The organism is Litorisediminicola beolgyonensis, from assembly GCF_042679605.1.
Taxonomy (GTDB): Bacteria; Pseudomonadota; Alphaproteobacteria; order Rhodobacterales; family Rhodobacteraceae; genus Litorisediminicola; species Litorisediminicola beolgyonensis.
On sequence record NZ_JBHTMU010000023.1, the window covers coordinates 1 to 57,671 of the forward strand.

A 57,671-nucleotide genomic window follows, 5' to 3' on the forward strand; every position below is an offset into this window, starting at 1 on the left:
ATGCGCCCGCGACACAACCTCGTCACTCGGCGCAAACGTCGCGTTCGGATCGTGATGACTCATCTCTGTCTCCTCCTTAGTCGCTTTGGAGCGGGGATGGACAGACAGAACGGACCGCCGAGAACGCGCCGTGCGGCACGCTCCACCCCCTCTAAAACTTGACGCGACGATACACGGCCTTTGAAAAAACACAACTAACCTACCGTAATGCAGCAGAAATCCTGTAAACGGATTTCCTCCTCCCTGCAAAACCTGTAAACCGCGTTGACGACGTCACGTAAGCCAATGAATCTAGCGGGTGTTAGCGAAAATCAATCGTTGCGATTGAAGCGCGTCGGATTAATTCGCGCGCGACTAGGTTCCGGCTTGCGGCAGGGCGCGATTGCGCTACGGTCCGTGCCCAAGCGGCGGAACGGCCGCAACTCACTGACAGATCTGGGAGGATCACCATGACCAAACTCGCCGCGCAGAGCGCGCTCGTTCTTGCTGCCCTGTCCCTGGCCGGAGAGGCCGCCGCGACCGAATGGAACGTCTCCGTCTGGGGCAAGCGCCGCGCCTTCACCGAGCACATCCACAAGCTGGCGGAGCTGGTCGAGGAAAAGACCAACGGCGAGTTCACCATGAACATCTCCTATGGCGGCCTGTCGAAGAACACCGACAATCTCGACGGCATCTCCATCGGCGCCTTCGAGATGGCACAGTTCTGCGCGGGCTATCACCCCGACAAGAACCGCGCGATCACCGTGCTCGAGCTGCCCTTCATGGGCGTGAACACGCTCGCCGAGGAAACCGCGGTCAGCCATGCCGTCTATGCCCACCCGGCGGTGGCCGAGGAGATGGCCAACTGGAACGCGCGCATGCTGATGACCTCGCCCATGCCGCAATACAATCTCGTCGGCACCGGCGAGCCGCGCGACACGCTGGAGAGCTTCGACGGCATGCGGGTGCGCGCTACCGGCGGCCTCGGCGAGGCGTTCAAGGCCGTGGGCGCGGTCCCGACCTCGGTGACCTCTTCGGAAGCCTACCAGGCGATGGAGTCGGGTGTGGTCGACACCGTGGCCTTCGCCCAGCACGCGCATCTTTCCTTCGGCACCATCAACGAGGCCGATTGGTGGACCGCGAACCTCAACCCCGGCACGGTGAACTGCCCGGTCGTGGTCAATATCGACGCCTATGACATGCTCTCGGACGAGGAGCGCGAGGCGCTCGAAAGCTCGATCCCGGAAGCGATCGATTACTACCTGTCGAACTATGGCGAGCTCCTGCAGCGCTGGGACAGCGTTTTGGAGGAAAAGGGCGTGACCAAGGTGATGGTCTCCGACGCCGAGCTCGAGAAATTCGCCGAGGTCGCCAACCCGATCCACACCGCCTGGATCGAGGAGATGACCGCGCAGGGTCTGCCGGGGCAGGAGCTCTATGACCTCGTGAACAGCACGCTGGAAGACACGCGCGCTTCGAACTGACGCAATCGGGAAGGCCCGGCCGCAAAAGCGTGGCCGGGCCTTGTCGCTGAAGGAGAAGCGCGATGGCGGGTGCGTCCTCCGTCCTGGAAGACAGCAGTCTTCTGAGCCGTCTCGACCGCGGGCTGTTGCGGCTCGAGCGGCTGTTCGCGCTGGTCTCCGGGATCTTTGTCTTCGGCCTGATGGTGCTCGCCGTGATCTCGGTCACCGGGCGGAACGGCTTCAACGAACCGCTGCCGGGCTATGTCGACTGGATCGAGGCCTTCATGCCGCTGATCGCGATCCTCGGCGTCTCCTATGTGCAGCGCTCGGGCGGACATATCCGCATGGACATCGTCGTCGGCAGGCTCGGGGGCAGGGCGCTCTGGGCGGCGGAGTGGCTGACCACCTTTGCCATACTGGTGCTGGCAGTGGCGCTTCTCTGGGGGAGCTGGTCGCATTTCCTGCGGAGTTTCGACATGGGCGCGCCGCTCTGGAGCCGTGACAGCTCCATCGACATCGGGCTGCCGATCTGGCCCGCCAAGCTTGTCGTGCCGGTGGCCTTCGCGGTGCTGATCCCGCGTCTGGTCCTGCAGCTCTGGGGCTACGGGCGGGCGTTCCTGCAGGGCCTGGACCGGCCCGTCGCGGTGCCGCTGGTGCAATCGGCGGCGGAGCAGGCGGCGGAAGAGGCCGAACACCTGGCGGCGAGGGACTGAGCGCATGGATCCCATCGAAATCGGCCTCGGGGTCACGGGCGCGCTTCTGGTCATGGTCGTCCTCGGCATGCGGGTGGCCTTTGCCGCTGGCCTGGCGGGGCTGATCGGGCTCGTCTGGATCTTCTGGGACCGGTTCGACTACGCCCCCGACCGCTTCGGCCGGGCGCTGACCATCGCGATCAAGACGGCGGGGCAGGTGCCCCACTCCAAGGTGTCGAGCCAGGCGCTGAGCCTGATCCCGACCTTCATCCTGATCGGGTTCCTGGCCTATTACGCCGGTCTCACCCGCGCGCTCTTCGAGGCCGCCAAACGCTGGATCGCGTGGCTGCCGGGCGGGCTTGCGGTGTCGACGGTCTTCGCGACGGCGGGCTTCGCGGCGGTCTCGGGGGCGAGCGTGGCGACGGCGGCGGTCTTCGCGCGGATCGCGATCCCCGAGATGCTCAAGATCGGCTACGACAAGCGCTTCGCCGCGGGCGTCGTGGCCGCGGGCGGCACTCTGGCCTCGCTCATTCCGCCCTCGGCGATCCTGGTGATCTACGCGATCATCGTCGAGCAGGACGTGGGCAAGCTGTTGCTCGCGGGGTTCCTGCCGGGGCTCTTCTCGGCCATCGTCTACGCGCTTCTGATCGTGGGCCTCGCGCTGACCATCAAGGGCTTCGGCCCGCCGGTCACCGGGTTCACCTGGCGGCAGCGGTTCGAGAGTCTGCCGCCGGCGCTGCCCATCGTGGCGGTCGTCGTCATCATCATCTGCTTCGTCTACAACCCGTTCGGAGGCGATGCCTGGGGCACGCCGACCGAGGGCGGGGCCATCGGCGCCTTCATCGTCTTCTGCATGGCGGTCTTCCGGGGCATGCGCTGGCCCGAGTTGAAGGACGCGCTCTTGGAGACCGCGAAGCTCTCGATCATGATCTTCACGATCATCTGGGGTGTGCTGATCTATGTGCGGTTCCTTGGCTTTGCCGATCTGCCCTCGGCGTTCTCGGACTGGATCACTTCGCTGCACTATCCGCCGCTCCTGATCCTTGTCTGCATCCTCCTGGCCTACGCAGTGCTCGGTATGTTCATGGACGCGATCGGGATGCTGCTTCTGACCCTGCCGGTGGTCTACCCGGCGATCATGGCGCTCAACGGCGGAGAGTTCGTTTCGGCCGAGGAGTCGGCTTTCGGCATGTCGGGACCGATGTGCGCGGTCTGGTTCGGCATTCTCGTGGTGAAGATGGCGGAGTTCTGCCTGATCACGCCGCCCATCGGGCTCAACTGTTTCGTGGTGGCGGGGGTGAGGCCGGATTTGTCGGTGCAGGACGTGTTCCGGGGCGTGATCCCGTTCTTCGTCGCCGACGCCGTGACCATTGCGCTCCTGGTGGCGTTCCCGGCCATCGTGTTATGGCTGCCGTCTCTAGCCTGAACTTTTTCGCAAACCCGCACCGTCGAGACACGCTTTTACGGGGCGAGGGAACCTGTGCGCGTGATCCGCGTTTTATCCGCACAATGAGAGGCGCCCAGGGCACCTCGTTCACCAGACAACGCGCCGGTCACGACGCAGTCCCGTATCAACGCGGGAACCGCCCAAGGTATGGCGTGTCACAAGCCGGGAGACCGGCGCATTCAAAGGAGACGTCCCATGCTCGGTTGGGCACTGACTTTCTTCATCGTCGCGATCATCGCAGCTGTTCTTGGCTTCGGCGGTATTGCCGGCGCATCCGCAGGTATCGCCCAGATCCTGTTCTACATCTTCCTCGTTCTGTTCGTGGTATCGCTGGTTGTGAAACTCGTCCGCCGCGCCTGACGCGCTGCGAGAGCGAGACAAGGAAAAGCCGGGGCAAACTGCCCCGGCTTTTTTGATGGAAGGATGTTTTTTTGAACTCAGGCGCGCAGTGTCTCGGTCGATGAGAAGAACATCGCCTGGCTGATCGCGGAGCGGACCTGTTCCTCGGAATAGGGCTTCGAGATCAGGAAGGCGGGTTCGGGCTTTTCGCCGGTCAGGAGCCGCTCGGGGAAGGCGGTGATGAAGATCACCGGACGCTCGCCCAGCTCGCGCAGAAGATCGTTGACCGCGTCGACACCCGAGGAGTTATCCGCCAGCTGGATGTCGGCCAGGATGAGGTCCGGCGTTTCCTGCTGACCGAGCTTGACCGCCCCGTCGCGGGTGCGTGCGACGCCGGTGACCCGGTGTCCGAGATCGGCGACGATGCTTTCGAGGTCCATGGCGATGATCGCCTCGTCCTCGATGATCAGGACGCGGCCCGACATGCCGTCGGCCATTTCCTGACGCGCGGTCTCGATCAGCGCCTCGGATTCGTCGGACCCGATCTGCATGACCTCACCGACTTCGCTGATGGTGAATTCCTCGATCGTGTGTAGCAAAAGTGCTTCACGGCTGTTGGTGGTCAGCTTCGAGAGATGGCGCTGCGCGGCGGCACGCGGACCCGAGGTTTCCTCGGTCACCGGCGCGCCGGTGGTCACCCAGATGCCGTGGAAGACCTGAAACAGCCCGACTTTGTAGGACGACGTGTCCTCGAGGATGCTGCGGTCGGCAAGCACGGCCTCGAGGGTCGCGGCGGCGTATTGGTCTCCGGTGGATTGCGCTCCGGTCAGAGCACGCGCATAGCGCCGCAGGAAAGGTAGAGCCGCACCGATTTCGCTGCTGAGGTCTGCCTGTGACATGTTTTATAAAATCCCTAGCGTTTTTTCGGGAACCAAACGCGTGGACGACCAGTTTGTTCCTGACAAATGGGGATAAACGCAGGCCGTTCACACGCAGGATACAGATGGCCCAGCATCAAAACAACGCAAAGAAGGCACAGGTGATCGACGATAACCTGAAACGTGTCTACGAGGATATGCTCGAGCAGGACGTTCCTGACCGGTTTCTGGACCTGTTGGCGCAGTTGCGCGAACAGGACAATTCAGAAACGGACGAGGACGGTTCTGAGCGATGACAGCCGATCCACGGGACGAACTCGTGGAGCACCTACCGGCGCTCCGCGCATTTGCACTCAGCTTGACGCGCAATGGCGCGTTGGCGGACGACATGGTTCAGGACAGCCTTGTGAAGGCGTGGACCAAAATCCACACCTTCGAGCCCGGCACAAACATGCGGGCCTGGCTGTTTACGATCCTTCGCAACACCTATTACTCCAACCGGCGCAAGGCCGGTCGGGAAGTCTCCGACACAGACGGTCTTCTGACCGACGGTTTGTCGGAGAAACCGGCCCATGACGGTCGGCTCCAGATGGCCGATTTCCAGCGCGCCTTCGCCAAGCTGAACGACGAGCAGCGCGAAGCGCTGATCCTCGTCGGTGCCTCGGGCTTCAGTTACGAAGAGGCGGCCGAGATGTGTGGCGTTGCGGTCGGAACCATCAAGAGCCGGACCAATCGCGGCCGCGCGCGCCTTGCCGAGCTCATGCAGCTCGAAGACGACGACGCGCTCGAGATGACGGATTCGGCGACACTTGCGGTTGTCTCCGGCTACAGATCATCGTCAGCGAGTTGACCGATGATCGGAGCGCCCGGCCCAAGACCGGTCCCAAGCGGCTTGGGAGCCCGGATCATCGCGTTTCTGTCGATCGCGCTGGTTCCGCTTGGGCTTGTTGCATACTACCAGACCGCGGAGCTTGAGCGGGAGACGCAGGCGCGTGCCCAGCTCAGCCTTGTCGCTCTGGCCGAAAGCGCGACCACGGGCGAGCGTCGGCTTCTGGCGCAGGCCACGGGCGCGGCTCAGGCGCTCGGCACGATCGACGCGGTCGTCGAAGGTGCCCGTGCGCAATGCGATGCCTATGTCACCGATTTCCGCGAAAAGACAGAGACTTACTCCTTTGTCGGCGTGTTCTCGACCGCCGGGCAGACGCTCTGTTCCTCGTCGCGCAAACCCTTCGACCTGAAGAAATATCCCGAGATCCTGACGGCCCTCAAGGTCGCCCAGCCCGCGCTCCTGCGCGAGGAGCACGCCGCCATCAGCGGCGTTCCGGTCGTCGCGGTGATGCATCCGTTCTTCGACGGCGGCGAGCTCAAGGGCCACGTGCTCCTGTCGATCCCGGCCGAGAACCTGCGCATCGCCGACGAGCTCGAGGCAGTGTCGGACGAGCTTGAGGATGTGGTGATCTTCAACAGCCGGGGGCAGGTCCTCTCGGCGTCGAGCGGGTCGGCGGAGTTCGGACGGCTTCTGCCCAAATCCATTGGGCTGGGCTCGCTCTCGCAGGACCCGGTCGCCAGCTTTTTCGCCGAAAGCGCCGATGGCGAGACGCGGGTCTATGCCGTGGCGCCGCTCATTCCCGGCCGCGCCTGGTCGCTCGGAATCTGGCCGGGTGACAGCACACCGGCGCGCTCGGTCGCGCCCGACCGGCTGGCCATCTCGCTGCCGTTCCTGATGTGGGTCGCGAGCGTGATCGTCGCCTATCTCGCCGTGAACCGCCTGGTGATCCGCCATATCCGCACCCTGCGCTACCAGATGCGCAGCTTCGCCCGCGACCGCCGCGTTCCGGCCCAGAGCACTGCCGCCGACATGGCGCTCGAGCTTCGGGACATGGAGAACGACTTCCTGCACATGGCCTCGTCCATTATGCAGGACGAGGCGCAGCTCGAAAACTCGCTGCGCGAAAAGACCATTCTTCTCAAAGAGGTGCATCACAGGGTCAAGAACAACCTGCAGCTCATCTCCTCGATCATGAACATGCAGATCCGCAACTCGGACAACGAGGAGACGCGGCTGGTCCTGAAGCGCCTTCAGGAACGGATCCGCGGCCTTGCCACGATCCACAGGAACCTCTACCAGGCCGGCGATCTCGGCCATGTCGACGCCCGCGACCTTCTGCGCGAACTGATTGAGCAGACCAGCATCGGCCAGCGGACGGGCTGCAAGATCGAGCTCGAGACCGATCTCGCTCCGGTCGAGCTTTACCCCGACCAGGCCGTGCCGCTGTCGCTCCTGACCGCCGAGGCGCTGACCAATGCCGACAAGTACATGGAGCCCGGGGCCGACGGCGTCTTCCGCGTCGGTGTCTGCCTGGAGCGGCGGGCCGGGCGCGAGATCCGTCTCGAGGTGAGCAACTCGGCCGGGGACATCCCGGCGCCGCCCGATCCGCGCGGCGGGCTCGGCACCCGCCTCATGCGCGCCTTCGCCACCCAGCTCGGCGGGTCGCTGGAACAGGCGCAGGAAGACGGCATCTATCGCGTCCGCGTCGATTTCCAGACCGCGGATTTCAAACCCGAAGTCGTGGATTACTGAGGCCTCGCTATGACCCGCAAAACGCCCGACCTCGCCCCTCTGCCGAAGCCGCGCACCCGCGAGGGTCGTCTGCGCCGCGTCGGCGTGGAGATCGAGTTCGGTGCGCTGCAGGAAACCCGCGTCGCCGAAATCGTGCAGGAGCTCTTCGGGGGCGAGGTCCGGCGGCGCAGCGACAAGGGCCTTCTGGTCTGCGACAGCACGCTTGGCGATATCGAGCTCTATCTCGACAGCCAGTACCTGCGCGACGACGGCTCCAAGCTCGAGAAAAGCCTGCATGACCTCGCCCGCAGCGTCGTTCCCGTCGAGATCGTCACCGAGCCGATCGAGCCCGCGCAGATCGCCGATCTCGACCGGCTCGTTACCCGGCTGCGCGACGAAGGCGCGACGGGCACCGCGGCCGGCGTGTTCCTGGGCTTCGGGGTCCATTTCAACCCCGAGGTCGTGGCGATGGATGCCGACGAGATCGTGCCGGTGCTGCATGCTTTCGCCTTCACCGAGAACGCGCTGCGCGAGGCCATGCAGATCGACTTTTCCCGCCGGGTGCTGCCCTTCGTCGATCCCTATCCCAAGGCGCTTCTCGACGCGCTCGCGACCGAGGAAATCGGCGATCTCGACGATCTGATGCGGGTCTACCTGAAGAACGCGCCGTCGCGGAATCACGGGCTCGACATGCTGTGCATCCTGGCCGAGCACGATGCCGACCGGGTGCGCAACACGCTGGGCGACGCGCTGGTCTCGGCCCGGCCGACCTATCACTACCGGCTGCCCGATTGTCGGATCGACGAGCCGGGCTGGTCGCTTGCGCTGGAATGGAACCGCTGGGTGCGGGTCGAGGAGATGGCCGAGGACGCCGAGCTGATCGCCGATCTGCGCGCGGGCTGGCGGGCGCATTCCGCCGCGCTCACGACCCGTCGCGCCGATTGGGTCAAGCGCTCCGCCGCCATGGTCGGAGGTCTGCGATGAGCCGTCCTGTCATCGGTGTCACCGTCTCGCGCCGCTCCGGCTGGCGCATCTACCCGCTCATGGCGCTGAACCTCTGGCTCGCCGGGGCGCGCGCGCTCAAATGGCAGAGCGGCCGCGAGATCGACCTCGAGCGCGTCCACGGCGTCGTGATCGGCGGCGGCGACGACATCGCGCCCACGCTCTATGGCGGCGAGCTGCGCATGGGTATCCGGATCGACCACGACCGCGACCAGCTCGAGCAGGACGTGATCCGCGCGGCCTTCGATCGCGAGCTGCCGATCCTCGGCATCTGCCGCGGGGCGCAGATGCTCAACGTCACGCTCGGCGGCACGCTGCACCAAGAGGCCTACAAGGTCTTCGAGGATTCGATCTACGTGCGCACCATCCTGCCGCGCAAACACGTCACCCTCGACGAGGACACGCTTCTGGCGCGGGTGACCTGCAGGAGCTCGCTCAAGGTCAACGCGCTGCATCACCAGGCGGTCAACGACCTGGGGAGGGGACTGCGCGTCGCGGCACGCGATCAGGGCGGCATGGTGCAGGCCATCGAGCGGGTCCGCGACCCGTTCGCGCTTGGCGTCCAGTGGCACCCGGAGCATCTCTTCTATCGCCGCCCGCACCGGCGATTGTTCCGGGCGCTGGTCGAGGCGGCACGGGCCAGGCAGGCGGATCGCGGCCAGCTTGCCGCCGCCGAGGCCGAGGCCCAGAGTGCCTGATCTGCGACGCTTCGTGGCAAAATAGGCACGTATCCGCCGCTGCCTGAGCAGGCCCGTCACGGTTTCGGGGAACCTTGGTCGTTTCACTCGCGTTCGGTCTGTGAAAAGCAGAGGACCAACCGATGACGACTTCAGTCTTTCTCGTCGGACTGGCTGCGCTAAGTGCGATTGCGGTGTTAATTCTTGCGCTGACAAGCCAAGAGAAGCGCAACCCGGCGACGACCCGGCCCGACCGGCGACATTCGACCGCGGCACGCGGTTCACAGTCGCGGTAACGAAACGATCAAGCAAAAGGGGCCGGTCACCGGCCCCTTTTCGCGTCTGGGCTCTGGATCTCCGGCGCGGGCTGATTACTGGTCTTCTGTGAAGCGACAGGAGCCCCAGACATGCGCCAAGACATCGAAACCCGCATCAAGGTCGCGCGCGGCGAGGCGCCCGCGGATATCGTGCTGCGCGGCGGGCAGGTTCTGGACCTGGTGACGGGGGCGCTGCTCGACGGCGACGTGGCGATCCTCGGCGACCGGATCGTCGGCACCTGCGCCACCTACGAGGGGCGCGAGGTGATCGACGTCACCGGGCTGACGCTCGTGCCGGGCTTCATAGACACGCATCTGCACGTGGAAAGCTCGCTCGTCACGCCCTTCGAGTTCGACCGCTGCGTCACCCCACGCGGCGTGACCACGGCGATCTGCGATCCGCACGAGATCGCCAACGTGATCGGCGCCGACGGCATCCGCTATTTCCAGGCGGCCTCGGAGCGGCTGGTCATGGACCTGCGGGTGCAGCTCTCGTCCTGCGTGCCCTCGACCCATATGGAGACCGCGGGCGCCGAGCTTCTGGCAGGTGATCTGGAGCGGCTGATGGGGCATCCCTCGGGGATCGGCCTTGCGGAATTCATGAACTATCCCGGCGTGTTGCACTGCGACCCTCAGGCGATGGAGAAGCTTGCGCTTTTCGAGGGCGGGCATATCGATGGGCATTGTCCGCTGCTGTCGGGCCGCGATCTCAGCGCCTATATCGCCGCGGGCATCCGCACTGAGCACGAGGCGACGAGCGAGGAAGAGGCTTTGGAGAAGCTGCAGAAGGGCATGCGCGTCCTGATCCGCGAAGGCTCGGTCTCGAAGGATCTGCACGCGCTGGCGCCGGTCCTGACCGAGACGACCGCGCCCTATATGTGTCTCTGCACCGACGACCGGAACCCGCTCGACATCGCCGAGCAGGGTCATCTCGACCACATGATCCGCACGCTCATTGCGCGCGGCACGCCGGTGCTGGCCGCCTATCGGGCGGCGTCCTTGTCGGCGGCCGAGGCGTTCGGTCTCAAGGATCGCGGGCTGATCGCGCCGGGCCTCCGCGCCGATATCGTTGCGCTCGGGTCGCTCGAGGCTTGCGATGCCCGGATGGTGATCGCGGGCGGGCGCGTCGTGGGTGATGCGGCTTTTGCCGCGCGCGAGCTGATCGCACCCGTGGGACGAAATTCCGTTCGCGCCCCGAATGTTAAGGCGGAGAGTTTCCGCACCACTGGAAATCGCGAAGAGGTGCCGGTCATAGGTATTCGCGAGGGTCAGATTCTGACCGACCACCTGACCGAGACAGTCGCGATCGAGGACGGCGACCAGCGGCCCGATCCGGCGCGCGATCTCATGCGGATCGCGGTGATCGAGCGGCACGGGCGGAACGGCAACATCGCCCGGGGCTTCGTGCGCGGCTTCGGGATGCAGTCCGGGGCCATCGCCTCGACCGTTTGTCACGACCACCACAATATCGCGGTGGTGGGCGCCGATTATGCCGACATGGCGCTGGCCGCCAACCGGCTGTCCGAGATCGAAGGCGGCTTCGTGGTGACGCGCGACGGCGCGGTTCTGGCGGAACTGGCGCTGCCGGTCGCCGGACTGATGAGCCTCGAGAGCTTCGAGGAGGTCCGCGACCGGCTGATCGACCTGCGCGCGGCTGCCCGGAGCCTGGGTGTGGTGCTGGAAGAGCCGTTCCTGCAACTGGCCTTCCTTGCCCTGCCGGTGATCCCTGCGCTCAAGATCACCGATCGCGGCATGGTGGATGTCACGCGGTTCGAAATCCTGAGCTGAGCTGTCACCGGGCTGTTACCTTGCGCTGCTACGCGCGGGGAAACGCAGAGCGCGCGTGTCTCTGGAACGCCGCGCAAGGGTCTGACAGGGTTTGGAAATGACGACATACGCGCTCAATGGTCTGGGTCGCATCGGAAAGCTGGCGCTGAAGCCGCTGCTGGAACGCGGCGCCGAGATCGCCTGGATCAACGACGCGGTCGGCGATCCGGAGATGCATGCGCATCTTCTCGAGTTCGACACGGTCCATGGGCGCTGGGACGCGAGGATCGAGGCCCATGGGGACGCGATCAGTATCGACGGCACGCGACTGCCGGTGCTGTCCGAAAGAGACCTCGCCAAGCTGCCGCTCGACGGGGTCGATGTCGTCATCGACTGCACCGGCGCGTTCAAGACCGCGGCGAAGCTCCAGCCCTATTTCGACGCGGGGGTGAAGAAGGTCGTCGTCTCGGCCCCGGTGAAAGAGGACGAGGCCGCCAATATCGTCTACGGCGTCAATCACGACGTCTACGATCCCGCGCGCCATCGCATTGTCACGGCCGCAAGCTGCACGACCAACTGCCTCGCGCCGGTTGTTAAGGTGGTACACGAAAAGATCGGAATAAGGCACGGGTCAATAACGACGATCCATAACGTGACAAACACGCAAACCATTGTGGATCGGCCGGCCAAAGACCTGCGTCGGGCGCGCTCGGCGCTGAATGCGCTGATCCCGACCACCACGGGCTCGGCGACGGCGATCACGCTCATCTATCCCGAGCTCAAGGGGCGGCTGAACGGCCATGCCGTCCGCGTCCCGCTGCTGAACGGCTCGCTCACCGATTGCGTCTTCGAGGTCGCGCGCGAGACCAGCGCCGAAGAGGTCAACGCGCTCTTCGCCGAGGCTGCAGAGGGCGTTCTGAAAGGCATCCTCGGTTACGAGACGCGGCCCCTTGTCTCGACCGATTTCACCAACGACGCGCGGTCGTCGATCATCGACGCGCCCTCGACGATGGTGGTGAACGGGACGCAGGTGAAGGTCTACGCGTGGTACGACAACGAGTGGGGCTACGCGCATCGGCTGGTCGATGTGGCCCTCATGGTCGGCGCGTCGCTGTGAGCCGTCCCGAGGGGCTCTCGGCCTATGTCGCGGTGACCGCGGCCTATTGGGCGTTCATGCTGAGCGACGGCGCGCTGAGGATGCTGGTGCTCCTGCATTTCCACAGGCTGGGCTTCTCGCCGGTGACGCTGGCCTATCTCTTCCTGCTCTACGAGCTTGCGGGCATCGTGACGAACCTCTCGGCCGGCTGGATCGCCAAGCGCTTCGGGCTGACCACGACGCTCTATGCCGGGCTGGGGCTGCAGGTCGTGGCGCTTCTGGCCCTGGCGCGGCTCGATCCCGGCTGGGCGGTCAGCGCGTCGGTCGCCTATGTCATGGCGGTGCAGGGCGCGACGGGCGTGGCCAAGGATCTGGCGAAGATGTCGTCGAAATCGGCGGTCAAGCTCCTGGCGCCATCGGGACAGGGCGGGCTCTTTCGCTGGGTCGCGCTGCTGACCGGATCGAAGAACGCGGTGAAGGGGCTGGGGTTTTTTACCGGTGCCGCACTCTTGGGCGTCGCGGGCTTCACCGCGTCGGTCCTTGGCATGGCGCTGGTTCTCGCGGTGATCCTCGCGGCGGTGATCTGGAAGATGCCGCCGGGGCTGCCGCAGGGGAAGAAGGGCACCAGGTTCGCGGAGGTCGTGTCGTCCAACCCCAACGTGAACTGGTTGAGCGCGGCGCGGGTGTTCCTCTTCGGCGCGCGGGACGTGTGGTTCGTCGTCGGGATCCCTATCTACTTCTACGCGGTGCTCTCGGACGGCAGCGAGGCCGGGAACCGGCAGGCGTTCTTCCTGATTGGCAGCTTCATGGCGGTCTGGACGATCCTTTACGGTTTCGTGCAGGGAAGCGCGCCGAGGCTCCTGAAGGCCGACAGGCGGCCCGAGAGCGATCTCGTCTTGGCAGCGCGCGGCTGGGTGACGGCGCTGATCGCCATTCCGGCTGTGCTGGCGGGTCTTGTCTGGGCGCTGGGGCCGACGCCGGTGACGACGGGAGCGCTGGTGGTGGGGCTTCTCATGTTCGGTGCGGTCTTCGCGGTGAACTCGGCGCTCCACTCCTACCTGATCCTCGCCTTCACCAGCGGCGAGCGGGTCACGATGGATGTGGGGTTCTACTACATGGCCAATGCCGCGGGGCGGCTTCTGGGCACGCTTTTGTCGGGGCTCTGTTTCCAGATGGGCGGGGTTGGCCTCTGTCTCGCCGCGGCGGCGGTGATGCTCGCGCTGTCGGCTTACGGGGCAGGGCGGCTCAGGCCGGGGACGGACACCGCCCCGGCCTGAGCACGGGTCTTCGATCAGTCGAGCGGCATCGCGTCGATCACCACATCGGGCGTTGCCGGGAAGCGGCGCACGCGCGCGCCGCAGGCATTGGCGATGGCGTTGGTGATCGCCGCGCCCGCGCCCGAGATGCCCAGCTCGCCGATGCCCTTCGCCTGGATGGGGTTGGCGTGATCGGCGCGCTCCTCGACGAAGCCGACGGTGATCTGCGGCACGTCGAGATGCGCGGGGACATGGTAGTTCGCCAGATCGCGCCCGACGATATGGCCCATGCGCGGCTCGTGCGCGGCCTCTTCGGTAAGCGCCGTGCCGATCCCCCAGATCACGCCGCCGATCACCTGGCTGCGCGCGGTCTTCTCGTTGAGGATGCGACCCGCCGACATCTCGGCGTGGAAGCGGCGGACGCGGACCTCGCCGGTCCAGCGATGCACCGCGACCTCGGCGAAATGCGCGCCGAAGGCGGCGGCGATATGGGTCTTGCCGGTGTCGCCGCTCTCGATCCGCCCGGTTTCCGTGAGCGGCGTGTCGATGAGATCCGAGAAGGGCACCTCGCGATTGCCGAGCCGGGCCTTGCCCTCGGTCAGGGTCAGGTCCTCCGCCGCGCCGTCCATCTTGGCCGCGATGGTCTCGCGGATGCCCTGGCAGGCGATGAAGACCGAGCTGCCCGAGGAGAGCGCGCCGAAGGAGCCGCCCGATCCCGCGGCCGGGGGCAGATCGCTGTCGCCCAGCCGGACCTGCACCTGGCTCGGCAGGAGACCCAGCATCTCGGCCGCGATCTGGGCGAGGATGGCGTAGGTGCCGGTGCCGATATCGGTCATGTCGGTCTCAACAAGCGCGCCCTCGGCGGTCAGCGTCACCCGCGCCTCGGAAGCCACGATGGAGGACGCGCGCGCGGCAGAGGCGCAGCCCATGCCGATGAGCCAATCCCCCTCGGCGCGCTCGCCCGGACCCTTGCGCTCGGACCAGCCGAAGGCCTCGGCACCGCGGCGCAGGCATTCGCCGAGGCTGTTGGCGGTGAACTCCTTGTCCTCTTCGGGATGGCTCTCGGGGATGTTGCGCAGGCGCAGCTCCAGGGGGTCGAGGCCGAGCGTCTCGGCCAGCTCGTCCATCGCGGTCTCGAGACCCATCATGCCTACCGCCTCGCCGGGGGCGCGGACCGATCCGGCGGGGGTGCGGTGGATGCGGGCGACCTCTTGGCGGTAGCGGCGATGGGTGCCGGCATAGAGGAAATGCGTGGCCTGCGCGGTCGGCTCCGAGAAGCCTTCGCCGGGCAGGTTCGACACGAGATCCTCGTGCGAAAGCCCCAGAAGGCGACCGTCCGCATCGGCGGCAAGGCAGAGCCGCTGGCGCGTCTCGGACCGGCGCAGAACGCTGTCCATGACGTGCTGGCGCGACATCACGACCCGGACCGGGCGCCCGAGATCGCGCGCGGCGACCGCTGCGGCGACGGCGTCGGGCGAGAGCCCGAGCTTCGAGCCGAACCCGCCACCGATATAGGGCGCGAGGATGCGCACGTTCTCGGCTGGGATGCCGAGGCTGTCGGCCAGCTCGCGCTTGTTGAAGCGGATGAGCTGCAGCGGGCTGTGGAGTGTGATCCGGTCGCCGTCCCATTCCGCGATCGAGGCATGCGGCTCCATCGCCGCGGCGACATGGGCGGCGGTGTGGTAGACCTTGTCGACGGTGGCGGCGGCCTCGGACCAGACGGCGTCGAGATCGCCATGCTCTTCGTGATCGACCTCGACCTCGGAGGCGGTCGCGGGATCGACCTCGGCGCCGGGGGTCTCGTCATAGCTGACGGCGATGGTCTGCGCGGCGTGGCGCGCGGCCTCGAAGGTTTCCGCAACGACCACGCCGATCGGCTGGCCGAGATAGTCGACGCGCGCCCCGGGTTGTTCGGGCGCCTCGCCCGACATGCCCTGCGCGGGGTTTCGGAGGAAGCGGTCGAGCGCATAGACGCCGAGGACGCCGTCCATCCCCATCGCCGCCTTGCTGTCGATCCCGGTGACGGTGCCGCGCGTGATCGTGGCGCGGATCAGGACGCCATGGGCCATGTTTTCATGCGGGACCTCGGCGGCATAGGTCGCCTGACCAGAGACCTTGAGACGCCCCTCGGGCCGGTCCTCGGGGGCGCCGATGATGCCCTGGTTGGTCTCGTCGAGAACGCGCGGCTGGGCCTCGTTCATGCGGAAAAGGCGGGTCATGCGGCGGCTCCCGTGTCGAGTGTGGCGCCGGAAAGGCCCGTCGCGTCGCGCAGGACGGAGACCAGCATGCGCTGCGCCAGAGGCACCTTGAAGGCATTGGTTTCATGGGTGATCGCGTCGGCCATCAGCGCCTCGCCCGCCTTGCGGAAAAGCGCGTCCGAGGGCTCCTGACCGGCGAGGATCTCCTCGACCGCGGGGTCGCGCCAGGGCCGGGGCGCAAGACCGCCGAAGGCCAGCTGGGCGCGGTCGATGCGCCCGTCCTCGTGCCGGGTGAGCACCAGCGCGGTCGAGACCAGCGCGAAGGCGTAGGAGGCCCGGTCGCGCACCTTGCGATAGGTCTGGATGCTCTGTGCGACAGGCGCGGGCAGGATCACGGCAGTGATGATGTCGCCGGGCTCGAGCGAGGTCTCGCGCTCGGGATTGCCGGAGGGCAGCTCGTAAAGGTCGTCCAGCCCGACGCGGCGAATGCCCTGAGGGCCGCGGATCTCCACTTGGGCATCCAGAGAGCGCAGGGCCACGGCCATGTCGGAGGGATGCGCGGCGATGCACTCGGGCGAGGTGCCGAGCACCGCGCACATCCGGGCCGCTCCGCCGATGGCGCCGCAGCCCGAGCCGGGCGCGCGCTTGTTGCAGGGCATGGCCGGGTCGTAAAAATACGGGCAGCGGCAGCGCTGCAAAAGATTGCCGCCGGTCGTGGCCTTGTTGCGGATCTGGCCCGACGCGCCGCCGAGGATCGCCCGGGACAGGACCGGGTAATCGGCGCGGATGCGCGGATCGGCGGCGAGGACCGAGTTCGAGACCAGCGCACCGATGCGCAGGCCGTCGCCCTCGTCCACGATCTCGGACAGGCCGGGCAGGCGGGTGATGTCCACCACCGCGTCCGGGGCCATGACCTCGAGCTTCATGAGATCGATGAGATTGGTGCCGCCGCCGATGATCGTGGCGCCCTGGGCGGCGGCGTCGATGGCGGCGTCGAGCGTGTCGGCGCGGGTGTAATCGAAGGGTTTCATCCGCGCTCTGCCTCCTTGGCGATGGCCTGTCGGATGCCGGGATAGGCCGAGCATCGGCAGAGATTGCCGGACATCCGTTCGGCGATCTCCTCGTCCGTCAGCTGGCCCATATCCGCGAGCGAAGGCGAGACATAGGAGGGCCAGCCGGCCTTGGCCTCTTCGATCATGGCGGTGGCCGACACGATCTGTCCCGGCGTGCAGTAGCCGCACTGGAAGCCGTCGCATTCGACGAAATCCTGCTGCAGGCGGGCGAGCTTCTCGGGGGTGCCGATGCCTTCGATCGTGGTGATCTCGTCATCGTCATGCATCACCGCGAGGCTCAGGCAGGAGTTCACCCGCTGGCCGTTGACCATCACCGTGCAGGCGCCGCACTGGCCGTGGTCGCAGCCTTTCTTGGTTCCGGTGAGGCCAAGCCGGTCGCGGAGCGCGTCGAGCAAGGTGACACGATGGTCGAGATCGAGCGTCTTCGGCGATCCGTTGACGGTGAAGCTGAGTTTCATGGCGCCTCTCGGTAAGCATGTGGGGTGAGCCGGGGAGGTCCCGGAGGTCTCAGGCCAACGCCCCCGGAGCGGCACGGTTCCGCCCAACCGCAGGCTGGCGTTGCGGCAGCCGGGACCCTAAGAGGGACCGAGCGGCAGACGGAGGGCGGAATGGATCGCAGGCGGCTTGAGATGACGGTGCTGATGACGCCGGACATGGCGAATTTCAGCGGCAAGGTGCATGGCGGCGCGCTTCTGAACCTGCTTGACCGGGTGGCGTTCTCCTGCGCCTCGCGGTTCTCGGGGCGCTACGCGGTGACGATCTCGGTCGACCAGGTGGCTTTCAAGCAGCCGATCGAGGTGGGCGAGTTGGTGACCTTCCGCGCCAGCGTGAACCATGCCGGGCGCACCTCGATGGAGGTGGGCATCCGGGTCGAGGCCGAGAACATCCAGTCGGGGAAAGTGCGGCACACGAACTCGTGCTACTTCACCATGGTCGCCATGGGCGAGGACGGCAAACCCGCGGAGGTGCCGGAGCTCGAAGTTCTGAGCGACGTGGATGCGCGCCGGAACCGGGCGGCGCAGACACGGCGTCGGCTGCGCAGGGAGATGGCCGAGGAGCTCGACCGGGCGCGCCGGGGCGCCTAGTCGAAAAGCGCGTCGAAGGGGGCGGGGTCGGCCAGGGCCTGCGCTTCGGCGCGGGCCATCCTGGCCTCGGCGGTCGCACCCCAGACCTGCGCCAGAGCCGCGCCCTGCGCGCCGGTCGCGGCAAGGCGCGCGGCCATCTGCGCCGACAGCGCCAGCCAGCCCGCACGCAGGTAGCCATCCGCCCCGTAGAGCTGCGCGCGCGTGTCGCGTGTCTTGATCGTGTCGGAGAGCGCCTCGAGCCGTCCGATCAGCGTTTCGGCGAGGTCGGAGGCGGGCGAGGGTGGCAGAGCGGCGCGTTCGGCGGCGGCATCCTCGGCAAAGGCCTTGAGGCCCGCGCCTTCGTCTTTCAGAAGCCGTCGCATCAGGAAATCCTGTCCCTGCATGCCGGTCGTGCCCTCGTAGATCGTGATGATCCGGGCGTCGCGGAGATACCGCTCGGCGGGCCATTCGCGGGTGTAGCCCGCGCCGCTCAGGACCTGCACCGTGCCCGAGGCGGTCTCGAACGCCGTCTCGCCGCCGAATGTCTTGACGAGCGGCAGGATCCACGAGGCCTTGGCCTGCGCGCCCTCCGTTCCCCGGCGCGCGTGGTCGAAGGTCGCGGCGGCCTCGAGAACGGCAGCGGTCAGGATGGCGCTCTCGGCCTCGAGCGTGGCGACCTGGCGACGGATGTCGGGATGGGCGGTCAGGGGCAGGGGCTTGGCGTCGGGGCGTCCGCCCTGCAGTCGCTCGCCGGCGTAGCGCCGGGCCAGCGCCGCGGCGCGCAGGCTGACACCTGCGCCCTGGCACGAGGTCTGAAGGCGCATGAGCTCGATCATCGTGAAGAGCTGGCGAAGGCCTTCGCCGGGGCCCCCGATCATCCGTGCCGGAGCCTTGTCGAAGCTCAGAACGCAGGTGGGCGAGCCGTGCAGGCCGAGCTTCTCCTCGATGCGCTCGACGGTGATCGGGGCACGGGTGCCGTCCTCGTCGCGGTCTGGGACGAGGAAGAGCGACAGGCCACGGGTGCCGTCTTCGGGCGCGCCGGTGCGGGCGAGCATGAGATGACCGATGCGGGTCGTCAGGTCATGGTCTCCAAAGGAAATCCAGCATTTGGTACCTCTTACAGTCCAATCCTCGCCTGATGGCTCAGCTTTGGTGCGGATGCGCCCGACATCCGATCCGGCGTCGGGTTCGGAGATGCAGATGGTCAACGCCCAGTCACCGGACGCCACGCGCGGCGCCCAGTCACGCGCGAGATCCGGGGCCGCTTCGGCCAGGCAATGCGCGCCCGCGCGCGACGCCCCTGCGGCCATCATGAAGGGCATGGCCGCGCCTTCGAACCCGAGGCTGGCTGCGACATGCAGCGTGGTCGGCAGACCCATGCCGCCCAGATTCTCGTCGAGATCGGCGGTCAGCCATCCGCCCTCGGCCATCAGACGCCAGGCCTCACGATGACCGTCCGGCAGGATCACGCGCCCGTTCTCCAGCCGCGCTCCTTCGGCATCGGCCGTGGCCCCGAGGGGCGCGAGGATGTCCTCGGCGAGACGGCTGGCCTCGTCGAGGATCGCGGCGCAGTCTTCCGGCTCGAGGCCCGCGTCGGCGGCCAGGCTCTGCCACGCCGGGGTCGCGAAGAGGAGCGTCAGGATCAGCGGGTCGCTCATGGCTCAGACCCCGATCACCGCGGGATCGTCGGAATAGAGTTTCTCCATTAGTTCCGGACGGTTGCGCAGCACAGCGCGCTGGTTGATCGACCCCTTGTCGGTCAACTCGCCCCGCTCGAACTCCAGCGGCTCGGCTAGGAACATCATCTGCGCGACCCGGCTTGCCGATCCTGTTGCAGCGCGTGCATGGGCGTCCAGAAGCTCTTGAGCCATATCACGAATTTCCGGCGCGGCGAGAAGATCGGTGCCGCTCTTGCCGGGCGCCAGCTTGGCCATCGCGTCCCAATCCGGAACGACCAGGGCCCCAAGCGTTTCGCGCCCTTCACCCGCGATGACAACATCGCTTGCCAAGCCCTTGAGGTCGTTTGCGAGCTTCGCTCGGAGCGCGCCCACGGCGACCCAGGTGCCCGAGGCCAGCTTGAAGTTCTCGGCCAGCCGTCCGTCGAAATAGAAGCCCTTGGACGGATCGCCCGGTTCGGCGAAACGGAAGGCGTCGCCATAGCTGTAGAAGCCCTCCTCGTCGAAGGCCTCGGAGGTCAGCTCGGGCGCGCGCCAATAGCCCGGGGTGATCGCCGGGCCCTTGACGCGGGCCTCGTATTTGTCGCCCTGCGGCACGAGCTTCAGCGTCACGCCGGGCACCGGCACGCCGAGATTGCCGGAGGCTTCCTGCCGTTCGAGCCAGGTCATCGCCAGCGGGCCGGTCTCGGTCGAGCCGAAGGCGGTGGTCAGAAGCACGCCGCCCGGCACCGCCTGCTCGGCGACGCGGGTGAGCCGGTCCCAGATCGGCTGAGACATGCCGGCGCCCGCATACATCATGATCTTGAGGCGCTTGAAGAAGGTCTCGCGCAGGCTTTCGTCGCGCTCCATCGCATCGAGCAGCATCTGGTAGCCGAGCGGCACGTTGAAATACCAGGTCGGCGAAACCTCGGAGAGATTGCGGATGGTTTCGTCGATGGCGCCCGGCGCGGGCTTGCCGCCGTCGATATAGAAGCTGCCGCCGTTGTAGTGCGCGAGGTTGAAGGCTTTGTTGCCGCTGGCGGTGTGGTTCCAGGGCGCCCAGTCGCAGAGAACCGGCGGCTCGTCGCGCATGAAGGCATAGCACGAGGTGGCCATCTCCATGTTCGAGCACAAGAGCCGCTGGGTCTGGATCACCGCCTTGGGCGATCCGGTCGTCCCGGAAGTGAAGAGGAATTTGGCCACCGTGTCGGGCGTGATCGCGGCATGTGCGGCCTCCATCTCGGGCGACGGGGCGGTGTCCGCAAGCGCGTCGAAGGCGATGACCTCGCGGTCGGGCAAGGTGCCGGTGGCGGCGACGACCGGGATGTCGGCGTCGAAGACCTCGGAGATGGCGCGGGCGAATGGCCCTGCGTCCTCGACATAGATCAGGCCGGGAGTGAGCTGCCCCACGACGTCGCGGAGCTTGGCGAGATCGCCCTTGGAGAGCGCATAGGCCGGGGCGAGCGCGGCCGAGGGCACGCCGACATGCTGGGCGCCCAGCGCCATGAGACCGTGCCGGATCGAGTTGCCCGACAGGATGAGAAGCGGCCGCTCGACCGAGAGCCCCATCTCCAGAAGGCCCGAGCCGATGCCGCGGATTTTCGCGGCGCCGGTGGCGTAGCTCATCTTGTCCCAGCCGACGCCAGCATTGCGCTCGGCCATCCAGACCTGGTCCGGCGTGGTCTCGGCCCACTGCATGAAGCGCTCGGTGATGGCACGGGGGTAGGGGCCGAGCTCGGCCTCCTGCCAGACCAGCACGGTGCCGTCGTCGCGGGTTTCGCTCAGAACGGTCGGTGTCGGGAACAGCGTGTCGGTTGGCACGGGTGTCGCCTCCTCTTCTCCTCACTCCGGGCTGGACCCTGCCCGATTCCGCGGATATTGTCTACTAGGAAACAAAATGGGAGGTGGCGTTTCCATGACAACCGAAAGCGAGACCCTCTCGTTCGGCGTGCTCGACGGATCGCTGGGCTTCCTGTTGCGGCTGGCGCAGCTGCAGAATTTCGAGACCTATTTCGACGTGATGGGCGAAACCGGGCTGCGGCCGGGCGAAGCCACGGTGCTCGTGGTGGTCGGCGCCAATCCCGGCGTGCGCCAGGGGCATCTGTGCCGGACCCTCCGGATCAAGCGGGCGCATATGGCGAAGATGCTCAAGGCCATGGAAAGCGACGGTCTGATCGACCGCCGTGTCCCGCCCGAGGACCGGCGCGCCGCCGAGGTGCGGCTGACACAGGCGGGCGAGGCCCGCGTCGCGGAATTCTCGGACGCGCTGCGCGAGGTCGAACGCCGGGCCTTCGAACCCCTCGACGCACGCGAGGGCGCGACGCTGATTCGATTGCTGACCAAGCTCCTCCAGGGCGGTCGGAGCTGATCACGTTAGGATCTGAATATGATTCGAATCATTTGTGCAGGGAAACGCCGCGGCTAAGATCGCTGCGATCTGGTGATTCGAATTGCGTCGAATCGCTTGGTTTTGGCCGCGACTCACTCGCGCGGTCATTTCTTGGTTTCGCTTCGCTGCTGCTCGCTGCGACGGTTTCTTGAACAACTCGGGTCCGCATGGGCTCACAAGGTATTGTACATGACGGAATTGCGCCGCGGCCCGGACTCTGACGCCTCGCCTGACACCGCTGCTCCTCAGGTCACCTACGCGATGCTCGACCAGACGCTCTGGTCGCGCTTCCAGCAATCCGAGACGCTCGAGGCGGTGCTCGGCGCCTGGCTGGGCCTTGTCACGCGCCAGATCGACGGTCTGGCGACCGGGTTCCTGGTCACCGGGGAGATGCCCGATACCGGGCCGTTCCTGCCGATGGCCGCGTGGCCGCAGGGTAGCGACACGGCCGCGGATCTGCGCGAAAGCGCCGCCAAGGCGCTGGCCGATCGCCAGAGCGTCGTCTTCGGCGAGGGCACCGAGCGGCGGGTTCTGGCCCATCCCCTGATCATCTTCGGGCAGCTTTTCGGGGCAGTGGCGGTCAGCGCGCCTTCCCGCGCCGCGCCCACGCCCGCGCTCTTCCGGAGGCTGCAATGGGCAGCGGGCTGGATTGAGCTGATCCTGCGCCGCGAGCAGGAAATCAAGGACGGCGAGCTGCGCGAACGGGTCACGACCGCGTTCGACATGCTGGCCACGCTTCTGGAGCGTCCGCGTCTCGACGAGGCGGCGACCGCGCTGGTCGTGGGGCTCGCGCGCAGGCTCGATTGCGAGACGGTGAGCCTCGGGCTGTGCCGCGGCCGACGGGTCCGTGTTCAGGCGGTGTCGAACGCGGCGAGCTTCGGGCGGCGGGCATCGCTCATCCGCGAGATCGGGATCGCGATGGACGAGGCGGTGGACCAGGAGGCGGTGATCCTCTGGCCCGAGCCCGAGGATTGGGAATTCCGTGTCTCCCGCGCCCACGCGGATCTCGCGCAATCGCACGGGGTTGGCTCGGTCCTGACCATCCCGCTCTCGGCGGGAGACGAGATCATCGGCGCGCTGATGTTCGAGCGGCGGCAGGGCGCGAGCTTCGCGCCGCAGGATGTCGAGATCTGCGACGCGGTCGCGGCCATCGCCGGGCCGATCATTGAGGATCGCCGCCAATCGAGCCGCTGGCTGCCCGGTAAGGTCAGCGACAGCATCACCCGGGGCGCCAAGGCGCTGCTTGGGCCATCGCATTTCGGCGCCAAGCTGGTGACGCTGATCCTCGCGGCGGTGATCGCGGGGCTCTGGTTCGGGCGGACCGAGTTCGAGGTGGTCGCGCCCGCGCGGCTCGAGGGGATCGTGCAGCGCTCGGTCGTGGCCCCGTTCAACGGCTATCTCGCCGCGCAGAACGCCCGGGCCGGGGACCGGGTGGCCGAGGGCGATATACTCGCGGTGCTGGACGAAAAGGATCTCTCGCTCGAGGAGCTGCGGCTCGGCACCGCGCTCGAGCAGCGCAACCGCGAGCTCGACCAGGCCATCGCCGAGCGCAAGCTGGCCGAGGCCAACATCATCCGCGCCCAGATCTCGCAGGCCGAGGCGCAGCTGTCGCTGGTGCGCGAGCAGCTGGCCCGGACGCGCATTCGCGCACCCTTCGACGGCTATATCGTCGAGGGCGATCTGAGCCAGCAGGTTGGCGGCGCGATCGAGCGCGGCGAGACGCTCTTCCGCATCGCGCCGCTCGACGGTTACCGGGTGGTGCTGGAAGTGCCCGAGACCGAGATCGACGAGATCGCGCCGGGGCAGACCGGGTCGCTGCGCCTGTCGGCCTTCCCGGAACTGCCGCTGACCTACGCGCTTCAGGAAATCACGCCGCTCGCGCGCCAGAGCGACGGTCGCAACTGGTTCCGGGTCGAGGCCGAGCTTGTCGACGGCGCCGCGGCGCTCCGGCCGGGAATGGAAGGCGTGTCGCGCACCGCCATTGGCGAGCGGCGGCTGGCCTGGGTGATGTTCCATGACCTCGCCGACTGGGCGCGGCTCAAGCTCTGGGCCTGGCAGCCATGAGTAACCGCAGCTGGACGAGCGCCTCGTGGTACCGGGTCTCGGGCTTCCGCCCGAGGCTTCGGGCGCATGCGGCGATCCACCGGCATGTCTATCGCGGCAAGCTGTGGTTCGTCCTGCAGGACCGCGCCTCGGGCCGGTTCCACCGATTCACCCCCGAGGCCTACCGGCTGATCGCGATGATGGATGGCTCGCGGTCGCTCGACCAGATCTGGGAACTCGCGGTCGACCAGCTCGAGATCGACGCGGTCACTCAAGAGGAACTGGTGCGGCTCGTCGGCCAGCTCTACTCGGCGGATGTGCTGGCGGGCGACGTGCCGCCGGACGTGATCGAGCTCTCGGATCGCGGCCGCCGGACCAAGCGGCAGAAACTGGTGCGCAGCGTGCTGAACCCGCTCGCGCTCCGGGTGCCGGTCTTCGATCCCGACGATTTCCTGAGCGCGCTGATGCCGCTCATACGCCCGCTCTTCTCGATCTTCGGGCTGCTGATCTACCTGGGCGTCGTGGCCTACGGGCTGGTGCTTGCGGCGCTCAACTGGGGGCCGCTTACCGCCAATGTCTTCGACCGGGTCGTGTCGACCGAGAACGTGATCCTGCTCCTCCTGGCCTATCCGGCGGTCAAGGCGGTGCACGAGCTGGGGCACGCCTTCTCAATCAAGCGCTGGGGCGGAGCGGTCCACGAGATCGGCGTGATGTTCCTGGTGTTCATGCCGGTGCCTTACGTCGATGCCTCCGACAGCATCGCCTTCGCGTCGAAATGGCGCCGGGCCTTCGTCGCGGCGGCGGGGGTCCTCGTCGAGATCTTCCTGGCCTCGGTTGCGATGATCGTCTGGAGCGGCGCCGAGGAAGGGCTCGTGCGCGCCTTCGCCTTCAACGTCATGCTGATCGGCGGCGTCTCGACGCTGCTGTTCAACGGCAATCCGCTCCTGCGCTTCGACGGCTATTACGTTCTCTCGGACCTGATCGAGATCCCCAATCTCGGCCAGCGCGCCAACCGCTATATCGGCTACCTGGTGCAGCGCTTCGCCTTCGGCATGGAGGGGGTCGACAACCCGGCGACCGGGCGCCGCGAGGGGCCGTGGCTTTTCTTCTACGCCATCGGCGCGTTTCTCTACCGGCTCTTCATCACCATGGCGATCATCTCGCTCGTGGCGACGAAGTTCTTCGTCGTGGGGATCCTGCTGGCCAGCTGGGCGCTCTTTCTCATGCTGGGCCTGCCGATCCTCAAGGGCCTTTGGTTCGTCCTCTCCTCGCCAATGCTGCGCCGCCACCGTGGCCGCGCCTTTCTGGCGACGGGCGGCGTGCTCGCTGCCCTTGCCGCGCTCCTGATGGCGGTTCCGGTGCCGCACAATACGCTGGCAGAGGGCGTCGTCGCGCCCGCGCCGGGCGCCTATGCCAATGCGAGCTCGGAAGGCGTGATCGAAGAGGTCTTCGTCGCGCCGGGCGACTGGGTGGAGACGGGGGCGCCGATCCTGCGCGTCTTCGATCCGCTCCTGCCCGCACGCGCCGATCTCCTGCGCGCGCGGCTCTCGGAGATCGAGCTGCGCCGCGCCGCGCTCGGGCCGTCCGAGCAGACGCAGATGCGCATCCTCGAAGAGGAGATCGCCGCCGCCGAGGCCGATCTGGCGCTGACCGAGGCGCGGATCGAGGAGCAGGTGATCCGTGCGCCCGCGCCGGGACGCGTGATCCTGCCCGAGGCGCGCGACCTGGTGGGCCGGTTTGCCCGCCGCGGCGACCGGCTTGCGGTCGTGGCCCCGTTCGAGGACCCCGAGATCCGGGTGATCGTGCCCGAGGCGCAGGCCGATCTCGTGGCCGAGGACACGCGCGGGCTGGCGGTCCGCTTCGCCTCCGACCCCGAGCGCGTCTACCCGGCCCATGTCCTGCGCGCGACGCCGAGCCTGACCCGATCGCTCCCGAGCGAGGCGCTGGCTGTGGCGGGCGGCGGCCAAGTGTCGCTCGATCCCGAGGCGCCGCGCGGACGGCTGATCGCGCTCGAGAGTTTCTACCAGGTCGATCTGGCCGCCGATGCCGCTTTGCCGGTCGCGGTCTACGGAGATCGCGTGCATGTGCGCTTCTCCCATGGCAACACTCCCTTGGCGGCGCGTCTCTGGCGCGGCGCCACGCGGGTGTTCCTCAAGTATTTCCGCGGTGGATCGACCATCGTGTGAGAGCCCCCAACCAACAGGAAGGATATTTTAGAAATGGCAACTCAGCTTCTGTTTTACGAAAACGCAACGCCCGTCACCGCCAAGGCGCATGGCGATCTGAGCGTGAAGGCCGGCGACAGCTACGCCTTCGCCACCAAGGTCAACTCGGTGCCGCTGACCGCGATCGAATTTGCCGCTGCTGCCGCGCATTACCCGATCGTCTTCGCGGGCGAGGGCGACCGCATCATGCCGGCGGTGATCCTCGGCGCGAAGGCCAACGAGAACTTCTTCGTCGACGATAACGGCCAGTGGAAAGCGGGCACCTACATCCCCGCCTTCGTGCGCCGCTACCCCTTCGTCTTCTCGACCGACAAGGACGCCAAGAACTTCATCCTGCATATCGACGAGAGCTTCGAGGGCTGTAACCGCGAGGGCCGCGGCGAGCATCTCTTCGACAGCGACGGCAAGCAGACCCAGTACCTGCAGAACATCCTGCGCTTCCTGCAGGAATACCAGGGCCAGTTCCGCCGCACCGAGGCCTATTGCAAGCGTCTGAAGGACCTTGGCCTCCTGCAGCCGATGCAGGCGCAGTTCAGCCTCGCCGATGGCGAGAAGCGGTCGCTCTCGGGCTTCATGGCCATCGACCGCGAGAAGCTGAAGAAGCTCGAGGATGCGGATCTGCGCGCCATGTTCGACACCGACGAGCTGGAATGCACCTTCCTGCACCTGCATTCGCTGCGCCACTTCCAGACCATGCTCGGCCATTTCGCGCTGCCCGAGGTCGAGGGTGACGCCGGGACCACCGCGCCCGAGGCCGCGACCGAAGAGGCCTGAGGCCAGTGAAGATGCTCCAGCCAGAAGGGGCGGCGCTCGGCGCCGCTCCGCGGGTCCGGTTCTACCCCGAGCGGCGGGACCGCTATCCCGGCTGGCTGGACGAGCGGGGGCAGGCGGCGCTCGGCCGGCTGTCCCGCGATGCGCGGCTCTTCGCGGCGCCCGCGACCGATCGTGCGGGCGTGGCCGCGGTGCTGCGCCTGGGACGGCGTCTTGCCGCCCTGGACGACGCCGCTTTCGACGCCGAGATCGTCGAGACGCGCGCCCGGATCCGCCGTGCCGGTCCGACCACCTCGGCGCTGCGCGAGGGCGTTGCGCTCGCACGCGAGGCAAGCGCCCGGACGTTGGGCCTCCGGCAGAGATCGGTGCAGATCCGCGGCGCTTTGGCGATGCTCGACGGCCGCCTGATCGAGATGGATACCGGCGAGGGCAAGACCATCACCGCCGGTCTCGCCGCTGCCGCCGCGGCGCTCGCAGGCACGCCGACCCACGTCATCACCGTCAACAACTACCTGGCCGAACGCGATGCCGACACGCTGCGCCCGGTTTACGAACGCCTCGGGCTCACGCTCGGCGTGATCCTCGAGGACATGAGCCCCCAGGATCGCCGCGCCGCTTATCTCTGCGATCTGACCTACGGGTCGAACACCGAGATGGCCTTCGATTACCTGCGCGACAGGATCACCTTTGGCGCCGAAGGTCCGCAGGCCCTTCGCCAGAGGCTGGCACGGGTGGCGTCCGGGTCCAGGGACCTGTCCGAGCCGGTGATGCGCGGCCTGCATTTCGCCATCGTGGACGAGGCCGACAGCGTTCTCGTCGACGAAGCCAAGACGCCTCTCATCATCTCGAAACAGACCGATGCCGCCGAGGAAGCCGCCTGGGCGGGCCGCGCGCTGGACCTGGCGCGGAGCCTCGAGAAGGGCCCGCATTATGCGCTCGAGGCCGACGAGCGCCGCGTGCGCCTCAAGGAGGCGGGGCGCGAGCGCCTGACCGAGCTTACCGAGGGCGAGGACGGTCTCTGGCAAAGCCGCATCCGCCGCGAAGAGGTGATCCAGCAGGCGCTGGCGGCGCTTTTCGTCTTCAAGCGCGGCGAGCATTACCTGGTGGCCGACGGCAAGATCGAGATCGTCGACGAATATACCGGGAGACTGCAGCCGGACCGGTCCTGGTCGGACGGCATGCACCAGCTGATCGAGGCCAAGGAAGAGGTCGAGATCACGCCTCAGAACATCGCCGTGGCGCGGATGACCTACCAGCGGCTCTTCCGGCGCTACGTGAAGCTCGCGGGCATGACCGGAACCGCGCGCGAGGTCACGAACGAGCTCTGGTCCGTCTACGGCCTGAAGACCAGCCGCATCCCGCCGCACAAGCCCTCGAAGCTGCGCTACCGGGTGCCGCGCGTGCATGGCTCGGTCGAGGCGAAATGGCGGGCCGTCGTCGCGGAGACCCGGACCGAGGCCGCCCGCGGTCGCCCGGTGCTGATCGGGACGCGCTCGGTCTCGGCCTCGCAGGCGGTGTCGGCGGCTTTGAGTGCCGCGGGCTTCGAGCATCGCGTGTTGAACGCCGAGACCGATCACGAAAGCGCCGAGATCATCGCCGAGGCCGGGCAGGCGGGGCGGATCACCGTCGCGACCAACATGGCCGGGCGCGGCGTCGACATCGCGCTCGGGGAGGGCGTGCGCGAGGCCGGCGGCCTGCACGTCATCCTCACCGAGCGCCACGACGCGGGTCGGATCGACCGCCAGCTTGCGGGCCGTGCCGGACGGCGCGGCGAGCCGGGCACGGTGGGCCAGCACCTCTCCCTTGCCGATCCGCTTCTCGACGCGATCTCCGCGCCGCATCTGCGGGTCCTGAGCTATCTGCCGCTGATCGGTCTCGGACCGCGGCTCAAGCTCTTCGACCGGGCGCAGGCGCGGGCCGAGCGTATCCATGCGCGGATGCGCCGCGATCTGGTCCGGCAGGATCGGCGGCTCAACTCGATGTTGTCCTTTACCGGAGGTCTCGAATGATCCACCGCACCGCCTGCCTGTCGCTTCTGGCGCTGGTCGCCTCACCGGCTCTGGCCGACAGCTTCGACTGCCTGATGGATCCGGCCGAGATCGTGCGTCTGGGGAGCCCGGTCGCGGGGCTTCTAGAAGAGGTCAGCGTGTCGCGGGGGGACGCGGTCGAGGCGGGGCAGGTCGTCGCGCGCCTGTCCTCGGCGGTGGAGCAGAGCACGGTGGATCTGCTGGCCACGCGCGCGGCCTCGACCGACGTGATCGACGCGCAGCGGCGTCAGCTCGAGATGATCGACAAGCGCTATGCCCGGATCGAGACGCTGCGCCAGCGCGGCGTCGCCACTGAAGAGGCCTTCGACCAGGTCGAGGCCGAGCGCATCGCGGCGCAGAGCCTCTTGATCCAGGCCGAGCTGAACCGTGACATCGCGCTCAAGGAACTGACCCGGGCCGAGATCGCGCTTGGGGAACGCGCGATCACCAGCCCGGTGGACGGGATCGTGTCCGATCGGGTGCTGACCGCGGGCGAATATGTCGGGTCCAGCGACCATGTGCTTGAAATCGTTCAACTCGATCCCCTGAAGATCGAGGCCTTCCTGCCGGTGGCGATGTTCGGCTCGGTCTCGGTCGGGGACAGCGCGGTGGTGCGTCCGGCGGCGCCGCTCGACGGGGCGTTCCCGGCGGTCGTGACCTCGGTCGACCGGGTCTTCGACGCGGCCAGCGCGACCTTCGTTGTGGTCCTGGGATTGCCCAATCCCGACGGTGAGTTGCCCGCCGGGCATCGCTGCACGCTGGAGATCGCGGGCGGATAAGTCCCGAGGCTTCCGGGCCGTGACCGCGATGTCATGTCCTGTCCCAGATTTCGACAAAAACGCGAGCTATCGGGTCCGGGGACAACCGGGAGGCCTGCTGTGACGACATTCGAGACGTTCGACTGGGAGAGCGGCGATACCGACACCGCCATCGCACTGGTGCGGGAGGGCACGACCCGGCAGATCAATCAGCTCGGGCGGTTCTACAATTGGGATTACGCGCCGGTCGAGGTTCTGGGCGCGGTTCTGGACCGGCCCGATTGCTCGCTCGGGACGGCGCTGACCATCTTTGTCGCCGCCGAGCCCGGGTATTACGAGGCCTTTGCGCCCGACGGGGCGGGGTGTCCCTCGCCGCAGATCTTCGCGTTCCTGGTAAGGTTGCGCGACCGGATCAACGCGGGCGATTTCGTGGACGACCCCGAAGACAGTCCCGAACACCCGTGGCTCCTGACGCGCTACCTGTCGTCCGAGGACGGGCCGGAGCGGATGTTCACGCTCGATCCGGCGCGGGTGTCCGGGGCGCTGTCCCGGCCGAGCCGCGACGCGGCGCGACAGGAAGACGGGCATGTGTTCGAGCTTCATAGCGCTCTCGATCTGTTTGCCACGATGCGCGCGACCCAGGCGGGAATCGAGGTCGAGCTGGACGCGCGGCGCGGTCCTCTGGCCCGGCTGTTCCGGCGTCTTTTCGGTCGAAATCGGTAAGGCGGGAAACGTCCCTCCGAGGAGATTTGAGCCGCTTAGAGACGGCTGATGTCGCACGGGCGACTCATCTGTCGCCAACCAGCTCCCGAAGGCCCGCGATTCGGGGGGAATCGGGTCGCCGGACCGCTCGCGGCGATGGCTCAAATTAACGAAAAAAATAGCTTGGAACGCATCTTAAGGTCGATTCGGGTTATGCGCAGCTGAAACGCCTTGGTAAACTCGCGGTGCTGCACACTCACCAGCGTATCTCAGTTTAGCCCCGTTTTGACCTGCGTTATCGACGCAGAATGCAGGCCTATGCTTTTTGGCTTGTGCGAATTTCGTCGCGCAAGTCCTTGAAATATATTGATTAGGAGATGAGGGATGGCGTTCCCCTTCGGCTCTGATGCGTTCCGCAAAAACATCGAATCGGTCGATTCGCGCGATGTCGCGAAAGCACGGTCGCGACTCAAGTGGTTCTCCGGGGAAACCCGCCACCGATTCTTCCAGAGCCTGCGCCTGATCCAGGAAGGCCGGATGCCGGTCCGCGTCTCGGCCGTGAAGGTCGAAGCGCTGGAGCCGCGCTATCTTCTGGCCGCCGATATCATCCCGATGTCCGATCTGGACGCCTCGGGCGGGGCCGACTGGACGCTGGAATACGATCACGTCGCCGAAGTCTTCAAAATCTATGACGAGGAGACGGGTGACCTTGTCGAGGAACGCGCGCTGTCCGACGCCACGGACGGCCTGACGATCCAGGGCACCGACGGGAACGACCGGCTGAAACTCGACGTCACGGGACTTCTGCCCCAGGGCATCGCCATTCTCTTCGACGGTGGCGCGGGCACCGACACGCTCGAAGGTCCGGCACAGGACACCACCTGGACCGTCGACGGCCAGGACGCGGGCGAGGTCGCGGGCTTGCGCTTCACCTCGGTCGAGGCGCTTCAGGGCGCCGCGGATAACGAGGACACGTTCCTCATCCAGCAGGATGGCGCGCTCACCGCCGGGCTGCATGGCGGCGATGGCGGGTTCGATGTGCTGGAGCTCGATGGCGGCAGCTACGGCTCGGTCACCTATGTGGCCACCAGCCCGCAATCCGGCACGATCACCCGCGATGGAGACGTGCTCGCCTATGACGGGCTCGAGCCGCTCACCAACACCGGAACAATGGACGAGGTCGTGTTCGACCTGACCGCCCTCTCTGACGCGGTCACGGTCACCTATGACAGTGGAACGAACCAGATCACCATCGCGGGCGCGACCTTCGAGGACACCACCTTCACGGTTCCCGACGTCTCCCTGACGATCAACATGGGCAACGATCAGGGTATCCTGTCCGAGTTCACCGCGCTTCTTCCGGATATCGACGTCGACATCGCGGGGATCAGCCCGTCCCAGTTCCCGGCGGGCGATGTCCTGACCTTCTCGGGCGATTTCGACACGCTGGGCGATCTGAACCTGACGGTCGATGGCGGCGAGGGTCTCGACACGGTGATCTTCTCGGGCGGAACGCTCGTGACCACCGGCGCCATCGACATCACCGCCGAGACCATCACCGTCGAGGACGGCGCCAGCGTCTCGGGCGCATCGGTGACCTTCACCTCCGAGGCGTCCGGCAACGGCATCATCCCCGAAGGGCCCACGGACGGCTTCATCCTCTCCGCGCCGAAGGCGTCCATCGACATCCAAGGCGACGTGACCGCGACGGCCGGTGACGTCTCGATGAGCGCGACCACCTCGTCGACGCTCGAATCGTCGAATTTTGCGCTCGGACCGATCGGCGGCGCGATCACCGCCGGGATTCCGCGCGCCTCGATCACGCTGGGCACCGAGGGCGATGCGCTCTCGTCGGGATCGGTCACCGCCTCGGGCGCTGTGGCGCTGACCACCGGGGTCACGCTGACCCTGACCGCCGAGGATCAGGCCGAGGACGGCGACACCGATTCCGAGACCGACGCCGCCGTGGCGGTCGCCGTGCTCGTCACGCGCTCGACCATCGGCATCTGGGGCGCCAGCGCCATCGACGCGGGCACCAGTGTCAATGCCAATGCGGGCACGACGCTCGATGTCACCAGCATCGCCGATGGCCGCCCCGAGAGCGGCTCTGCCGCGGGTGCGACCGTTGCGGTGACCGTGGCCGACGTGGCGACGCGCGTCTCGGTGGGGGATTCCGCCTCGATCGGCGCGTCTGACGCCCCCGAGGCGATCGGGCTCGCGGCGACCACGACCGCGACGATCACCACCGCCGCCTATTCCTCGGCCGGAGGCGCGGACGAGAGCGCGGGCAATGCGAATGACAACGAGTCGCAGAACCGGCTCGAAGACCCGAACAACGATGGCGACAGCTCGGACCGGGCCGCCAGCCAGGGCGGCAATATCGATTTCGCGGGCGCGGTTGCGGTCGGAATCTATCTGCCGACGACCACCGTGTCGGTCGATACCTCGGGGTCGCTCTCGACCTCGGGCGGCGCCAATGCGGTCAGCCTGAGCGCGACGCAGACCGATATCCTTTCCACCACCGCGAGCGGTGTGAGCACCGATTCCACCGCCACCGGCGTCGCGGTCGCCGTCGGGATCGGCGTGATCGACGCGGATGTCTCGACCACGCTCGGCGGGACCACGACCTACAACACCGGCAGCGTCACCGCGACAGCGACGCTCGATGCGTCCGGCGGCTACGCGCTGACGGCGATCAGCGGCGCGACCTCGTCGGCAGAGACGGCGATTGCGGGAAGCCTCGCCATCCATGTCGTGACCACGGATGTGCATGCGCTGGTGCTTGATGGCGCTGCGCTAACGCTGAACGGCGCGAGTCTGAGCCTGACGGCCAGCTCGACCACCGTGGTGACCACCTCCGCCACGCCGACCGAGTCCGGCGGTGCTATGGGATCGGACACCGGGGTCGGGGCCTCAGTCGCGCTCTATATCGGATCGAACTCGACCAGCGCGGCGCTCGAGGGCACCGCGCTCGGCACCGGCAACGCGGCGGGTCTGGGCGATCTGACGCTGTCGGCCACCGGCACCCATACCGACACCACCACCGCCGAGGCGGGCGCCTCGGGAGGCGGCACCTCGGTCGGTGGCGCGGTCGCCATCGCTGTCGTCAACAACGCCACCACCACCGATCTCGGGACCGGCGGCGATCTCGCCGTGGCCGGAGACCTGTCGGCCAGTGCGATCCATTCGGGCACCAGCACGATTCTCGCCGATGGCACCGCACTTGGCGGCGGCACCGCCGTCGGCGCGGCCGTGGCGCTTGGCTTTGTCGACAACTGCGCCTCCTCGACCTCGCGGCGCAATTCCACTGTCGCCGGGACCGCGGCGCTGACCGCGTCCTCGACCGGGCGCAGCGGCGTGACCGCGCGGGCCTCGGCGGAAGGCACCGACACCGATAACGAGGCCGCCGATGCCGACGCGCAGCGCGATCAGCAGGTGGGATTTGCGGACGGGCGCACCGACGAGGATCTGAGCGGCCAGCTCGGCAGCCAGGAATCCGCCAATTCGACCGGCGGCGATGTGGGCGTCGGCGCGGCCCTGGCGCTCAACGTCTCGGGCAATGTCGCCGATGCGAGCGTCGAGACCGGCACGCTGACCGCCTCGGGCGTGACGCTGGAGAGCGCCGCCGAGATGGACGCCACCGCGGACGCGGACGGCTCGGCCACCGACACCGCGGGCGGCAGCACGCAGATCGGCGCGGCCATCGCGATCAATGTCGCGTCGCTCTCGAACACCGCCGGTGTCGACGCGGGCGCATCGGTCGTTCTGACCGGCCAGGACGGCGTGACCATCCGCGCCGGGCGGGCAGATTCGGGCACTGCGGTCAACGCCTTCGGCGCCAGCGCGACCTCGGGCGCGTCGGGCGGCGACACGGGCGTCGCGGGGAGCTTTGCGCTCTCAATCGTGGACACCGACACCCGTGCCGCAATCGACGGGTCGGTCGCCGAGAGCGCCCCGGATGCCGGGATCGGCGCTGTCACGATGAGCGCCGCAGAGGAAAGCACGGATACGGTCGCTGCGACCTCCGACCAGTCGGGCGGCGATACGGGCGTGGGCGCCTCGGTCGCGATCAGCGTGGCCGATCACCTCGTGATCGCCGAGATCGCCGACGGGGCGGTGCTCGACGGCGCGGACGACCTGTCGATCTCCGCGACCGGAACCCATGCGGCCACTACCACCGCCGAGGCGGGCGCCCAGAGCACCGGCACCGGCGTGGGCGGCGCGCTGGCCATCGATGTGCATGACCGGACCACCCGGGCGCGCATCGGCACCGACGCCTCCGCGCTGACCATCGGCGGCGATGCCGCGATGGCGGTCGAGCATTCCGGCTCGAGCTACGCCAAGGCCGATGGCGAGGCCGCGGGCGACACCGCCGCGGGCGTGGCGCTGTCGCTGGCCTTTGTCGACGACCTGGCCGAGACCGATCTCGATCGGGATCTGACCACCGGCGGCACCGCAAGCCTGACCGCCAGCGGCACCGGCAGCTCCAAGGCCGAGGCCATCGCCGCGGCCAAGGGCGCGGATTCCGACGACGAGAGCGACACCTCCGCCGACCAGCAGATCGGTGGCGCGACCACGACCGCCGAAAGCCGCTCGGGAACCAACGAGGACGAGTCCGCCGCGCAGCAGGGCTCGACCAGCTCGGGCAGCGTTGCGGTCGGCGCGGCGGTTGCCGTGAATGTCTCGACCCTGACGGTGAGTGCCGAGCTTCTGGGCCGCGATGTCGAGGCCGACCTGACGCTCGGAACGCTCGCGCATATGGATGCGAGCGCAACGGCCAACGGCTCTGCCTCGGACGGCAGCGACGGGGCGACGCAGATCGGCGTCGCGGTCGCGATCAATGTCGCGACGCTCTCGAACCGCGCCGGGATCGACGCGACCTCGACGGTCACGGGCGGGCTCTCGGTCTCGGCCGGGATGGTCGATGGCGAAACCCATGAATTCGGCGCCTTCGCGACCTCCGGCGCCTCGGGCGGCGATACCGGGATCGCGGGCAGCTTCGCGCTCTCGGTGGTCGATGCCGACAGCACGGCAACCGTCGCAGGCACCGTCACGGCGGGCGGCGAGGATGTGAGCGCGACAGCGGCCTCGAAGAGCGTCGACACGGTCTCGGCGACGGCCGAAAATGATGGATCGAGCTCGACCGGCGTCGGTGCCTCCATCGCAATTTCGGTCGCCAACCATCTGACGCAGGCGGAAATTTCCGACGGCGCGGTGATCGGCGGCGCGGGCACGCTGACGGTGACGGCCTCGGGCGAGCACGATGCCACGACCACGGCACAAAGCGGCGCGCAGGGGTCGACCGCCATCGGCGGCTCGCTGGCCATCGACGTGCATGACCGGATGACGCTGGCGCGGGTCGGCACCGGGCTTGGCGCACTGACCCTGACCGGCGGCGCCGAGATCGCCGCGACCCATCGCGGTGCGAGCCATGCCAAGGCAAACGGCAACGCCACTGGCGACACCGCCGTGGGGGCCTCCATTGCACTGAGCTTCGTCGATGACACCGCCGAGGCCGATCTCGACCGTGATCTGGTGCTCGGCACCGGCGCGGCGCTGGCCTTCGCGGCCACCGCGCGCGGCGCCTCCAAGGCCGAGGCCATCGCCTCGGCGGCGGGCGCGGACAGCGACGATGAAGGCGCGGATGCGGATGCGCAGATCTCGGGCGCGGAATCGACCGCCGAGGGCAAGTCCGGCACGAGCGAGGACGCGACCCAAGGCGGACAGGCCGGAGCGGATGACGGCAATGGCGGGCAGATCAGCGTCGGCGCGGCGGTGGCGGTCAATGTCGCAACCCTGACCGCCTCGGCGGTGCTCTCGGGCGTGTCCGTGACCGGCGACACCAATCTCGATTCGCGCGCCGAGATGGATGCCGAGGCAGTGGCCGACGGCTCGGCCTCCGAAGGCGGGGCCTCGGGCGGCACCATCCTCGGCGTCGCGGTCGCAATCAATGTCGCGACGATGACGAACAGCGCCGAGCTTGCGGGCGACGGTTCGGTGACCGGCGGCTTCACCGCCGAGGCGTTGATGGCCTCGGGCGGCAACGACACCCATGATTTCGGCGCCAGCGCCACTTCGGGCGCCTCGGGCGGCGAGACCGGCGTGGCGGGCAGCTTCGCGCTTTCCATCGTCGATGCAGACACCACCGCGCAGCTCGATGGAAACGTGACGGCGGGCGGCGATGCAGTGACGCTCGGCGCGGCCTCGACCAGCGCGCAGACGGTCTCGGCCACCTCCGAGAACGAAGGCTCCTCCTCAACGGGTGTCGGCGCCTCGATCGCGATCAGCGTGCTGAACGACGCGACGATCGCACAGATCTCGAACACCGGCACGGTCTCGAACCCGGGCGCGGTCAGCGTGACCGCGGCGGGCGAACACAGCGCCACGACCACCGCCGAGAGCGGCGCGGCCGCCAAGGATGGCACCGGGGTCGGCGGCTCGCTTGCCATCGACGTGCATGACCGCAGCACGACGGCTCGGATCGGGACGGGCGGGACGCTCATCGGCACCGGCGACGTGGCGATCTCTGCGACCCACAAGGGTTCGAGCTACACCAAGGCCGACAGCAACGCGACCGGCAACACGGCGGTTGGCGCCTCGATCGCGCTGAGCTTCGTGGACGATACCGCCATCGCCGATCTGGACCGCGACGTGACGATCGGCGCGAACATGCTGACGATGTCCGCGACCGGCGCAGGCGCGTCGAAGGCCGAGGCCATCGCCTCGGCCCAGGGTGCCGATAAAGACGACGAGCCCGCCGATGCCGACAGCCAGATCGGCGGCGGCACGACCTCGGCAAGCTCCAAGGCGGGCACGAGCGAGACCGCCAATCCCGGGGGTGAGGATGCCTCGGCCAGCTCGGGCGGCAGTTCCGTCGGCGTGGGCGCGGCGGTCGCGCTCAACGTGTCGAACCTGACCGTCGAAGCGGTGCTCGCAGACCGCATCGTGACGGGTGACGTGGTGCTCGAAACCGCAGCCGACATGGACGCGTCGGCCGTCGCGGACGGCTCGGCCGCAGAGGGCGGCGCCGAAGGGGGCACGCAGGTCGGTGTCGGTGTGGCGATCAATGTCGCCAACATGGTGAACCGCGCCATCTTCAACGGCAGCACGGTCAACGGCGCGGCAAGCGCCAGCGCGATCATGGATGATCGTGGCGATGGCGAGCATGTCTTCGGCGCCAGCGCGACCTCGGGCGCCTCGGGCGGCGAGACCGGCGTGGCGGGGTCCTTCGCGCTCTCCATCGTCGATACGGACACACGGGCGCGCATCACGGCGACCACCGTCAATGCGGGCAATGGCGACGACGTCTCACTGACGGCGGCGTCCAAGACCGACCATGTCGTCTCGGCCACCTCGGCGAATGACGGCTCCAGCTCGACCGGCGTCGGTGCGTCCATCGCGATCAGCGTGCATGACGATCTGACCGACGCGGTGATCACCGATTCCGGCGTCATCAACGGGGCTGACGAGGTCACGCTGTCGGCCACGGGTGAGCATACCGCGACCACAACCGGCGCGGCGGGCGCCTCGGCCAAGGACGGCACCGGCGTCGGCGGCGGCCTGGTGATCGACGTGCATGACCGGACGACCCGGGCGCGGATCGGTGCAGGCGGTCTGATGACCACCAAGGGTGACGTGTCGATCACGGCGCTCCATTCGGGATCGAGCTACGCCAAGATGGACAGCAACGCGACCGGCAACACCGCCGTCGGCGTGTCGCTGGCGCTGGCCTTTGTCGATGACACGGCCGAGGCCGATCTCGACCGGAACCTCACGACCTCGGGCGATACCCTGACGATGAGCGCGCGGGCGGTCGGACAGTCCAAGGCCGAGGCCATTGCCTCGGCGGAGGGCACCTCGAAGAGCGGTGACGGCAACAGCAGCGCCGACCAGCAGATCGACGGCGGCGTGAGCACCGCAGACAGCAAGTCGAACAAATCGCTCGACCGCACCCAGGGCGGCAAGGATACCTCGGCGGAAGGGGCCGGAGGCTCCGGTTCGGTGGCCGTGGGGGCCGCCGTCGCGCTGAACGTCGCGAGCCTCAGCGCGACCGCGATCCTGCAGAACCGGACCGTCGTTGCGGCGGTCGATCTCGACAGCCGCGCCGACATGGACGCGGAGGCCATCGCCGACGGGTCCGCCGCAACCGGTGTGACCCCGAACGATCCCGACACTCCCGAAGACGAGACGCAGGACGGCGATCGCGTCGGCATCGCGGTGGCGATCAACGTCGCCGATCTCGACAACCGCGCGGAGATGCTGAACTCCACGGTAACCGGCAGTGTCGACGCCGATGCCATGATGGACGGGCGGGGCGACCAGAAACACGTGATGGGCGCGCAATCGACCTCGGGCGCGTCCGGAGGCGATCTGAACGTCGCGGGCAGCTTCGCGCTGAACATCGCCAACAGCGACACGGTCGCGACGGTGAGTGGCACGGTCAACGCGGGCGGCGGCAACGTGACGCCGACGGCGCGCGGCACGCAGGAGACCTATGCCAAGGCGCTCTCGACCACCTCGGGCGGCGGCAGCACCGGCGTCGGCGCGTCGATCGCCATCGACGTGTCCCTGATGGAGGTCACGGCCGAGATCCGCGACGGATCCGCGATCAACGGCGCAAACATCGTGCGGGCACAGGCATTTGGCAGCGGCGAGAACACCGTCGAAGGCGAAGCGGGGGCCGAGAGCACCACCTCGGGCTCCACGACTGTCGGCGGCGCCATCGTCGTCTCCTATATCGACCAGCAGACAACGGCGCGGATCGGCGCCGGTTCGAACCTGACGGCGACCGGCAATATCACCGTCCAGGCGACCCATCACGGTGCTACGACCACCACCGCGAAGGGCGACGCCACCGGCGCGACCGCGATCGGCGCGGCGATTGCCGTGGGTCTTGTCGACGATGCGGGCCGGGCTGAACTGGCGCGGACCGCAAGCGGCAACGCCGTCACCGTGACGGCCTTCGTCGACGGCGCGTCCGAGACCAGCGCCACGGCCTCGGCCAAGGGCGTCAAGAGCGGCGGCACCGCGAACCAGCAGAAGCAGCAGGGCTCCGGCATGGCCTCGAGCCGCGGACAGTCCGCGGGTGGCGGCTCCAAGGGGACGTCCTCGACGGCGTCGCAGAACAGCAGCGAGGTCAGCGTGGCCGCGGCTCTGGCGGTCAACGTCTCGGGCTCCACGGCCGAAGCGACGATCTCGGGCGGCAGCGTCACCGCGACCGGCAACCTGACCGTCGCAACGCGCAACAACATCAAAGCCACCGCCATCGCCTCGGGCGAATCCGCGACCACCGCGGGCAACGACTCCGTGGGCATCGGCGTCGCGATCAACGTCGCGTCCATGACCAACTCGGCGGTCGTCGCAACCGACACGGACATCACCGCCAATGCGATGTCGACCAAGGCGACCATGCGCCCGGTCGGCTCCGACAGCACGCATGACTACATCTCCAAGGCTTCCTCGGCGGCTTCCGGCGGCGATACCGGGATCGCGGGCTCCTTCGCGCTCTCGGTTGTCCATTCCGACACGCTGGCGCGCGCGGGCGGCGTCGCGACGACCATCGGGCTCACGGGCGGCGCCATCGACATGGCGGCGGACAGCCAGTCGCGGCACTACGTGCTCGCCTCCTCGAAGGGCCTGAGCAAAGGCTCGAGCTCGACCGGTGTCGGCGCGTCCATCGCGCTCTCGGTCCTCTTCGACACCACCGATGCGTCGATCCTCGACGGCACGGTGATGAACGGCACCGCCAATGGCGTCTCGGTCACCGCGGCCTCGACCCTGACCTCGGCAGAGCCCGACGCCGATGCCGACACGCCCGACGAGATCACCGAGGCGCTGGGTGGCGCCGCGGGCGACGGCACGGCCGTCGGTGGCGCGGTGGCGGTCACCTATGTGGAAAGCGATACCGACGCGCGGATCGGCACCGGGACCGGCAATTTCGCCATGACCGGCGGCGCGCTTGTCGTCACCGTGACCCATGCGGCGGATTACGTGACCAACGCGGATGCCGAGGTCGCGGGCAGCGGCACCGGCGTCGGTGCGTCGGTCGCGGTCAATATCGGTCTCGACGAGGCGGATGCGTTCGTGGGCCGGGCGATGACCCCCGAGGTCGCGGATGCCCGCAACACCATCGCGTCGGCCACCGTCACGACGGAATCGATCATCAAGTCGATCACTACGACCAAGGCGTCGGCCAAGGGTTCGGACAAGGCCGATACAAACAACGTGGATTCCGACCAGCAGACCAGCAATGCCGGAAGCTTCGCCCAGCAGCAGGATAGCTCGGCCACCAACACGCCTAGCCAGACCGGCGACGGCATGTTCACCACCGGTCAGAACAATTCGACCGGCCAGTCCGGCACCGGCCTGAAGCAGGGGGCCTCCGGTGGCAATTCCGGCAACTCCTCGGGCGGCAAGACCATCGCCGCCACCGTGGCGGTCAACTACCTCGAAGGTGGCGCGACGGCGAAGGTCGCCGACAATGCCGATATCAACGCCTCGGGCGACGTGACGGTCGCGGTGACCTCGCAGATCACCGCCAAGGCGCTGGCGCTGGCCACGGCGACCAATATCACCGACAGCAACTCGACCGGCGTCGCCGCGGCTGTGGGTCTCAACATCACCCAGTTCGACGCCGAGGCCTCGATCGGCAACAGCTTCGTGTCGGGCAGCGAAGTGATCGTCACCTCGCTCCATCCGGAGGATCAGAAGAACATCTTCCAGGTGCGCGCGCTTTCGGGTGCCGCCGCGGGCGCGGATGCCATCGCGGGCTCCATCGCGATCAACTACATGGACACCTCCAGCACCGCCAGGATCGGCGGTGGGGCCGAGGTGACCGCGACCACCGGCGATATCGCCGTCGAAGCCGAGACCCTGGTCGAGCTGCAGAACCTCTCGGGCGGTGCGGCGATCTCGACCTCGAACGGAGCGGGCGCTGGTATCGCGGTGTCGATCAACATCGTCAACACGATGGACACCACGGCTGAGGTCGGCACCGGTGCGGTTCTCAAAGCGACCGCAGGCGAGATCCGTGTGACGGCCACCGGCAGCTTCACGCCTTTCGAAGAGACGCTCGGTCTCAAGACGGAAAGCGACGACATCGACAACCAGACGGTCCGGCTGACCAACTTCGCCGCCGGTATCGCGGCGGCCGGCAATGGCGCGGCCATCGGCGGCTCGGCGGCGGTGAACGTCGTCACCATCAACACCAAGGCGCTGGTCCTCGCCGATGCCAAACTGACCGCGAAGGACGCGGTGACGGTCTCGGCAGTCGACACGCTCGAGATCTTCTCGGGCGCGGGCTCGGTCGGTCTCTCGGCAGGCGGCGCAGGCGTCGGCATTGGCATCGCGGTCGACGTGATCACCCGCACCACCCAGGCGCGGGTAATGAACGGGGCGGAACTGACCGCCACCGACGGTTTCGTGCTGGTCAACGGCGTCGCGACCGACAAGGTCACCTCGATCGCCGCGACCTTCGGCGCGGCGTCGGATTCCGCCGCGCTGGCCTTCTCGGTCGGCGTCGTGGTCCTGACCTCGACCACCGAGGCCAAGATCGAAAGCACGATGGCCAAGCCCACGGTTGTCAAGGCCTCGGGCAACGTCACGGTCAACGCCTCGAGCACGGCGGACTTGCTCTTCATCTCGGGCGGCGTCGCGGCCTCGGGAAGCTCCGCGGGGATCGGCCTCGCGAGCTACATCTTCGTGCATGACGACACCGTCACGGCGCGCGTCGGCAACTATGCCAACATCACCACCGGTGGCACGACCGGCCTCTCGGTCCTGGCCTATAGCAGCGAGGACCTCCTCGACATCGTCGTTGCGGCGGGTGTCACGGCTGGCGGCTCCGTCGGCGTCGGCGGCTCGGTGCTCGTGTCGGTGATGACCGAGACGACCAAGGCGACCCTCGGCAACCACGTTACCGTCAATGCGTGGAACGACGATGACAACATCGACAGCGGTGTCATCGTCGATGCCGACGGTCTCACGACCTATCTCTCGGTCGCGGGCGGTATCGCGGTCTCCGGCGGCGGCGCCGGGATCGGCGCGGGCGTCAGCGTCCTGACGCTGAACAAGACGACCGAGGCCTTGATCGGGAACTACGTCACCATCCAGGGCAATCCGGATGTCGATGGCGACATGGCAGACGGCAATATCGAGGTCGACGCCAACGCCAGCGAGACGATCAAGACCTTCGCGGTCGCCGCCGCTGTCGGCTCGAGCGTCGGCGTCGGCGTCGGTGCCAAGGTCATGGTGCTGACCCTGACCGCCACCGCCGCGATCGGCACCAACGCCAACGCCAAGACCCGCGCCAGCGTGAAGGTGCAGGCGGTCGACGAGACCGAGATCGACATCATAACCATCGGCGCGGCCGCGGGCGGCTCGGGCGGTGTCGGTGCCGCCGCGGGCGTCGCGGTGATCAACAAGACCATCGATTCCGATATCGGCAGCAACGGCGACATCGTCGCGCTCGGCTTCGAGACGACGCAGGCGCGGACCGGCGACTATTCGATCGGCACCGGCAGCACGGACACCGGTGTCAATGACAGCGCATTCCAGTTCAATGGCGCCAATCCAAACCGGCCTCAAGAAAGTGATTTCGAAGTCGGCGTGTTCGACACCGGCAACGACCAGGTCAACCCGGACCTCGTGGCCGAGGGCGATCCGGAGAAGGCCACCGATGTGCCGGACCAGAAAGGCGCGGCAGAGATCAACGAGGAAAACGAGATCTCCGATCCCGACATGACCGCGGACCGCACCGCGGTCCTCAGCGCGACGGCGAACCGAGGCGTGGTGGTCTCGGCCTCCGGCAAGGACGATATCGAGAGCTATGCTGTCGGCTTCGCCGCTGGCGGCACCTTCGCCGTCGGCCTCGGCGCCGCGGTGAGCATGGTGACCACGAACACGACCGCCGATATCGGCGCGAATACCGACATCAACAAGACCGACGAGGCTGCCTCGGGCGGCCAGAAGGTCCAGGTCGTCGCGGCCAGCGATTTCCACCATGTCGGGATCGGCGCAGGCGGCGCCATCGGCGGCACCGCGGGTGTCGCCCCCGGTGTCGATGTCTCGATCATCACTCAGACGACGACGGCCACCGTCGGCGCGGGCGCGGATGTGAGCGCCCGGGACGACATCGTGGTCAAGGCGCAGGCCCGCGAGGACTTCTTCGTCGTGGGTCTCGGCGTTGCCGGATCGGGCGTCGTGGCAGTGGGCGGCGGCGTCTCGGTCGTCTCCGTAACCTCGACCACGACCGCGGGTGTCGGCGTCGGAGCGGTGATGTCGGCGGGCGGCGATGTGGTCGTCCTGGCCGAGGATTTCACCGATTACACGGTTCTTAACCTCGGTGTCGGTGTCGGCGGCGTGGTTGGCGCAGGCGCCGGTGTCGGCGTCCTCGTCGCGACCAAGGACACGAGCGCGCTGATCTCGGATGACGCGGTCATCGACGCGCGCGCGACCGGCGGCGGTCGCGAAGGCATCCTCACAGGCGAATGGGCCGCGGATGGCGATTTCGAGAAGACCGGCGATACCGGTGTGGCCGCTGCGGGCGGTGTGATCGTCCAGGCGCGGTCGTCCGAGGATATCCTCAACCTGACCGCCTCGGCAGGCGGCGGGATCGCCGGCGTCGCGGGCAGCGTGACCGTCACCGTGGTCGACAGCGACACAAGCGCGATCATCGGCGATAATGTCGATATCAACCAGAACGCGGGCGACTACACCGACGAGGACGTGACGGTCGGAAGCGATCAGGGCGTCTGGGTCGCGGCCTCGAACGAGTTCAAGCTCATCAACGCCGCCATCTCGGTCGCCGGCGGGGTCGTCGGCGTCGGCGCGTCGATCAGCTTCGGCAGCGTCCGCAACGATACCGGCGCCCTGATCGGCGCTGGAACGGATATCAACGCGAAATACGGCGTGCAGGTCTCGGCGCTCGCGGACAAGGACGTGCGCGGCTACGTCGCCTCGGGCGGGGGCGGTCTGGTCGGTGTCGCGGCGGCGGTCAACGTCTTCTCGATCAACGCCGATTTCAGCGGCACCTATGACGAGCGCGAAGCCGAAGCGTCGGATTCGGAACAGACCAGCCCGACCATCGACGACCGTCCCCAGGAAAACGTCCTGATGCTCGATCAGGACCAGAACGGGGATAACGACGTCGACGGCGAAACCTCGGTGGCCGCATATGCCGACGCGCAGAGCGCCAGCAGCAGCAAGGGCGTGAACGACAGCTTCGGCGAGGTCTCTTCGGAAGGGGCCGCCACGGACCCGAACAGCGCCGACGGGCGCGCGGGATCGATCCTGGGCGGTCTGTCGATCGCGCAAATCGCGGCTGAGGACAACCTGATGGCCTCCGCGCCGGAAGAGGGCACCACCGCCGTGGTCGAAGGCGGCGGCAGCATCACCAGCGAGGGCGATGTCAGCGTCCAGGCCGAGGAGCGGATCGAGTTCGACTTCATCACCGGCTCCGCGGCGGGCGGCCTGGTGGGCGCGGGCGCGGGCGTGACCGTGATCAACGTGCGCTCGAACGTGCGCGCGGCACTTGGCGGCGATATAGACGCCGATGGGGCTGTGGTGGTCGAAGCCTCCTCCAACCGCGGCGGCGAAGGCGTGACGGTGGGTGTGTCCGCCGGTTTCGTGGCGCTTGGCGCCACCGTGACCGTGGTCAACGATACCGGCACGCAGCTGGCCGAGATCCTGGACGGCGCGTCCATCGATGGCGCCTCGGCGGTGACCGTCAAAGCCGGAAGCGTCCAGAACTACACCTCGAACGTCTACTCGGTTCAGGTCGGAGCCGCCGCGCTCGGCGTGAACTTCTCGACCTTCACGCTCGATGACGGCAATGCCTCGAGCTACGAGACCTACGCGCGGATCGGCACGGGCGTCGTGATCGGCGGCGACAGCGCTGTCGGCAATGTCCTTGTGAACGCGACCTCGGATGTCTTCGTCGATGCCAATGTCGTCGGTGCGGCGGCCGGGATCGGCGCCGCCGGCGTCAACCTGAGCTTCGTGCAGGTCAATCCCAATGTGCGCGCCTATGTCGGCGGCGGCGGGACCAGCATCAATGCGACCGGTTCGGTGGAGGTGAAATCCTATCTCGAGGTCGATGCCTTCGCGGATGTCCTTGCCGTCACCATCGGCGGTCTGGCGCTCGGTGCCAGCATCGCCGATCTCGAGATCGACGGAAGCTCGCAGGCGGTGGTCAATGGCAGCATTGTCGGCAGCCAGACCGTGACCATCGAGGGCAAGGCCAAGGTCATCGGAAAGGCCTATGCCGAAGCCTCGGGCGGCGGCCTGGTCGCGGGCAATGGCCACGTGGCTCTGACCCGCGTCACGCCGCTGATCGAGGCGCGCCTAAACGGCTCGGCCACGTCGACGAACACGGTGCGCGTGGACGCGATCTCCGAAGGGCAGGCGCGGTCTCAGACGGAAAGCAAATCCGGCGGTCTCGCCGGGGTCGGTGTCGGCTACGCGAGCGCCGAGCTGTCTCCTGAGGTCAACGCCGTCATCGGCGCAGGCACGATTCTGGCCGGGGCCATCGCGGTGCGGGCGACCCACAACTTCGACCGGGATCAGGCCAACGGCTGGCGCGCCTACGCCAAGACCGAAGCTGCGGCGGTCACCGGCATCGGCGCTCAGGTCAATATCACGGAAGCGCGCGCGGATGCGCATGTGCTTGCCAAGATCGACGGGGATGTCGACATCGTCACCGCGGGCGCGGTCACGATCGAGGCGATTTCCGACAATTATTCCCGGGCCTTCACCGACGGTCTTAATGTCGGCATCCTGGCCGCGGTCGGTGCGACCCGGGCCTTCGCCTACAGCAATGGCGAAACGGTTGCGGAAATCGGCGACCAGAACTCGGCCTCGGACGATCCCGACATGCAGGTCGGTTCTCTCACGCTCGAGGCGCGCAGCCAGGACGTCGCGAACTCCAAGGTCAACGCCGCGGGCGGCGGTCTTCTGGCCGTGGGTCTGAACAAGGCGGAAGCCCAGGCCATCGGCACCACGCGCTCCGAGATCGGTCGCAATGTCGGGATCGTGTCGGACGACTACATCACCGTGCTTGCCTCCGGAAAGCCCGAGGTCGATGCGAACGTCAAAGGCGTTTCGGGAGGCGGAATCTCGGTCGGCATCTCCGAGGCCAAGGGCACGATGAATCCGACGGTCACGGCGCGGATCGACACCGGAACCTCGATCTTCGCGGGCGGTCTGATCACGGTCGACGCCACTGCCGAACCGCAGGGCGGCCTGGCCCCGGATTACATGATCGAAACGGTCAGCACCTCCCAGAATACGCTGACGGTAACGCAGCATGGCCTGACCACGGGCGATGTGGTCGAGGTCGGCTCGGGAGCGGGCGACGAACGCGATCACAACGTGATCTTCGTCAACAACAACACCATCGCCTTCGGCAACCAGTTCTCCGGTCAGGGCGAGAGCCTCGATACCGACAAGGATCCGCAGATCCTCGAGCTGCGCGACGAGATCGTCTTTGCCCAGGCCCACAACTTCCAGAACGGCGACAAGGTCATCCTGACCAAGCTGACCGGCGACAGCGCGGTCGCGGCCGATATCATCGACGGCGGGACTCCGTCCGAACTCTATGTCGTGGTCGTCGATGCCACGACCATCAAGCTGGTCGACAGCCTCGCCAAGACCGATCCGAACTGGTTCGACAGCAATGCCGATACGTTCGTCGTCGGCGATGTCTCCGGCAACTGGATCGACACCGACAACAACAGCTACCAGGTCGGCGATGTCGTCACCTACAAGGCGCCCGACGAGGGGATCACGTTCGGCGTCGGAACGGTCGATGTCACCAAGAGCTTCATCCAGGCGGCGAGCAACAGCGACTCGCTGAGCCTGGCCGAGGGGCCGACCAACCCCGCCGATGACGACACCAACTGGATTTGGTTCATCGACCTCGACAATGACGACCTTGAGTTCATCAACCACGGCTTCGAGGTTGGCGACGTGGTCGTCTACACCTCGCGCACCCAGGACGGCACGCAGCCGGGCAGAGAGATCGGCGGGCTGACGCAGGGCGAATCCTACTACATCGCCGAGATCAGCGATGAGAGCATTCTGAACACCAACAGCTACGGCGTGAAACTGAAGGCCGGCGCGGCCGCGGACGAGGACGTCTATTTCGAGCGTCAGGACAACGGCACCTACAAGCTGGTCCTGACCGGCTCCTCCACCTGGGCGTCGCTCGGATACGATGTCGGCGAGGAGATCACGGTCTCCGGCGCGGGCGCGAACAATGGCAAATACACGATCTCCGCGCGCTCCGCGAAAGAGCTGACCATCGACGGCTCGTTCAGCCGCGTGACGCGCGTCGATCAGTCGATGACTGTCGGCGTCAAGGATGTCAGCGGCACCGATCGCCAGACCATCACCCTGTCGAACGGCAACTGGGGCTCCGGCTTCTCCGCGAACGACACGATCACGATCTCCGGCATCAGCGGCCTGAACGGCGTGCGCGAGATCCTGAGCATCAGCGGCAACGAGATCGTGCTGAAAGGGGCGGCGAACGCGGGGCTCAACGGCTCCTTTGGCGGCGCGCAGGTCCAGCTTGAAGACCCCGAGCAGATCGGCGTCGATGCGGACTTCATCGACCTCGTCCCCAAACGTGACACCGACGGGCCGGGCGTCGACAACGAGGACAAGGCCGATCCGAGCGTTCACAAGCTGACGCTCTTCGAGGACACGCCGATCGGCGGTCTCGAGGATGGCCGCACCTATTACGTCGTCGAAGTCGGCGCGGGCGCGGATGAGGGCAAGATCCGTCTGTCGGACACCAAAGGCGGTGCCGTGATCACGCTGACGCCTCCCACGGGCGGTGACGCGGTGCACCGGATCGGCATCTTCGGACTGGATCTCGTCGCCACCAACGAGGACCAGACCTACGAGCTGCGGCTTGACCTGACCGCCACGGAGCAGGCGGCATGGGAGAACCAGACCCTGACCGGCACGGACGATGTCGATCTCTCGACCATCGCGCCGCAATCGGGCGACGGGGTGTCCTCGGTCACCGCGCGCGGCTCGGGTGGTTCGCTGATCGCGGATGTGCGCGTCAACAAGGCCGAGCTCTTCATCTCGCCCAATGTCGATGCCGAGATCCTGGCGGCGCTCGTCGCCACCGATGGCAGCATCGTGGTCGATGCGAAGGGCGACATGGAAGGCTCCACGCTGGGCCGGAACGGCAATGGCGGCTTCGTCGCCGTCGGCCGCGCCGATGCGCTGATCAACCAGGGCGCCAACCGGATGACGGTCGACATCAAGATCGGCTCGGGCACCCAGATCATCGCCCGCAACGACCTGATCCTGACGGCCGAGGGCACCGGCGCCTTCAGCGCGGATTCCAAGACCACCACCGGTGGCGCGGTCGGTGTGGCGCGGGCCAAGGCCAAGATCGCGGCGGACTGGAAATCGCGGATCGAGTTCGGCACCAACTCGCAGATCCTCGTGGGCGGGGCGGTCAACGCGACCGCCACCGGCCGGATGACCGACCGGCTCGTGAACACCAACCGGGTGGGCGCGCTCGCCAAGGCGACCGGGATCGGCCTCGGTGGCGACGGCGACGCGGTCGCGGAGTTCATCACCGACAATGCCGATCTCGAGATCGCCGTGCTCTACGGTGCCCGGATCGAAGGCGGCGAGGTCAGCCTCAAGGCGATCGGCAACGAAAGCCTCGTGCGCGCCGATGCCGACGGACGTGGCGGCGGCTTCTACGCCGAGGGCGAGGCCGAGGCCTACGGCACGATCAAGATCGAGAGCGACATCCGGCTCGAGGACAACAACGCGGCCGATACCGGTGCCAAGGTCACCGGTTGGGAAGGTGTCGACTTCATCGCGGAGAACACCGACAACACAATCCACCTGCGCTCCTTCGCGCGCTCGACCGGCGTCTTCGGCTATATCGACAGCGATACCACCGCGCGCTACGACCTCGATGCCGAGATCTTCGGTGACAGCGGCGGCGTCAACAACACGCTCGTGACGGTCGGACCGCGGGATCCGTCCAGCAGCGTCCTGCGCAACGAAAGCTATGCCGAGCTCGAGCCCGGCGAAGAGCGGCTGGCCTTCTACGTGCTCGCCGACAATACCGGCAACACGATCGACCAGGACGCCACCCATTCCCGCCGCGCGCTGGCCGCCGGTGGCTCCAAGGAGAACACACCGGAGAACACAAAGGACGACGAGATCGACTTCTCCAGCAACGTGCTGGTCCTGTCCGGCCGCTCGCCGGAGCTCGTCACCAAAGGTCTCACGATCTCGAGCGGCGGCATCATCAGCCGCGCCGTCAACATCACCGTGGATCGCGCCGTGGGCGACACTGCAGCCACGAGCGGCACCATCGAGCGCGACAAGATCATCGTGAACGACATCACCAACCCCGGACCGGGCGACGTGATCTTCGACAGCTCGACCATCGACGGCTCGGGCGGCACCTGGACCTTCCGCGAGACGCTGCAGCGGATCGAGATCCTCAACTACTCGTCGCTCGATCTCCAGATCAACAATATCGACGTGACCGCCGATCGGCAGCCCTTGGTGATCCTGCAGCCCCTGGGCGCCGGCGATGTGGTGGGCCTGACCTTCAACATCCTCAACGATGTGGCGCCGACCTATATCGAGATCTCGAATATCGGCACCTACGCCAACACCGATGCCGACATCCTCTTCAACGGCGTGATCAACAACCCGATCGGGGTCACCACGATCGTGGCCCAGGACGGATCCGTCTACGAGGATCCGAACGCGGCGGGCGGCGGCACCGCGAATGCCAGCGGCGAGACGCTGATCCGCACCGAGACGCTCAATATCGACGCGAGCGGCAATGTCGGCGCCAACGGCGGGGGCGCCTTCGAGGCCACGCGTCTCAAGGTCGAGATGGTCGAATCCGACGGCGTTCCGACCGCCTTCACCTTCCAGACCAGCGCGTCGAACGCGACCACGGACACGATCTTCCTCGGTCTCGGGAACACCTTCTTCGAAGGCCAGATGGTCCGCTACGAGGCGTCCTCGACAGTGATCAACGGGCTTCAGGACGGCGGCTACTACTATGTGAGCTTCGGCGACGACGCCTTCAACGATGACGGCAGCATGATCGGCGTGCAGCTCTTCCGGGATGCCGCGCTGACCGATCTGGTGTTGATCGGCACTCCCGCTGAAGGAGAGCCGCTGACGAATACCCATACGCTCGTCGGTGTGGAAAGCTTCACCGTTGATGCCGGGAACGAAGTCTATCTCGACATGCGGGCGCTGATGCGCTCGGGGGCGTCGACCGATTTCGACGGCGCGGACGAGTTCTACCTGATCAATATCGACCGGATCGCGGGCGGCAACGATGTCGACCTGATCCTGCGTCCGACCTACTTCCAGACCGGCGAAGGCCTGTCCGGCGGCGTGGTCGTGCGCCATCGCGGCGACGGGCCGGCACAGAAGGAATACACCTACTACACCTCGTTCTTCAAAGCCGCTCCGGCGCCGGACCAGGATCCCGTCGGCGTCAGCCGCGGTGCCTATGGCGAGGGCACCGATAAGATCAAGACCACCTATGATTTCCGCGGGCTCGACACCGATGGCAACCGGACCATCGCGGGTCTTCAGGCCGGCGACGAGACCGGTGAAGGCAACGTCAATGTCGTCTCCGCCGAGAACGATCCGACCGACACCACGATCAACGTCCTCGCGCTGATCGAGACGGCCACCACCGGCGTCCAGGTCGGCGACGGCCATGTCTCGGTCCTGACCAATGGCTGGATCATGCTGACCGAGATCACCGGCGACTTCCGCGTCGGCACGATCCGGTCGACCGCGGGCGACGTGATCCTCTATTCGCCGCAGCGCATCATCGACGCCGAGGGCGATCTCAACACCGATGCAGCCGATGTCTCGGGCGGCTCGATCAGCCTCTGGGCAACCGCGCCCTTCGTGAACCCGGATGCCTCCGAGTTCTACGCGCGCCTCGTCGACACCACCCTGACAGGTACGCCGCAGACCAATATCGGCGGCATCGGGCGGAAGGACAATTTCCTCGAGATCGACGTCGACAACCGCAATTTCGGAACCGGCGTGCTGCGCGCCTTCGACATCTACGCAACCGACACGGACGGCATCTTCATCGACGAGATCTCCGGCGATCTGCGCATCCACACCGTGTCGACGCCACTCGCGGATGTGTCGCTGCGCACGGTCTCGGGCTCGATCATCGACGCGCGCAACGATGACCTGGCCAACATTATCGGCCTTGCGGTCGACCTCGACGCCAATGGCGCGGGCGCGAATATCGGTGAGGCCGGCGACGATCTCGAGATCGACAGCCGTTATGGTCTGTCGCAGGTGGTCAGCCTGTCGGCGAATGTTGCAGATGTCGGGCTCGAGGCCACGAACAACATCTGGCTCACGGAAACCGCAGGCGAATTGCGCCTTGTGCTGGCCCATACCTATCTCGGCAACATCACCCTGACTGTGCGCGAGGGTGGGACCGTCGGCGATATCGACGGCGACGACCTGCAACTAATCGAAGACGGCAAGGCGCGTTTCGCCGAGACCGACACCACCGGACCGAACGGCCAGATCGACGCGCTGCGTCCGCTGGCCCACGGCCTGATCTTCGCCGAGAAAGGGTCCGTCACGCTTTATGTCGGCGACGACGTGGACACGCACCAGAACTCGGCCATCGTGGCGGGCGACCAGATCGACATCTTCGGCGATCACGTCAATGACGATGCGGGCTACGGCACCGAGATCACGCTGCGTGGCCAGATCATCGCGGGCGCGCTGCTTGTCGTTGCGGGCAACCGCGCGCCGAACACGCCTGGCAACACCAGCGCCACGCGCCCGATCGGCACCTGGCGTCCCGATGACAGCGCCGCGCCAGACGCCGGAACCTCTGAATACGACCGCCGCCTGACGCGGATCTTCGGCAATACCGACACGGACGTGATCCAGTTCGGCGACAGCTCCGGCTCGACCGGCGGCACGAACTGGGGCGATGATGGCTATATCTATCTCGGCTCCAAGACGCGCGCCTATGGCAGCGCCGACGCGGTCACGGGCGTCTACGACGATCCGAACGCACCGCCTCCGGGCAGCCGCGACGACGGCGAGGACCGCTTCTACGTCTACTTCCTGCAGGACGCCGCCGCGCAGACCTCGCCCGATATCGAGACCATCGGCTACGAGACCGACCGTTACGACACCTCGACCTACAATCAGGGCGACTCGCTCTCCGACTTCCGCGACAGCCTCGCGCCCTACACCGACGATCTGAGCGTCCTGGCCGAGCACACCCTGACGCTCGACGGCCAGTCCGACACCGACAGCTATTTCGTCTACACGCTCGGCAGCCAGGGCGACGCGCGGAATTACATCATCAACGTGCTCGACACCGGTGAAGAGTTCGACGGCGTCGATACGCTCGACATCTTCGGCTATGACAGCGCGCTCAGCGGAAAAGATGCCAACGGCGTCCAGCACCCGACCGACGATATCTTCCTGCTGCGTGGCGCCATCGAGCTGCCCAACGAAGAGGCGGACCGTCCGGGCTACGTGGCGCTCCTCCATGGCGAGCTTGGGCCGTATCAGGACATCCTGCCGGGCAACGAGCCGTCGGTCGAAGTGCAGCGGATCAGCTATGACAGTGGTCTGAACGGCCGTCTGACGGTCCAGGGGCAGGGCGGCAACGACGCCTTCTTCACCGACGACGTCACCGTGATCACCACCCTCGACGGCGGCGCGGGCGCCGACAGCTTCCAGATCGGTCAGATCTTCGGCAAGAACCGCAATCTCGACGCGAACCTCCTGCCGCAGGACATCTTCCCCGACCTCAAGCCCACCACCCGTGGCTGGCTGAGCCCGGGCTCCTCGGCGCCGCTTCTGGCGCAGGGTGGCTCCGGCAACGACACGTTCCGGGTCTATTCGAACCAGTCCGAGCTGCGGCTCGAAGGCGACGACAACAACGACCTCTTCATCGTCCGCGCCTTCGCCATCGCGGCGACGACGGATTTCGACTGGAACAACGACGCGGTGATCGACGTCAACGATCTCGATCCGGGCGTCGCGGTGCTGAAGGAGTTGCAGCGCCTCGTCGATGACGGGCGGACCCCGGCACAGGCGATCAACCAGCTTAACCTTCAAAAGCTGCAGGGCTTCGGCGTTCAGGTCACCACCTCCACGGACGTGGAGGCCTACCGGCAGCTGCTCCGCGACAACCTGCCGACCGATGGCGGGGCGTCCAAGTATGTCTTCGACACCAATGGCGATGGCGGGATCAACTTCCTCGATCTCTACATGACCCAGGGCGACACCACCGACGACGTGATCGTGCTCGACGAGGACGGCGTCGCGAGCCCGCAGATCGGACTCGGATTCTCGGTCGCGCAGGCGCCCGACATCCGCGCCGGCGGCGGCCAGGACGAGGTGCGCTACAACGTCAACGCGCCGGTCTCGGTCGATGGCGGCACCGGCTTCGACAAGCTGGTGATCCTCGGCACCGAGTTCGCCGATGACATCGCGATCACCGACAAGGGCATCTTCGGCGCGGGTCTGAATGTCCGCTACGCCACCATCGAGGTGGTCGAGGTCGACGGCCTCGAAGGCGACGACAAGTTCTACGTCCAGTCCACCGCCTTCGGCGTGGCCTATCGCGTGATCGGCGGCCTTGGGTCGGACATCATCAACGTCGCGGGCGACGTGCAGGAGGACATCATCACCCGCGAGCTCGAAGGCGTCTCGGGTGCGGTCGACCATCTCGTGAGCTCGGACGACTTCCTCTATGACGGGCTCGTGGTCGACGGTCTCGACTACAACGTGACGACCGACGGCGAAGGCCTTGTGGTGATCGACGAGGGCGCCGACGGCTTCACCGCCGTGCGCGAAGGCGGTCCGAACGAGATCGACAGCTACACCGTGCGTCTGGCGCGTGCGCTGGCCGAGGGCGAGGTGGTCTACGTGACCGTCTCTGCCGCGCGCTCGGGTCAGGAAGAGCGCGACGATATCCTCGACAATCCGTTCCCGCTCTATGACGGGCAGGGCGACACGATGTGGATCACCACCGGCGCCGATCCGAGATCGGGCATGCCCGACACCTTCACCGCCGCAGAGATCGAGGGCGTCGCGGAGCTTGAAACCGCGGTTCTCGAGGGCTTCCTCCGCGCCGTCGAGATCGACGGCGAGACGATCTATGTCCCGAACCGCGCCGTGGTCCTGCGCTTCGATCACACCAACTGGGACGACGCGCAGAATGTCTGGCTCTGGGCCGTCGATGACGAGCGCTCCGAGGGCGACCGCGTGGTCGTCGTCCAGCACTCCGTCATCTCGCCGACCTCGGCGGATTACGACGGCATCGACGTGCGCAATGTCGAGGTGGATCTGCGCGACAACGACACGCCGGGAGTGCTGGTGACCGAGGTCGGCAGCGTGGAACTGACCGGCACGGAAGTCACCGACTGGGTCGAGGACGGCCGGTCGATCATCATTGAGGGCGACGACACTACCGGTCTCTCCGACAAGATCCTCGTCCAGCTGTCGCGCGAAGTGGCGGTGGGCGACACGATCGTGGTGAAGATCAATCTCGGCGATCTGACCGGCAACCCGGACCTGATCGAACAGGCGGACCAGGCCTTCATCCTCAAGGATGGCGGCACGGAGCGCTTCAACGAAGATACCCTGACCATCACCTTCACGTCCGACAACTGGGACAAGCCCGTCGTCATCGACATCGTCCAGCGCGACGATTTCGTCCGCGAGGATCCGGAAACCGCGATCCTGAGCTTCGGCATGAACCTGGCCACGGTCGAGCAGGACATGACGCTCGGCACCTGGACCGACGCGAACGGTGTCGAGCGGCTCTCGCTGACCATCCGCTCGGGCGGCTGGGTCGCTGCGGGGCTCGAGGACGGCGAAGCGGTCACCATCGACGGGATCGCGGGCCTGGCCTCGGCCACGGTGCGCGGCTTCGATCAGGGCGGCTTCACGCTGCTTCTGGGCCGCCTCGCGTCGAATTTCGCCGGCACGCTCGGTGGTTATGACGATGTCGAGGTGACCAGGTCGACGCCTGTCGGACCGATCACCGTCAATGCCGATGGCCGCTACATCTTCCCGAACCTGCGCTCGGGCACCGGGCTTCTGGATATCGAGGTGATCGACAACGACACCGCCGGGTCGGTGGTGCTGGAATCCGGTCGCGACACGGTGCTGATCCCGGATGATCTGTCGACCGATCCCGCCGACGAGTCCGTCTCCGACACCTACCAGCTGCGTCTCACCAAGCAGCCCGAGGCCAATGTCACCGTGGCGATCCTGACCGACGGCCTGGCCGACGTGACCGGCATCGACACCGATGGCGACGGCACCTTCGAGCCGGTGACCTACGAGACCATCGGCGGCCTGCGTCCGGTGCAGCTCTTCTCGGGCTCCATCGTCTTCGAAGAGACCGGCGGCGTGGTCACGCTGACCCGCGGCACCGGGGCGGATCTCGGCAGCTTCCTGTCCGAAGGCTGGATCGCGGGCGACCTGATCCGCATTGGCGGCGCCAGTGTCGAGATCGGCGGGGTCACCTATGACCTTTCCGGCGATTACGAGGTCGCGTCGGTCACCGACCAGGCGATCACGCTCAAGGCCGGGACATCGCTCGGCCTGCCGGGCGGCACCACGAGTGTCGAGATCGAGGATACGGTGCTGCTCTCCAAGCTCATCGAGACCGAGGTTTGGACCGGAGGCGTCTTCTTCGACAAAACCGACGGCACCGATCGTCTGGTGCGTCTGGAGGCGTTCGTCGATACGAGCGGCATCCTCGACCTGAGCGACGAAGAGGCTCTGGCGCTTCTTCCGAACTACGACGTGCAGGGCTTCCTCAAGGAAGGCTTCGTCGAGGGGATGCGGATCCGCATCACCAATGTCGGCGGTGGCGCCAATGACGGCGATTTTGTCGACGCCAAGATCGCGATCATCCGCGGCTTCAACGGCTCCAAGGACCACACGATCCAGCTGACAACCGAAACCGAAGGTGGGCTTCCCGGCTGGCTGAAAGGCGCGACCGAAGGCGCGCCGGTCCAGGTCGAGATCAACCGCATCGCGGTGCTCGCGACCTTCACGCCGGACAATTACTACGAGCTGCAGACCGTCCAGCTGACCGCCGATCCCTATTACGAGGTCCCGACCACCCGCGAGGGCGTCAAGATCTTCCCGGTCAAGGCGCATCGCCTGTCCAATATCCGCGGGCCTCTCGCGGTCGAGGGTGGACCGTCCGGTGCCGATCGCTCGCTGACCGGCGGCGTCAAGCTGCCGGGCGAGGAGGATGATTTCCTCATCGCCATCGGCGCGCAGCCGCCGGAGAGCCAGCAGATCGACGTGCTGAACATCTTCAACGACGGCTCCAAGGCCGACACCGTCGGCACGTTGACCGAAACCACTCTCACCGGCTTCGGCATGGGCCCGGACCTGGTCTTCCCGTTCGTCGAAGGCCCGCTCTTCGGCGAGGGCTCCGAGCAGGTCGGCGGTACCACGCTGATCTACCCGGGCGGCATCAGCTTCGGGAAGGTGAACTTCGGTGCCTCGGGCGTCACCAATGACGGCCAGGTCTCGACCGTGGAGGTCGTCAATGTGATGCTGGGCGAGGGCAATGACCGGCTCGACGTGACCGGCACGCTGAACCCCGCACCCTTCGTGCAGGCCGACAACGTCTTCACCGCGATCAACAACTGGAGCGGCACCGCAGGCGATCCGGGCTACGACGTCAACTTCATCGAAGACTACGCGGGCGCCGACGTGATCTTCCGCGAAGGCTTCGACTGGAAGGCCGAGGGCTTCCTGACTGGCCAGAAGGTCTATCTCGCGACCGGTCAGTTCCTCGGCGAGGTGATCGGCATCGAGGATGCGCTGGCCTATCCGGGCCTCAACGACCTGCGCGATCCCAACGACAACTCGCTCCTGATCCTCGACACCGCGGGCAACGATTTCGGCGGCGAGCTGCCGGTCCTCGGCGAGGTCAAGCTGATCGCCAAGGATGACGAGGTCTTCTCGCTTCTCGCCACCACCGTCACCCAGGCCACGGCCGCCGGTGCGGTGATCACCCGGTCCTCGGGCTCGTGGGAGGAGGACGGCTTCCTCGCCGGGCACCTGATGCAGGTCGGGATCGGCGCGGATCGTCTGCAGCTGCGGATCGTCGAGATCTCCGATGACGGGCTCTCGCTCACCGTCGAAGGCGCGGGCCTGACCAACGGTGCGCTCGGCACCGCCGAGGTGCCCGAGGCGTTCTGGGTGCAGGGTGCCCATGGCGGGCTCACTGTCCT

At 67.1% G+C, this 57,671-nt stretch carries 27 protein-coding genes (1 of these 27 running past the window's edge); 21 read left to right on the forward strand and 6 right to left on the reverse strand.

The features are described from left to right. Positions 1-449: 449 nt before the first annotated feature. From ACFQ4E_RS13005 to ACFQ4E_RS13020, 4 genes are all read left to right on the forward strand, one after another. The gene (locus ACFQ4E_RS13005; RefSeq protein ID WP_386804224.1) at positions 450-1,463 is read left to right on the forward strand and encodes a C4-dicarboxylate TRAP transporter substrate-binding protein; all 1,014 of its coding nucleotides are present in this window, start codon (positions 450-452) and stop codon (positions 1,461-1,463) included. 62 nt (positions 1,464-1,525) lie between these two features. Beyond that, positions 1,526-2,155 (forward strand): TRAP transporter small permease subunit, encoded by a 630-nt coding sequence (locus tag ACFQ4E_RS13010; RefSeq protein WP_386804226.1) that lies wholly within the window; start codon positions 1,526-1,528, stop codon positions 2,153-2,155. Between the two features lie 4 nt (positions 2,156-2,159). Beyond that, entirely contained in the window at positions 2,160-3,560 is a 1,401-nt protein-coding gene (locus ACFQ4E_RS13015; protein WP_386804228.1) for a TRAP transporter large permease, read from the forward strand. Between the two features lie 216 nt (positions 3,561-3,776). Beyond that, entirely contained in the window at positions 3,777-3,941 is a 165-nt protein-coding gene (locus tag ACFQ4E_RS13020; protein ID WP_386804230.1) for a DUF1328 domain-containing protein, read from the forward strand. 77 nt (positions 3,942-4,018) lie between these two features. On the opposite strand, the gene ACFQ4E_RS13025 is transcribed toward ACFQ4E_RS13020, so the two are convergent. Continuing rightward, positions 4,019-4,819, reverse strand: a complete 801-nt coding sequence (locus ACFQ4E_RS13025) for a response regulator (RefSeq protein WP_386804232.1) — start codon at positions 4,817-4,819, stop codon at positions 4,019-4,021. Between the two features lie 104 nt (positions 4,820-4,923). Between ACFQ4E_RS13025 and ACFQ4E_RS13030 the strand changes: the two genes are divergently transcribed. The 8 genes from ACFQ4E_RS13030 to arsJ all read left to right on the forward strand — a co-directional run bounded on the left by ACFQ4E_RS13030 (position 4,924) and on the right by arsJ (position 13,494). Next, positions 4,924-5,094 (forward strand): NepR family anti-sigma factor, encoded by a 171-nt coding sequence (locus ACFQ4E_RS13030; RefSeq protein ID WP_386804234.1) that lies wholly within the window; start codon positions 4,924-4,926, stop codon positions 5,092-5,094. Next, on the forward strand, positions 5,091-5,648 hold the full coding sequence (locus ACFQ4E_RS13035) for an RNA polymerase sigma factor (protein WP_386804236.1): 558 nt from the start codon (positions 5,091-5,093) through the stop codon (positions 5,646-5,648). Before ACFQ4E_RS13030 ends, ACFQ4E_RS13035 begins: the two co-directional genes overlap by 4 nt. A 3-nt stretch (positions 5,649-5,651) precedes the next feature. Continuing rightward, complete coding sequence (locus ACFQ4E_RS13040) at positions 5,652-7,379, forward strand: histidine kinase dimerization/phosphoacceptor domain -containing protein (protein WP_386804238.1); 1,728 nt, start codon at positions 5,652-5,654, stop codon at positions 7,377-7,379. Between the two features lie 9 nt (positions 7,380-7,388). Then, positions 7,389-8,342: an amidoligase family protein gene (locus tag ACFQ4E_RS13045; protein WP_386804240.1), complete on the forward strand. Its 954-nt coding sequence runs from the start codon at positions 7,389-7,391 to the stop codon at positions 8,340-8,342. Beyond that, positions 8,339-9,058: a gamma-glutamyl-gamma-aminobutyrate hydrolase family protein gene (locus ACFQ4E_RS13050; protein ID WP_386804241.1), complete on the forward strand. Its 720-nt coding sequence runs from the start codon at positions 8,339-8,341 to the stop codon at positions 9,056-9,058. Before ACFQ4E_RS13045 ends, ACFQ4E_RS13050 begins: the two co-directional genes overlap by 4 nt. 386 nt (positions 9,059-9,444) lie before the next feature. Continuing rightward, a complete protein-coding gene (ade, locus tag ACFQ4E_RS13055; protein WP_386804243.1) occupies positions 9,445-11,142 on the forward strand; it encodes an adenine deaminase in 1,698 nt (565 codons plus the stop codon). Between the two features lie 97 nt (positions 11,143-11,239). Then, positions 11,240-12,238 (forward strand): ArsJ-associated glyceraldehyde-3-phosphate dehydrogenase, encoded by a 999-nt coding sequence (locus ACFQ4E_RS13060; protein WP_386804245.1) that lies wholly within the window; start codon positions 11,240-11,242, stop codon positions 12,236-12,238. Then, positions 12,235-13,494, forward strand: coding sequence for an organoarsenical effux MFS transporter ArsJ (gene arsJ / locus ACFQ4E_RS13065; protein ID WP_386804247.1), 1,260 nt, complete (start codon positions 12,235-12,237; stop codon positions 13,492-13,494). Before ACFQ4E_RS13060 ends, arsJ begins: the two co-directional genes overlap by 4 nt. A gap of 14 nt (positions 13,495-13,508) precedes the next feature. On the opposite strand, the gene ACFQ4E_RS13070 is transcribed toward arsJ, so the two are convergent. The 3 genes from ACFQ4E_RS13070 to ACFQ4E_RS13080 are packed head-to-tail and all read right to left on the reverse strand — an operon-like array spanning position 13,509 to position 17,202. Next, positions 13,509-15,692, reverse strand: a complete 2,184-nt coding sequence (locus tag ACFQ4E_RS13070; protein ID WP_386804249.1) for a xanthine dehydrogenase family protein molybdopterin-binding subunit — start codon at positions 15,690-15,692, stop codon at positions 13,509-13,511. Then, on the reverse strand, positions 15,689-16,702 hold the full coding sequence (locus ACFQ4E_RS13075; RefSeq protein WP_386804251.1) for an FAD binding domain-containing protein: 1,014 nt from the start codon (positions 16,700-16,702) through the stop codon (positions 15,689-15,691). The genes ACFQ4E_RS13070 and ACFQ4E_RS13075 overlap by 4 nt, the downstream gene beginning before the upstream one ends. Continuing rightward, complete coding sequence (locus tag ACFQ4E_RS13080; RefSeq protein ID WP_386804253.1) at positions 16,699-17,202, reverse strand: 2Fe-2S iron-sulfur cluster-binding protein; 504 nt, start codon at positions 17,200-17,202, stop codon at positions 16,699-16,701. Before ACFQ4E_RS13080 ends, ACFQ4E_RS13075 begins: the two co-directional genes overlap by 4 nt. A gap of 150 nt (positions 17,203-17,352) precedes the next feature. Here ACFQ4E_RS13080 and ACFQ4E_RS13085 point away from each other — a divergent pair, with 150 nt between their 5' ends. Further along, positions 17,353-17,829: an acyl-CoA thioesterase gene (locus ACFQ4E_RS13085; RefSeq protein WP_386804255.1), complete on the forward strand. Its 477-nt coding sequence runs from the start codon at positions 17,353-17,355 to the stop codon at positions 17,827-17,829. On the opposite strand, the gene ACFQ4E_RS13090 is transcribed toward ACFQ4E_RS13085, so the two are convergent. Both ACFQ4E_RS13090 and ACFQ4E_RS13095 read right to left on the reverse strand, forming a co-directional pair. Beyond that, positions 17,826-19,466: an acyl-CoA dehydrogenase family protein gene (locus ACFQ4E_RS13090; RefSeq protein WP_386804257.1), complete on the reverse strand. Its 1,641-nt coding sequence runs from the start codon at positions 19,464-19,466 to the stop codon at positions 17,826-17,828. The genes ACFQ4E_RS13085 and ACFQ4E_RS13090 overlap by 4 nt on opposite strands. 3 nt (positions 19,467-19,469) lie before the next feature. Next, the gene (locus ACFQ4E_RS13095) at positions 19,470-21,284 is read right to left on the reverse strand and encodes a feruloyl-CoA synthase (protein WP_386804259.1); all 1,815 of its coding nucleotides are present in this window, start codon (positions 21,282-21,284) and stop codon (positions 19,470-19,472) included. 94 nt (positions 21,285-21,378) lie between these two features. Here ACFQ4E_RS13095 and ACFQ4E_RS13100 point away from each other — a divergent pair, with 94 nt between their 5' ends. From ACFQ4E_RS13100 to ACFQ4E_RS13135, 8 genes are all read left to right on the forward strand, one after another. Further along, positions 21,379-21,831, forward strand: a complete 453-nt coding sequence (locus ACFQ4E_RS13100) for a MarR family winged helix-turn-helix transcriptional regulator (RefSeq protein WP_386804261.1) — start codon at positions 21,379-21,381, stop codon at positions 21,829-21,831. 210 nt (positions 21,832-22,041) lie between these two features. Continuing rightward, positions 22,042-23,916 carry an HlyD family efflux transporter periplasmic adaptor subunit gene (locus ACFQ4E_RS13105; protein ID WP_386804263.1) on the forward strand — a complete coding sequence of 625 codons (1,875 nt, stop codon included), beginning with the start codon at positions 22,042-22,044 and terminating at the stop codon, positions 23,914-23,916. Further along, on the forward strand, positions 23,913-26,081 hold the full coding sequence (locus tag ACFQ4E_RS13110; RefSeq protein ID WP_386804265.1) for an HlyD family efflux transporter periplasmic adaptor subunit: 2,169 nt from the start codon (positions 23,913-23,915) through the stop codon (positions 26,079-26,081). The genes ACFQ4E_RS13105 and ACFQ4E_RS13110 overlap by 4 nt, the downstream gene beginning before the upstream one ends. A gap of 33 nt (positions 26,082-26,114) precedes the next feature. Next, positions 26,115-26,894: a SapC family protein gene (locus ACFQ4E_RS13115; RefSeq protein WP_386804266.1), complete on the forward strand. Its 780-nt coding sequence runs from the start codon at positions 26,115-26,117 to the stop codon at positions 26,892-26,894. Between the two features lie 11 nt (positions 26,895-26,905). Then, the gene (locus ACFQ4E_RS13120; protein WP_386804268.1) at positions 26,906-28,900 is read left to right on the forward strand and encodes a preprotein translocase subunit SecA; all 1,995 of its coding nucleotides are present in this window, start codon (positions 26,906-26,908) and stop codon (positions 28,898-28,900) included. Continuing rightward, on the forward strand, positions 28,897-29,697 hold the full coding sequence (locus ACFQ4E_RS13125; protein WP_386804269.1) for an efflux RND transporter periplasmic adaptor subunit: 801 nt from the start codon (positions 28,897-28,899) through the stop codon (positions 29,695-29,697). Before ACFQ4E_RS13120 ends, ACFQ4E_RS13125 begins: the two co-directional genes overlap by 4 nt. A gap of 99 nt (positions 29,698-29,796) precedes the next feature. Further along, on the forward strand, positions 29,797-30,399 hold the full coding sequence (locus tag ACFQ4E_RS13130; RefSeq protein WP_386804271.1) for a hypothetical protein: 603 nt from the start codon (positions 29,797-29,799) through the stop codon (positions 30,397-30,399). A 363-nt stretch (positions 30,400-30,762) separates the two neighbouring features. Next, positions 30,763-57,671: part of an LEPR-XLL domain-containing protein coding region (locus ACFQ4E_RS13135; protein WP_386804273.1), annotated on the forward strand (this coding region is incomplete at its 3' end). Its footprint extends 6,301 nt past the window's final position; the window shows 26,909 of its 33,210 annotated nt.

Excerpts from the sequence above, each read along its gene's own strand:
- ACFQ4E_RS13005 (WP_386804224.1), top strand. The coding sequence starts at position 450 with ATGACCAAACTCGCCGCGCAGAGCGCGCTCGTTCTTGCTGCCCTGTCC.
- ACFQ4E_RS13010 (WP_386804226.1), top strand. The coding sequence starts at position 1,526 with ATGGCGGGTGCGTCCTCCGTCCTGGAAGACAGCAGTCTTCTGAGCCGT.
- ACFQ4E_RS13015 (WP_386804228.1), top strand. The coding sequence starts at position 2,160 with ATGGATCCCATCGAAATCGGCCTCGGGGTCACGGGCGCGCTTCTGGTC.
- ACFQ4E_RS13020 (WP_386804230.1), top strand. The coding sequence starts at position 3,777 with ATGCTCGGTTGGGCACTGACTTTCTTCATCGTCGCGATCATCGCAGCT.
- ACFQ4E_RS13025 (WP_386804232.1), bottom strand. The coding sequence starts at position 4,819 with ATGTCACAGGCAGACCTCAGCAGCGAAATCGGTGCGGCTCTACCTTTC.
- ACFQ4E_RS13030 (WP_386804234.1), top strand. The coding sequence starts at position 4,924 with ATGGCCCAGCATCAAAACAACGCAAAGAAGGCACAGGTGATCGACGAT.
- ACFQ4E_RS13035 (WP_386804236.1), top strand. The coding sequence starts at position 5,091 with ATGACAGCCGATCCACGGGACGAACTCGTGGAGCACCTACCGGCGCTC.
- ACFQ4E_RS13040 (WP_386804238.1), top strand. The coding sequence starts at position 5,652 with ATGATCGGAGCGCCCGGCCCAAGACCGGTCCCAAGCGGCTTGGGAGCC.
- ACFQ4E_RS13045 (WP_386804240.1), top strand. The coding sequence starts at position 7,389 with ATGACCCGCAAAACGCCCGACCTCGCCCCTCTGCCGAAGCCGCGCACC.
- ACFQ4E_RS13050 (WP_386804241.1), top strand. The coding sequence starts at position 8,339 with ATGAGCCGTCCTGTCATCGGTGTCACCGTCTCGCGCCGCTCCGGCTGG.
- ade (WP_386804243.1), top strand. The coding sequence starts at position 9,445 with ATGCGCCAAGACATCGAAACCCGCATCAAGGTCGCGCGCGGCGAGGCG.
- ACFQ4E_RS13060 (WP_386804245.1), top strand. The coding sequence starts at position 11,240 with ATGACGACATACGCGCTCAATGGTCTGGGTCGCATCGGAAAGCTGGCG.
- ACFQ4E_RS13070 (WP_386804249.1), bottom strand. The coding sequence starts at position 15,692 with ATGACCCGCCTTTTCCGCATGAACGAGGCCCAGCCGCGCGTTCTCGAC.
- ACFQ4E_RS13075 (WP_386804251.1), bottom strand. The coding sequence starts at position 16,702 with ATGAAACCCTTCGATTACACCCGCGCCGACACGCTCGACGCCGCCATC.
- ACFQ4E_RS13080 (WP_386804253.1), bottom strand. The coding sequence starts at position 17,202 with ATGAAACTCAGCTTCACCGTCAACGGATCGCCGAAGACGCTCGATCTC.
- ACFQ4E_RS13085 (WP_386804255.1), top strand. The coding sequence starts at position 17,353 with ATGGATCGCAGGCGGCTTGAGATGACGGTGCTGATGACGCCGGACATG.
- ACFQ4E_RS13090 (WP_386804257.1), bottom strand. The coding sequence starts at position 19,466 with ATGAGCGACCCGCTGATCCTGACGCTCCTCTTCGCGACCCCGGCGTGG.
- ACFQ4E_RS13100 (WP_386804261.1), top strand. The coding sequence starts at position 21,379 with ATGACAACCGAAAGCGAGACCCTCTCGTTCGGCGTGCTCGACGGATCG.
- ACFQ4E_RS13105 (WP_386804263.1), top strand. The coding sequence starts at position 22,042 with ATGACGGAATTGCGCCGCGGCCCGGACTCTGACGCCTCGCCTGACACC.
- ACFQ4E_RS13110 (WP_386804265.1), top strand. The coding sequence starts at position 23,913 with ATGAGTAACCGCAGCTGGACGAGCGCCTCGTGGTACCGGGTCTCGGGC.
- ACFQ4E_RS13115 (WP_386804266.1), top strand. The coding sequence starts at position 26,115 with ATGGCAACTCAGCTTCTGTTTTACGAAAACGCAACGCCCGTCACCGCC.
- ACFQ4E_RS13120 (WP_386804268.1), top strand. The coding sequence starts at position 26,906 with ATGCTCCAGCCAGAAGGGGCGGCGCTCGGCGCCGCTCCGCGGGTCCGG.
- ACFQ4E_RS13125 (WP_386804269.1), top strand. The coding sequence starts at position 28,897 with ATGATCCACCGCACCGCCTGCCTGTCGCTTCTGGCGCTGGTCGCCTCA.